This is a genomic window from Lentzea terrae (assembly GCF_003265345.1).
Classification (GTDB): Bacteria; Actinomycetota; Actinomycetes; order Mycobacteriales; family Pseudonocardiaceae; genus Lentzea; species Lentzea terrae.
Genome location: NZ_QFWW01000001.1, coordinates 420074 through 477744 on the forward strand (window position 1 = coordinate 420074; position 57671 = coordinate 477744).

At 69.3% G+C, this 57671-nt stretch carries 50 protein-coding genes and 3 pseudogenes (2 of these 53 running past the window's edge); 27 read left to right on the forward strand and 26 right to left on the reverse strand.

The features are described 5' to 3' along the window. The 5 genes in view from DI276_RS01845 to DI276_RS01865 are tightly spaced (each overlapping or abutting the next) and all read left to right on the forward strand, a layout consistent with a single transcriptional unit that may run on beyond the window. A protein-coding gene (locus DI276_RS01845) for a DUF4132 domain-containing protein (RefSeq protein ID WP_112261477.1) crosses the window boundary here: on the forward strand, positions 1 to 431 show its 3' end. Its footprint begins 3064 nt before the window's first position; the window shows 431 of its 3495 coding nt (coding positions 3065-3495); its start codon lies off the left edge, out of view; its stop codon occupies positions 429 to 431. Next, positions 428 to 1498, forward strand: coding sequence for an ATP-binding protein (locus DI276_RS01850; protein WP_198680403.1), 1071 nt, complete (start codon positions 428 to 430; stop codon positions 1496 to 1498). The genes DI276_RS01845 and DI276_RS01850 overlap by 4 nt, the downstream gene beginning before the upstream one ends. Beyond that, positions 1498 to 3699, forward strand: a complete 2202-nt coding sequence (locus tag DI276_RS01855) for a DUF5682 family protein (protein WP_112261478.1) — start codon at positions 1498 to 1500, stop codon at positions 3697 to 3699. Before DI276_RS01850 ends, DI276_RS01855 begins: the two co-directional genes overlap by 1 nt. Continuing rightward, positions 3696 to 4799: a VWA domain-containing protein gene (locus DI276_RS01860; RefSeq protein ID WP_112261479.1), complete on the forward strand. Its 1104-nt coding sequence runs from the start codon at positions 3696 to 3698 to the stop codon at positions 4797 to 4799. Before DI276_RS01855 ends, DI276_RS01860 begins: the two co-directional genes overlap by 4 nt. Next, positions 4796 to 6598, forward strand: coding sequence for an SWIM zinc finger family protein (locus DI276_RS01865; RefSeq protein WP_112261480.1), 1803 nt, complete (start codon positions 4796 to 4798; stop codon positions 6596 to 6598). The genes DI276_RS01860 and DI276_RS01865 overlap by 4 nt, the downstream gene beginning before the upstream one ends. Before the next feature lie 144 nt (positions 6599 to 6742). Here the strand turns inward: DI276_RS01865 and DI276_RS53220 are convergent. The 3 genes and pseudogenes from DI276_RS53220 to DI276_RS01880 all read right to left on the reverse strand — a co-directional run. Next, positions 6743 to 7783: pseudogene (locus DI276_RS53220) on the reverse strand (BTAD domain-containing putative transcriptional regulator); the annotation flags it as partial. Between the two features lie 15 nt (positions 7784 to 7798). Then, on the reverse strand, positions 7799 to 8719 hold the full coding sequence (locus tag DI276_RS01875) for an ArsR/SmtB family transcription factor (RefSeq protein WP_112261482.1): 921 nt from the start codon (positions 8717 to 8719) through the stop codon (positions 7799 to 7801). A gap of 98 nt (positions 8720 to 8817) precedes the next feature. Continuing rightward, positions 8818 to 9372, reverse strand: a complete 555-nt coding sequence (locus tag DI276_RS01880; protein WP_112261483.1) for a TetR/AcrR family transcriptional regulator — start codon at positions 9370 to 9372, stop codon at positions 8818 to 8820. 82 nt (positions 9373 to 9454) lie between these two features. Between DI276_RS01880 and DI276_RS01885 the strand changes: the two genes are divergently transcribed. Continuing rightward, positions 9455 to 10810: an MFS transporter gene (locus DI276_RS01885; protein ID WP_112261484.1), complete on the forward strand. Its 1356-nt coding sequence runs from the start codon at positions 9455 to 9457 to the stop codon at positions 10808 to 10810. A 116-nt stretch (positions 10811 to 10926) separates the two neighbouring features. Here DI276_RS01885 and DI276_RS50710 read toward each other — a convergent pair whose 3' ends face one another. Further along, entirely contained in the window at positions 10927 to 11091 is a 165-nt protein-coding gene (locus DI276_RS50710) for a hypothetical protein (RefSeq protein ID WP_198680404.1), read from the reverse strand. Between the two features lie 19 nt (positions 11092 to 11110). Here DI276_RS50710 and DI276_RS49675 point away from each other — a divergent pair, with 19 nt between their 5' ends. Then, on the forward strand, positions 11111 to 11725 hold the full coding sequence (locus DI276_RS49675) for a hypothetical protein (protein ID WP_157984462.1): 615 nt from the start codon (positions 11111 to 11113) through the stop codon (positions 11723 to 11725). Between the two features lie 111 nt (positions 11726 to 11836). Here DI276_RS49675 and DI276_RS53345 read toward each other — a convergent pair. After that, positions 11837 to 12181: pseudogene (locus DI276_RS53345) on the reverse strand (two-component sensor histidine kinase); the annotation flags it as partial. Here DI276_RS53345 and DI276_RS51785 point away from each other — a divergent pair. Then, positions 12102 to 12311, forward strand: a complete 210-nt coding sequence (locus DI276_RS51785; RefSeq protein WP_232836384.1) for a hypothetical protein — start codon at positions 12102 to 12104, stop codon at positions 12309 to 12311. The pseudogene DI276_RS53345 and the gene DI276_RS51785 overlap by 80 nt on opposite strands. Positions 12312 to 12464: 153 nt before the next feature. On the opposite strand, the gene DI276_RS01900 is transcribed toward DI276_RS51785, so the two are convergent. Further along, on the reverse strand, positions 12465 to 12746 hold the full coding sequence (locus tag DI276_RS01900; protein WP_112261486.1) for a hypothetical protein: 282 nt from the start codon (positions 12744 to 12746) through the stop codon (positions 12465 to 12467). A 119-nt stretch (positions 12747 to 12865) separates the two neighbouring features. Between DI276_RS01900 and DI276_RS01905 the strand changes: the two genes are divergently transcribed. From DI276_RS01905 to DI276_RS01915, 3 genes are all read left to right on the forward strand, one after another. Beyond that, complete coding sequence (locus DI276_RS01905; RefSeq protein ID WP_112261487.1) at positions 12866 to 15412, forward strand: glycoside hydrolase family 97 catalytic domain-containing protein; 2547 nt, start codon at positions 12866 to 12868, stop codon at positions 15410 to 15412. An 80-nt stretch (positions 15413 to 15492) separates the two neighbouring features. Further along, on the forward strand, positions 15493 to 18297 hold the full coding sequence (locus DI276_RS01910) for a discoidin domain-containing protein (RefSeq protein ID WP_232836385.1): 2805 nt from the start codon (positions 15493 to 15495) through the stop codon (positions 18295 to 18297). 27 nt (positions 18298 to 18324) lie between these two features. Next, on the forward strand, positions 18325 to 19125 hold the full coding sequence (locus DI276_RS01915; RefSeq protein WP_112261489.1) for an alpha/beta fold hydrolase: 801 nt from the start codon (positions 18325 to 18327) through the stop codon (positions 19123 to 19125). On the opposite strand, the gene DI276_RS01920 is transcribed toward DI276_RS01915, so the two are convergent. Continuing rightward, positions 19047 to 19538, reverse strand: a complete 492-nt coding sequence (locus tag DI276_RS01920) for a metallophosphoesterase family protein (protein WP_112261490.1) — start codon at positions 19536 to 19538, stop codon at positions 19047 to 19049. The genes DI276_RS01915 and DI276_RS01920 overlap by 79 nt on opposite strands. Before the next feature lie 70 nt (positions 19539 to 19608). Then, positions 19609 to 19962 carry a hypothetical protein gene (locus DI276_RS01925; RefSeq protein WP_112261491.1) on the reverse strand — a complete coding sequence of 118 codons (354 nt, stop codon included), beginning with the start codon at positions 19960 to 19962 and terminating at the stop codon, positions 19609 to 19611. A gap of 107 nt (positions 19963 to 20069) precedes the next feature. On the opposite strand from DI276_RS01925, the gene DI276_RS01930 reads away from it, so the two are divergent. Together DI276_RS01930 and ku are read left to right on the forward strand one after the other, a co-directional pair. Then, positions 20070 to 21605, forward strand: coding sequence for a PKD domain-containing protein (locus DI276_RS01930; RefSeq protein ID WP_112261492.1), 1536 nt, complete (start codon positions 20070 to 20072; stop codon positions 21603 to 21605). 5 nt (positions 21606 to 21610) lie between these two features. Continuing rightward, positions 21611 to 22402, forward strand: a pseudogene (gene ku, locus DI276_RS01935) (non-homologous end joining protein Ku); the annotation flags it as partial. A gap of 175 nt (positions 22403 to 22577) precedes the next feature. Here the strand turns inward: ku and DI276_RS01940 are convergent. Then, positions 22578 to 23222 (reverse strand): PP2C family protein-serine/threonine phosphatase, encoded by a 645-nt coding sequence (locus DI276_RS01940; protein WP_232836386.1) that lies wholly within the window; start codon positions 23220 to 23222, stop codon positions 22578 to 22580. Positions 23223 to 23291: 69 nt separating this feature from the next. Beyond that, a complete protein-coding gene (locus tag DI276_RS01945; RefSeq protein ID WP_112261494.1) occupies positions 23292 to 24230 on the reverse strand; it encodes a helix-turn-helix transcriptional regulator in 939 nt (312 codons plus the stop codon). A 43-nt stretch (positions 24231 to 24273) separates the two neighbouring features. Between DI276_RS01945 and DI276_RS01950 the strand changes: the two genes are divergently transcribed. Beyond that, positions 24274 to 25356 (forward strand): epoxide hydrolase family protein, encoded by a 1083-nt coding sequence (locus tag DI276_RS01950; protein WP_112261495.1) that lies wholly within the window; start codon positions 24274 to 24276, stop codon positions 25354 to 25356. Between the two features lie 10 nt (positions 25357 to 25366). Then, complete coding sequence (locus tag DI276_RS01955) at positions 25367 to 27991, forward strand: AfsR/SARP family transcriptional regulator (protein ID WP_157984463.1); 2625 nt, start codon at positions 25367 to 25369, stop codon at positions 27989 to 27991. On the opposite strand, the gene DI276_RS01960 is transcribed toward DI276_RS01955, so the two are convergent. From DI276_RS01960 to DI276_RS01975, 4 genes are all read right to left on the reverse strand, one after another. Beyond that, positions 27971 to 29518: an outer membrane protein assembly factor BamB family protein gene (locus tag DI276_RS01960; protein ID WP_232836387.1), complete on the reverse strand. Its 1548-nt coding sequence runs from the start codon at positions 29516 to 29518 to the stop codon at positions 27971 to 27973. The two genes, DI276_RS01955 and DI276_RS01960, sit on opposite strands and share 21 nt — an antisense overlap. A 74-nt stretch (positions 29519 to 29592) precedes the next feature. Then, positions 29593 to 30639 (reverse strand): alpha/beta hydrolase family protein, encoded by a 1047-nt coding sequence (locus DI276_RS01965; protein WP_112261498.1) that lies wholly within the window; start codon positions 30637 to 30639, stop codon positions 29593 to 29595. Positions 30640 to 30684: 45 nt separating this feature from the next. Further along, positions 30685 to 31059: a hypothetical protein gene (locus DI276_RS01970; protein WP_112261499.1), complete on the reverse strand. Its 375-nt coding sequence runs from the start codon at positions 31057 to 31059 to the stop codon at positions 30685 to 30687. A 46-nt stretch (positions 31060 to 31105) separates the two neighbouring features. Beyond that, positions 31106 to 31879 carry a TetR/AcrR family transcriptional regulator gene (locus DI276_RS01975; RefSeq protein ID WP_112261500.1) on the reverse strand — a complete coding sequence of 258 codons (774 nt, stop codon included), beginning with the start codon at positions 31877 to 31879 and terminating at the stop codon, positions 31106 to 31108. Between the two features lie 79 nt (positions 31880 to 31958). On the opposite strand from DI276_RS01975, the gene DI276_RS01980 reads away from it, so the two are divergent. After that, positions 31959 to 34217 (forward strand): ATP-binding cassette domain-containing protein, encoded by a 2259-nt coding sequence (locus DI276_RS01980; RefSeq protein WP_112261501.1) that lies wholly within the window; start codon positions 31959 to 31961, stop codon positions 34215 to 34217. After that, positions 34214 to 34996: a siderophore-interacting protein gene (locus DI276_RS01985; protein WP_198680405.1), complete on the forward strand. Its 783-nt coding sequence runs from the start codon at positions 34214 to 34216 to the stop codon at positions 34994 to 34996. The genes DI276_RS01980 and DI276_RS01985 overlap by 4 nt, the downstream gene beginning before the upstream one ends. Here DI276_RS01985 and DI276_RS01990 read toward each other — a convergent pair. Both DI276_RS01990 and DI276_RS01995 read right to left on the reverse strand, forming a co-directional pair. Continuing rightward, entirely contained in the window at positions 34986 to 36320 is a 1335-nt protein-coding gene (locus tag DI276_RS01990) for a hypothetical protein (protein ID WP_157984464.1), read from the reverse strand. The genes DI276_RS01985 and DI276_RS01990 overlap by 11 nt on opposite strands. Positions 36321 to 36356: 36 nt before the next feature. Next, a complete protein-coding gene (locus DI276_RS01995) occupies positions 36357 to 37397 on the reverse strand; it encodes a methyltransferase (RefSeq protein WP_112261738.1) in 1041 nt (346 codons plus the stop codon). A gap of 96 nt (positions 37398 to 37493) precedes the next feature. On the opposite strand from DI276_RS01995, the gene DI276_RS02000 reads away from it, so the two are divergent. Next, the gene (locus DI276_RS02000) at positions 37494 to 38696 is read left to right on the forward strand and encodes an FAD-binding protein (protein ID WP_112261503.1); all 1203 of its coding nucleotides are present in this window, start codon (positions 37494 to 37496) and stop codon (positions 38694 to 38696) included. Here DI276_RS02000 and DI276_RS02005 read toward each other — a convergent pair. Beyond that, the gene (locus tag DI276_RS02005) at positions 38669 to 39256 is read right to left on the reverse strand and encodes an SRPBCC family protein (RefSeq protein ID WP_112261504.1); all 588 of its coding nucleotides are present in this window, start codon (positions 39254 to 39256) and stop codon (positions 38669 to 38671) included. The genes DI276_RS02000 and DI276_RS02005 overlap by 28 nt on opposite strands. Beyond that, positions 39253 to 39756, reverse strand: a complete 504-nt coding sequence (locus tag DI276_RS02010) for an ArsR/SmtB family transcription factor (RefSeq protein ID WP_198680406.1) — start codon at positions 39754 to 39756, stop codon at positions 39253 to 39255. Before DI276_RS02010 ends, DI276_RS02005 begins: the two co-directional genes overlap by 4 nt. 97 nt (positions 39757 to 39853) lie before the next feature. Between DI276_RS02010 and DI276_RS02015 the strand changes: the two genes are divergently transcribed. The 3 genes from DI276_RS02015 (at position 39854) to DI276_RS52915 (ending at position 43319) form a co-directional block, all read left to right on the forward strand. Continuing rightward, complete coding sequence (locus DI276_RS02015) at positions 39854 to 41986, forward strand: RICIN domain-containing protein (protein ID WP_232836388.1); 2133 nt, start codon at positions 39854 to 39856, stop codon at positions 41984 to 41986. An 83-nt stretch (positions 41987 to 42069) separates the two neighbouring features. After that, positions 42070 to 42519, forward strand: coding sequence for an amidase family protein (locus DI276_RS52910; protein ID WP_112261506.1), 450 nt, complete (start codon positions 42070 to 42072; stop codon positions 42517 to 42519). 14 nt (positions 42520 to 42533) lie between these two features. After that, positions 42534 to 43319, forward strand: a complete 786-nt coding sequence (locus tag DI276_RS52915; protein ID WP_157984465.1) for an amidase family protein — start codon at positions 42534 to 42536, stop codon at positions 43317 to 43319. On the opposite strand, the gene DI276_RS02030 is transcribed toward DI276_RS52915, so the two are convergent. Next, positions 43294 to 43620, reverse strand: coding sequence for a DUF6204 family protein (locus tag DI276_RS02030; RefSeq protein WP_112261508.1), 327 nt, complete (start codon positions 43618 to 43620; stop codon positions 43294 to 43296). The genes DI276_RS52915 and DI276_RS02030 overlap by 26 nt on opposite strands. Before the next feature lie 69 nt (positions 43621 to 43689). On the opposite strand from DI276_RS02030, the gene DI276_RS02035 reads away from it, so the two are divergent. Beyond that, positions 43690 to 44331, forward strand: a complete 642-nt coding sequence (locus tag DI276_RS02035; protein ID WP_112261509.1) for a thiaminase II/PqqC family protein — start codon at positions 43690 to 43692, stop codon at positions 44329 to 44331. A gap of 52 nt (positions 44332 to 44383) precedes the next feature. After that, positions 44384 to 44680, forward strand: coding sequence for a YiaA/YiaB family inner membrane protein (locus DI276_RS02040; RefSeq protein ID WP_112261510.1), 297 nt, complete (start codon positions 44384 to 44386; stop codon positions 44678 to 44680). Between the two features lie 4 nt (positions 44681 to 44684). Here DI276_RS02040 and DI276_RS02045 read toward each other — a convergent pair whose 3' ends face one another. Continuing rightward, entirely contained in the window at positions 44685 to 46163 is a 1479-nt protein-coding gene (locus tag DI276_RS02045; RefSeq protein WP_112261511.1) for a chitinase, read from the reverse strand. Between the two features lie 93 nt (positions 46164 to 46256). Here DI276_RS02045 and DI276_RS02050 point away from each other — a divergent pair, with 93 nt between their 5' ends. Then, positions 46257 to 47021 (forward strand): alpha/beta fold hydrolase, encoded by a 765-nt coding sequence (locus tag DI276_RS02050; protein WP_112261512.1) that lies wholly within the window; start codon positions 46257 to 46259, stop codon positions 47019 to 47021. Here DI276_RS02050 and DI276_RS02055 read toward each other — a convergent pair. The 5 genes from DI276_RS02055 to DI276_RS02075 form a co-directional block, all read right to left on the reverse strand. Continuing rightward, positions 47011 to 47841, reverse strand: coding sequence for an oxygenase MpaB family protein (locus DI276_RS02055; RefSeq protein ID WP_112261513.1), 831 nt, complete (start codon positions 47839 to 47841; stop codon positions 47011 to 47013). The genes DI276_RS02050 and DI276_RS02055 overlap by 11 nt on opposite strands. A gap of 7 nt (positions 47842 to 47848) precedes the next feature. Then, positions 47849 to 48808 carry an ankyrin repeat domain-containing protein gene (locus DI276_RS02060; RefSeq protein WP_112261514.1) on the reverse strand — a complete coding sequence of 320 codons (960 nt, stop codon included), beginning with the start codon at positions 48806 to 48808 and terminating at the stop codon, positions 47849 to 47851. A 46-nt stretch (positions 48809 to 48854) separates the two neighbouring features. Beyond that, entirely contained in the window at positions 48855 to 51734 is a 2880-nt protein-coding gene (locus tag DI276_RS02065) for an alpha-L-fucosidase (RefSeq protein WP_112261740.1), read from the reverse strand. Between the two features lie 99 nt (positions 51735 to 51833). After that, positions 51834 to 52487 (reverse strand): hypothetical protein, encoded by a 654-nt coding sequence (locus DI276_RS02070; RefSeq protein WP_157984466.1) that lies wholly within the window; start codon positions 52485 to 52487, stop codon positions 51834 to 51836. Positions 52488 to 52499: 12 nt separating this feature from the next. Beyond that, positions 52500 to 55139, reverse strand: a complete 2640-nt coding sequence (locus DI276_RS02075; protein WP_112261516.1) for a TIR domain-containing protein — start codon at positions 55137 to 55139, stop codon at positions 52500 to 52502. Between the two features lie 87 nt (positions 55140 to 55226). Here DI276_RS02075 and DI276_RS02080 point away from each other — a divergent pair, with 87 nt between their 5' ends. Next, entirely contained in the window at positions 55227 to 56096 is an 870-nt protein-coding gene (locus DI276_RS02080; RefSeq protein ID WP_112261517.1) for a DUF4231 domain-containing protein, read from the forward strand. Positions 56097 to 56117: 21 nt separating this feature from the next. On the opposite strand, the gene DI276_RS02085 is transcribed toward DI276_RS02080, so the two are convergent. Next, on the reverse strand, positions 56118 to 56504 hold the full coding sequence (locus DI276_RS02085; protein ID WP_112261518.1) for a hypothetical protein: 387 nt from the start codon (positions 56502 to 56504) through the stop codon (positions 56118 to 56120). A gap of 30 nt (positions 56505 to 56534) precedes the next feature. On the opposite strand from DI276_RS02085, the gene DI276_RS02090 reads away from it, so the two are divergent. Together DI276_RS02090 and DI276_RS02095 are read left to right on the forward strand one after the other, a co-directional pair. After that, complete coding sequence (locus DI276_RS02090; RefSeq protein ID WP_112261519.1) at positions 56535 to 57080, forward strand: helix-turn-helix domain-containing protein; 546 nt, start codon at positions 56535 to 56537, stop codon at positions 57078 to 57080. 27 nt (positions 57081 to 57107) lie between these two features. Beyond that, on the forward strand, positions 57108 to 57671 hold the 5' portion of the coding sequence (locus DI276_RS02095) for an NAD(P)/FAD-dependent oxidoreductase (RefSeq protein WP_112261741.1). 534 nt of this gene lie beyond the right edge of the window; only the first 564 of its 1098 coding nucleotides appear in the window; it begins with the start codon at positions 57108 to 57110; the stop codon falls past the right edge of the window.

Sequence of the window (57671 nt, forward strand, 5' to 3'; positions counted from 1 at the left end):
CGTGGGGCGAGGTCTTCGCCGACTACGAGATCCTCCAGCCGTTCCCGCAGCTCGGCCGCCCGGTCCACCTCGTCACATCGAGCGAGGACCTGCTGCCCACCCTCAAGAAGTACTGCGACGTGACGCTCCCGATCGGCAAGGTCCTCGGCCTCACCAAGAAGGGCTGGGTCCGCGGCGAGCCCCAGGACTCCGGCGTCGAGTGCTGGATCACCAGGCCGTTCCCGCACGGCGGCGCGCTCGTCGCCTCCCTCGAACCCGGCATCGTGGTCGGTGCCGTCGACGAGTACCCCGAGATCAGCTTTCCCGACATCTGGTTCTCGCCCAGCGGCGGCGGTGACTGGTCCGCGCCGAAGGACGCGCCGAGCACCTTCGACATCGACCCGATCACCCTCTCCGAGCTCCTTTCCGAACTGGAGTCCCTGCAGTCATGACCAGCACGCAGACGATGCAGCGCCCGCCCGCCGAGGTCCGTTACGCGGACGAGCTCGCCCGGCTCCGCGACGGCGACACCGCGCCCAAGCCGCCGGGCTGGGCAATGAGCCTGGAAGCCGCGCGCAAGTTCGTGGTGGGCGACGAAAAGCGGGGAATCAGCAAGAAGTTCGTCGGCGATCCGTCGCTTGTGGACAGAGCACTGGTCACGCTGGCCACCAGCAGAGGCCTGATGCTCGTCGGCGAGCCCGGCACGGCGAAGTCGTTGCTGTCCGAGCTGATCGCGGCGGCGGTGTGCGGTGAGTCGACGCTGACCATCCAGGGCGGCGCGGCCACCACCGAGGACCAGATCAAGTACTCGTGGAACTACGCGCTGCTGGTGGCGGAAGGGCCGTCGCCGCGGTCGCTGGTGCCGGCGCCGATGTTGCGCGGCATGGCCGAGGGCAAGGTCGTGCGGTTCGAGGAGATCACGCGCTGCCCGCTCGAGGTGCAGGACTGCATGCTGTCGATGCTGTCCGACCGCGTGATGGCGATCGGCGAGCTCAACGGGCCGGACGGCATGGTGTTCGCGCAGGACGGGTTCAACGTGATCGCGACGGCGAACACGCGCGACCGGGGCGTCAACGAGATGAGCGCCGCGCTCAAGCGGCGGTTCAACTTCGAGACGGTGTTCCCGATCGCGGACTTCGACACCGAGCTCGCGCTGGTCGAGCAGGAGGCGGCGAAGCTGCTGGAGCGTTCCGGGGTGCAGCTCGCACCGAAGCGGGATGTGCTGGAGGTGCTCGTCCGGACGTTCCGCGACCTGCGCGAGGGCAACGACCGGCTCACCACCGTGATGAGCACGGCAGAGGCGGTGTCGGTGGCGCACGCGGTGGGGCTGCGGGGGTGGTTCCTGCGCGGTGAGGCCGGGACCGCGGCCGACGTCGTCGAGTGCCTGGCGGGCACGGCGGCCAAGGACAACGCCGAGGACCTGGCCCGGCTGCGCAGGTATCTGGAGCAGCACGCACCGCGGCGCAGGGGCAAGCAGTGGCAGGAGCTGCACCAGGCCCGGCACCTGCTGCCCGGCTGATGGGGGCCGTGTTCGTCGGCGTCCGGCACCACAGTCCCGCCTGTGCCCGGCTGGTCGCCGCCACCATCGAGCAACACCAGCCCGCGTACGTCCTCATCGAGGGTCCGGCCGACTTCAACGAGCGCATCGACGAGCTGCTGCTGGGCCACGAGCTGCCGGTCGCGTTGTTCAGCTACTCGGACGAGCACGCGTCGTGGTCGCCGTTCTGCGACTACTCGCCGGAGTGGGTGGCGATCACCGCGGCGCGCCGCCACCACGCCGAGGTCAGGTTCATCGACCTGCCGGCGTGGCACCGGGCGTTCCACGACGTCACCAACCGGTACGCGGACGCCGAGCTGCGGTACGCCGAGGTCGTCGAGCGGCTGTGCCGGGAGTTCGCGGTCGACAACGTCGACGTGCTGTGGGACCACCTCTTCGAGTCCGAGCCGGACCCGGCGGGCCTCGACGAGTACTTCGACCTGCTGCGCGGTACGGCGACCGCGGACGACGGAGACGCGGCGCGCGAGGAGTACATGGCGCGCTGGGTGCGTGCGGCGGTCAAGCACGCCAACGGAAAACCGGTCGTCGTGGTGACCGGCGGTTTCCACACGCCCGCTCTCAAAGCGAAGCTGGAGGGCAGTACCGACTGGCCGGAAGTGCCTGACCGCGAGCGAGGCGCCAGTTACCTCGTGCCGTACTCCCACGCGCGGCTGGACGCGTTCACCGGCTACCAGTCGGGCATGCCGTCGCCCGGCTACTACCAGCAGGTCTGGGAGAACGGTGCCCAGCAAGCGGCGGACTGGCTCATCGAGTCGGTGGCGACCCGGCTGCGCCGCAAGCAGCAGCCGGTGTCGACGGCGGACCTGATCGCCGCGCACACCCAGGCAGGGGCGCTGGCCCGGTTGCGCGGCCACGAAAACCTTGCGCGCACCGACGTGCTGGACGGGCTGACCAGCGCGTTGATCTCCGAGGACCTCACCCAGCCGCCGCCGTGGACGCGGCGCGGCACGCTGCAGCCCGGCGCCCATCCGGCGCTCGTCGAGATGATCGCGGCACTGCGGGGTGACCGGGTCGGGCGGCTGCACCCGGACACGCCGGCGCCGCCGCTGGTCAACGCCGTGCAGGAGCTGCTCCGGGTGCACGGGCTCGACCAGGAGGGCAGGATCGCGCTCGACCTCACGGACGCGAACGCCCTGGAGCGCAGCAGGATCCTGCACCGGTTGCGGGTGCTCGGGGTTCCCGGCTTCGAGCGCACGAGCGGGCCGTCGCAGGGCGCGCAGCCGCAGTTGGACGAGCAGTGGACGCTCACGCCGGTCGAGGACCGGCTGGCCGCGTTGATCGAGGCCGCCGAGAACGGTGCCACGCTGGAGGAAGCGGCCGGTGTGGCGCTCGAACGGCAGTCGCGGCACGCCCACCTGGCACAGCTGGCGGGCATCCTGTTCGACGCGGTGCTGTGCGGGATCACGACGTTGTCCAGCAGGGTCAAGGAATCCCTGAACGAAGGCGTCCGGGAGACCGGCGACCTCGCCGCGCTCGGCCACGTGCTGACCGGTGTGCTCGGGCTGTGGCGGCACGACCGGCTGTTCGGCACGGCCAAGGACCCGTTGCTGGGCGCGGTGATCGACACGGGCACGACCAGGGTGCTGTGGCTGATCGAGGGCCTGCACGGCGGTCCGGCACCGGCCGACGCGAACCGGCTGCGGGCGATGGCGGCGACCAGAGACGCGGTGTTGCACGCGAAAGCAGTGCTGTCACTGGACACAGTGGACGTCACGGGCGTGGCGACCCGCGTGAGCAACGACGCGCAGGCGCCACCGGATCTGCGGGGTGCGGCGCTCGGGCTCGCGTGGACGCTGGGCACGCAGCCGGACGTGCGCAAGGTCCGCGGCATCGAGGCGCTCGGCGACTGGCTCGCCGGGTTGTTCGCGGTGGCCCGCGAAGAGGTGCTGGCGAGCCCGGAGCTGGTCGGCGTGCTGGACGAACTGGTCAGCGCGATGACGGAGGAGGAGTTCCTGGTGGCGCTGCCCGCGTTGCGGCTCGCCTTCACCTACTTCCCGCCCAGGGAACGGGAAACGATCGCGGCCACGGTCCTGCGGCACCGCGGCGTCGAGGGCGATGCGCGGAACGTCACCCGCCTCACCACCGATCCGCTGGTCGTGGCGGAGGCGCTGGCCGTGGAGAAGCGCGTCGATGCACTGCTGGTGAAGGGCGGCCTGGCATGACGGACATGGAACGCTGGCGGCTGATCCTCGGCGAACCGGCGACGCGCTGCACCGGCAGCCTGCAGGGCGACGGGGCACAGCGGGACGCCGCGCTGGAGTGGCTCTACGGGCGTGATCCCGAGCTGGCCGAACGCGGCGTGCGCAAGGGCGGCAACGAGGACTCGCTGCTGCAGACCGTCGACTGGCTCGACCAGGTGCACCGGCTCTTCCCCAGGGAGACGATCGAACGGCTGGAGCGCGACGCCGTCGAACGCTACGAGATCACCGATGTCGTCACGGATCCCGATGTGCTGCAACGAATCGAGCCGAACCCGGCGTTGCTGCGCGCGGTGCTGCGGACCAAGCACCTGATGAACCCCGCCGTCCTCGCGATGGCACGCAAGATCGTCGAGGCAGTCGTCCGGCAGCTGATGGAGAAGCTGAAGACCGAGGTGCGGCAGGCGTTCAGCGGCACGAGGTCGCGCCGGCCGAGCATCCACCGCAACTCGCGCAACTTCGACTTCCGCGCCACGATCCGGGCGAACCTGCAGCGCTACCAGCCGGACAAGCGCAAGCTGTCGATCGAGCACGCGAAGTTCTTCTCCCGCACCCGCAAGCACGTCGAGCAGTGGCAGGTGATCCTGCTGGTCGACCAGTCGGGCTCGATGACCAGCTCGGTGATCCACTCGGCCGTCACCGCGGCCTGCCTGTGGAGCCTGCCGGGCCTGAAGACGCACCTCGTCGCGTTCGACACCAACGTCGTCGACCTGACCTCCGACGTCACCGACCCGGTCGAGCTGCTGATGAAGGTGCAGCTCGGCGGCGGCACGGACATCGCGAAGGCCACCGCGTACGGGGCGAGCCTCGTCGACAGCCCGCGCCGCGCGATCGTCGTGCTGATCAGCGACTTCTACGAGGGCGGCAATCCCGACCACCTCGTGCGCACCGTGAAAAGCCTGTGCGAGCAGGGCACCCACGTCCTGTGCCTCGCGGCGCTCGACGAGGAGGCGAACCCGAACTACGACCGCGTGCTGGGCCAGCGCCTGGCGAACGCCGGTGCCCACGTCGGCGCGATGACCCCAGGCCAGCTCGCGGAATTCGTTGCGGAGAAACTCGCGTGACCAGACCAGACCTGCTCGCACTGACCCCGGACGCGCTCGCGGCACTGGCCAACCGCGGCCTCGTGAAACGCGCGATCAAGGAGCTCGACGCGGGTGCCGTCCCCGCGCTCGACACCGACCCGAGCGGCACGGTCCAGGGCAGGTTCCCGGACGGCACCACGACCACCCTGCCACCCGGCACCGCACTGGACGCGGCGCAGTGCAGCTGCGGCGCGGCGGGTGTCTGCCGGCACCGCATCGCGGTCGTCCTCGCCTACCAACGCACTGACAACTCCAGCACCCAGGCCGAACTGTGGTCGCCGGGCACGTTCACCGACGACGACCTGACGGCGTTGATGGGCGAGCGCACCCTGCGCCGAGCCCGCCGCGTCCTCCAGGCTGGCTACCGCGCCAAGCTCCGCCGCCCGACCGCCGCCGACCAGACCGCGCAAGCCGAGCTGCCCACCTGCACCGTGACGTTCCTCGTGCCCGGCGACCTGTCCTACGTCCACACGGACGCGGTCAACCGCGACGAGGCGACCGCGCTGGCAGTCTGGGCGTTCCGCGAGGCCGACGCACACGCCACGGACACCGTCGACGTGGGCGGATCCCCCACCACAGCAACAGACCTGACCGCGGTGACAGACCTGCTCGACCAGTTGCTGCTGGACGGCGCCACCAACGCGAGCGAGGTCCTGGACGTCGCGTGGCAACGCCTGCACCGCGACCTGACCGCCCAACGCCTGCACTGGCCGGCCGCGGTGATCACCGACCTGCTGACCCAACTGGCCGCCTACCGCCGGCGCAGCGCCGACTACGAGGCGGTCCAGTTCGCCGCGCTGCTCACCGAACTCCACGCACGCACCACCGCGACAGGCCCGCGTGCGGAAGTCCTCGGCTTCGACGAACCTGCCGAGACCCCGCTGCGCCGCGTCCGCCTGACCGCTCTGGGCGCCCGCCTGCGCAGCGCCACGACGGCAGACGTCTACTTCGCCTCGGGCGACGTGGTGCTGGTGCAACGCGACACCGCCCTGCGCACGAGCCAGAAGCTGGCCGCGTCGAACGTCGTCTCCGAGTCGGCGACCCGAAGCGCGAGCCGCGTGGTGACGCTGAAAACCAGCAGGGTCGCCAAAACCTCGCTCACGCCGATCGGCACGTCGTGGGACGACCTGCCGCGGGCGCTGGTGATCGACGACTACGCCGCAGCCGCCGACCGTCTCACTGAGCTGCCGCCGCGGCAGGTGCGGGCGAGGGTCGAGGCGGAGCTGGTCCGCGCGGTCCGGGTCACGGAGGTGACGGACATCGCCTACGACCCAGCGGCGCAACGTCTGACGGCTGTCCTCCTCCACCACGGCAGCAAGTGCCTCCTCGAGGCCACCCACCGTGCCGTGGCGCCGCACGCCCTCGACGCGCTGGCCACCGCTCTGCGCGCCAACCCGACCACGATCACCGGCGCCGTCCGCAGACACCGCGGCACCCTGGTCATCGATCCGGTCGCCGTCAGAACCGAGGCAGGCGTAGTGGTGCTCGACCTGGCGACAAACACCACCCCGCAACCGTTACCGCCAGGCACAAGCATCTCCGACCAGTTGAGCGCGGCAGTCGACAGCGCACTGCTGGTGTCAGCCGATGCGGCGCACCGAGGCCTGGACAACCTGACGGACAGCCTCCTCGCCCGCACGCGCGAGGTCGGGGCGCACCTGCACCGCGTGGGCCTGCGCACGGCGGCGGCCCAGGTCACGGCGTTCGCCGACGCCCCGGCCGCGGGCAGCTGGCTCAGCGCGCACCTGAGGTTGCTGGTCACCGCCGACGCTCGCTGACAACACGAACGCCGCCGGGTCGATGCGTTGCGACAACACGTAGTCCTCAGCGGCCTCGGCCACCCGCCCGAGCCGGTCCAGCACGTGCCCCCGGAGGTAAGCCGCCCGCGCCGCACCCCAGCCACCAAGCGACACACCACGCGTGTAAGCAGCAACAGCGTCTTCGAAGCGACCGCACGCCGCCAACGCGTCGCCGCGCAACGCCCAGGTCCGGTCGTCACCGGGGCTGAGCGCGACGAGCTCGTCGGTGTACCCGACCGCGCGCTGCCCCAGCCCGACGGCGAGGTGGGTCTGCACCAGGAAACAGTGCAGGGCATAGGCCTCGTCGGCCCACGCCAGCTGATCCGCCTCAGAACTCGGCGCGATCGACGTCAGAGCCTCCAGCGCCCGCCCGAGCAGCCGGTGCGTTTCACCGATGTCGCGCCGCACGTAGGGAACGGCGGCGATCGCCCGGTGCAGCCGCGCCCGGCACAGGGTCCCGGCGAACCCGTTGGGCGGCAGCTCCGACGACGCCTTCACCGCCAGTGCCGCGGCGGCCTGAAGAGACGTGGAGTCGGCACCACGAGCGGCACAGCGGAACGCCACGAACAACGCCAGCTCCAGCCGCACAGCAGCGGGAAGCCCGGACCGCGCGCCCCGCAACGCCATCGCTTCCACCACGGAGGCCGGCACGTGGCAGCGCAACACGGCGAGTTCCTCCATGGCGAGTTCGGGTGAGAGCACGTGCCGCCGCGCGTCGATGACGGAAAGCCCGATCACGGACGCCGCGCGTTGCGGATATCCCAGCCGCAGCAACAGGTCGCAGGCGACGCGGCGTTCGGCCGTGCGCAGCGAGCCCGCAGCGCGTTCGTGCACCCGCCACCACAGTTCCGAGGCGAGGTCGACGGGGAACGACGTCATGTCCGCGCCCACTCCGTCGAGCCGTCCCCAGCTCGCCGCCGTCAGCAACCGCAGCTGGGCGGACGGCGGCGGTTCGAAGCGCGGCACGCCGGCCGAGGTACCCGTCACGAACGCCGACGCCATCGCGTGGGTGATCCGGGCGTGCAGCGGCGAGGCCTCAACGGGAGCGGACAGGCCCGCGTAGACACCACAGGCGACGGGAACCCGGGCGGTGAGCAGGGCGCGCAGCCGGGTGGCCAGCGCGCGCGGGCTCGGGTCGGTGCGGTACCGCGGCAGCGCGGTCATGCGGGCCTCCCACCTCTAGTTGAGCAGTTCCCAGCCACGTCTGGTCAGGCGGTGACGGACCGACCGGCCGTTGCGGTGGGTGGACACGAACCCCGCGGTGCGCAGGGCGGTCGCGTGCTGCGACGCAGTGGGCAGGCTGATGCCCACGTGCTTGGCGAGCTCGGTGGTGGTGCGTTCGGACGTCAGCGCTCGCAGCACCAGCGTCCGGGTGCGGCCGAGGGCCAGTTCGAGGCTGGCGCCGCTCGGTTGCGGCGTCGCCACCGGGTAGAAGAGCAGCGGCTGCGGTTCGGCGAACATCGACACCGCCGGGCGGGTCAGCCCGTGCAGCACCGGCACGATCAGCATCCCGGTGCCGCGCAACGAGATCTCGGTGTCCCAGGACAGTTCGACGTGCAGCCCGGGCGAGGTCCACGAGATCGACGGGTGCAGGTGGCCGAGCAGGTCCCCCAGCCCGCGCGACACCGCCTGCGACGACCGCAGCCGCACCTCGGCGTCGAACGCCTGGCGGGTCTCGTGCCAGCTGTTGCCCAGCAGGTCGCGGAAGCCCGCGTTGAGCGCCGAGCGCAGGTCCTGGCGCGAGGTCGGCGTGCCGGCGGCGAACGACCGCAGCCACGGCGACGTCGTGCCGAGCATGCTCGCGATCTGGTCACGCACCCGTGTGGACGGCACGTCCAGCACCTGACGCACGGCCTCGTCGAAGTCCGCGCGCGCGGAGTTGAAGAAGTCCGGGATGAACCGTCCGGGCCGGACCAGCTCGGCGAGCGGGCGGATCTGCGGGAGCAGCAGGCGGTCCCAGCTACCGCTGTGCACGGTGAACACCAGCTCGTACATCGGCAGCGGTGCCGACGCGAACCGAGTTCGCGCGAGATCTTCCAACTCGAACAGAATCGTCAACCCGCGGCCCTTGGGCGCGGATTCGGACAACACGATCGGCATTTGCTTCCCCCCGGAGTGCAGCAACCACTTCCGACGGTACGCAGATCTCGTTGTCCGGTGTCAGAGTTGTTCCACTTGACAACGTTCGGTGGACAACCTCAGACCAGCGGCCCGGACTGCTCGGTGAGCTTCAGCAGCAGGTCACGGGTGTGCTGCCGCTCCTCGGGCGTCTCCTGATCACGCCACAGCAGATCCGCCAGCGTCACTCCGTCGAGTGCACGGGAAATCAGGTCGGCACGTTGTGGATGCAGCCCGTCGGAATCGGTTTGCTGACGCCAGCGGGTCGCGGCGACGTCCATCCGCTGCTGCAGTTCCGGAACGCCGAGCAGGGCCGTTACGACAGACGGGTGAGACCACAGATCGTCCGGCGTGAACGTGGCACGAATGTGCGCGCGGGTCCACCGGCCCGGCATGTCCTCCGGTTCGAGCAGGCTCACGACGATCGCGTCGTACCGGTCGAACCACTCGTCGATCAGCCCGACGAGCAAGGCCTGCTTGCTGCGGAAGTGGTGCAGCAGGCCGCCCTTCGACACCCCCGCTTCCTTGGCCACCGCGTCAAGGCTGACGTTCGGCCCGTGCGCGATCAACGCGCGCGCAGCCGCCTCGATCACTTCACGGCGAGTGCGGGGCGCGTTGCGCTGTTCTCCGGGCATGTGATCAACCTAGCGTTTGCCTAACCGACCGTCCAGACGGTACGTTAGCTAACGGACCAGATGGTCGGCTAAGGGGGATCTCATGCGGAAGTGGGCAGCTCTGGGCGTGCTGGCGCTCGCCCTGTTGCTGATCGCCGTCGACGGCACGGTGCTGGCCCTGGCCATCCCGGCGCTCCAGCACGAACTGGCGCCGTCCGCGGCCGAGGTGCTGTGGATCGGCGACATCTACTCGTTCGTGCTCGGCGGCCTGCTCGTCACGATGGGCACGCTCGGCGACCGCATCGGCCGCAAGAAACTGCTGCTCACGGGCGCCGCAGGGTTCGGAGCAGCCTCTCTGCTGGCCGCCTTCGCCCCGTCCGCCGGCTGGCTGATCGTGGCTCGCGCGCTGCTGGGCGTGGCGGGCGCGACGATCATGCCGTCGACGTTGTCGATCATCCGCAACCTGTTCACCGACCCCGCCGAACGCACGCGGGCAGTGGCCGTGTGGGCGGCGATGGCCACGGCCGGCGCCGCGCTGGGCCCGCTGGTCGGCGGCGCGCTGCTGGAGCACTTCTGGTGGGGCTCGGTGTTCATCATCAACCTGCCGGTGATGGCGCTGCTGCTGGTGTTCGGCGCCTGGTGGCTGCCGGAGTCGCGCGACCCGGACCCCGGCCCGTTCGACCTGGTGTCGGCCGCGTTGTCGGCGGTCGGCGTGGTGCCGCTGGTGTACGCGATCAAGGAGGTCGCGCTGGTCGGTCCGACCTGGAGCGCACTGGGAGCGGGACTCGTCGGCGTGGCCGGGCTGTGGTTGTTCGTGCGGCGGCAGCAGTCCTCGAAGCACCCGATGTTCGACGTGGCACTGTTCCGCAAACCGGCGTTCAGTGGCGCCGTGGGCGCCAGCATGATCGCGATCTTCGCGTTGACCGGGCTGGTGTTCTTCCTGTCGCAGTACTTCCAGAACGTGCTGGGCTACTCGCCGCTGCAGGCCGGTCTGCGGGAGCTGCCGCTCGGCATCGCGGGCATGGCGGTGATCGTGGTGATCGGGCCGGTGGTGCGGCTGCTCGGCGCGGGCCGCGCGATCGCGCTCGGCCTGCTGGTCAGCGCGGCCGGCCTGGCGATCGTCGGGTTCTCGGCGGAGTACGCCGCCATCGCGGTGGCGTTGGTGATCATCGGCGCCGGCGTCGGACTAGCACTGACGTTGACGACCGACGCGGTCGTGTCGGCCGTGCCCGCGGACAAGGCCGGTGCGGCCTCGGCGGTGTCGGAAACGGCGTACGAGCTGGGCGCGGCGCTGGGCATCGCGGTGCTCGGGACCGTGCTGTCGGCGTGGGCGCGCACCGGCACGTTCACCGAGGCGATGCAGGGGACGTCGCTGGTGGCGGCCGGACTGCTGGCGCTCGCCTCGCTCGTGGCGTACCGGCTCATCCCGAGCAGGACCAAGGAACTCGTCAGCCGGTAGGCACGCAGATCCGTCCAGGAGATGCAACGTCACCGCGGACGTGCCGCACGTGTTCCAGACGTTCACCGGCGTGCTCGACGAGGCCGGCGACGCGCTCGACCGCGCGGCGCTCTTCCTCACCCAGAACGTTCGCGCGACGCCTCGGCCAGCCGTTCGTGCAGACGCTCCCTGACCTGGTCCGGGGTGTAGGCGGCGCGGCGGCGCTGGTTGCGGGCCACGACCACGCCGCTCGCCGCCACGCCCGCGAATGCGGCCAGACCGATCACCTTCCACAGCTTCATGTGCCTAGGCTAGTGCGCTATGGCGACATCACTGGACCGAGCCGTGGAGATGACCCGCACCGGTGACGTGTGGGTGTTCCGCGGCCGCAGCGCCGCGGACCGGGCCATCCAGACCATGACCAACAGCCCGGTCAACCACGTGGGCATGGCGATCGTGCTGGACGACCTGCCGCCGTTGATGTGGCACGCCGAGCTCGGCAAGTCGCTCAAGGACATGTGGACCGGCACGCACCAGCGCGGCGCCCAGCTGCACGACCTGCGCGACGCCGTGGTGACGTGGCACGACAAGTACAAGCAGCGGGCGTGGCTGCGGCAGCTCGATCACCCCGTGACGCGCGAGATGGAGGACGCCGCGCTGAGGGCGGTCGCGCGGCTCGACGGCACGCCGTTCCCGTCGACCGCCAAGCTCGCCTCGCGCTGGATGCGCGGGCGGGTTCCGTTGCGGCCCAAGGGAGAGGCGACGCTGGAGAGCGCGTTCTGCGCGGAGATCGTGGCCGTGACCTACGAGGAGATGCGGCTGCTGCCCAAGCGCAGGCCCAACTGGTACGACCCCGGCAAGTTCTGGAGCGGCGACGACCTCGAACTGCTCGGCGGCGCCAAGCTCGGCCCGGAGATCGAGATCGTGGTCATGTGAGCGACGCTGCGAGGCGTCGTCCAAGAACTGGCGTTGCAGCCGGAACGAGCGCTCCAGGCGGTCGAGCATCGAGTTGAACTGGCGCGCCAGCGCGGCGACGTCGTCGTTGCCGGACACCGGGATGCGGCGGGTCAGGTCGTCCTCGGTGATCTCCGCGGCGGCGTGCCGCACCATCCGCACCGGCACGAGGATCACGCCGGCCACGAACCACGCGATCAGCGCCGCGATCAGCAGGCCCGCCAGCGACACCAGCACGAGCACCCGCACCGTCGAGAGCACCGGTGCGTGCACGCCGTCCTCGAAGTAGCCGGTCACGAACCACAGCTCGGAGCCGCCGACCGCGTGCACCTTCGCCCAGCGGAACGGACCGGCCGACGTGGCCACCACACCCCACGACGCGCCGGACGACGTGATCACACCCAGCGCCGCGCGGTCGTCCTCCAGCGCGTACGTCATGTTCGAGCGCTGCACCAGCGGCTTGCCGGCCACCGGCACGGCGAGGCGGACCTCGTGCTCGTCCGGGTACTGCAGGCGCATGTGGGCCTCGGCGACCGCCCGCGCGTCACCGGTGTGGGATTCGGCGTAGCTGCTGAACTCCCGCGTTTCCTGTTCCAGGGCGCGGTTCAGCCGGTCGTCGACGTCGACCAGCAGGAACCGCCACACCACGACCACGACGGTCGCGAGGACGAGCGTCATCAGGCCGAGGAGCCAGCACATGATCTTCACGCGTGCGGGCACGTCAGTCGTCCTCGTCGTCTTCGACCGGCGGTGGCGGCGGCAGCACGGAAGTGGGGGCAGGGGTCGGCGCAGGAGTCGGCACAGACGTGGGCGCCGGGGAGACTGAGCGTCCTATCTGGACCTCCGGCGTGCGCACGTCCGGTGGCACCGGCCGCACCACGGTCAGCACGAGCAGCACAGCCGCGACCGCGCACGCCACGCTGAGCACGGCCACGAGGACCGTGCCGGTGCGGGCGGACGGCAGCATGCGACTGAGCCTGCCGGTCGAGTCCGAGTCCTGCATGAGACCAAGATGAAGATCTCTTCATCTGTCCGCAAATCGACTGATAACCATCAGCCTCTTGACCGGGACGATTCGGTCCCAACACGATGAGAGCGGTCTCACACTGGGAGCTGACAACGATGTCACGACTGCTCGCGCTCGTGCTCGCCCTGCTGTTGCCCGCCGTGCCCGCCACCGCCGCACCGTCGTCCTGGACCGTCGCCGGACCAGGGCAGGTCACCGCCAAAGTCACCCTGAACAGCGAAAACGTGACGCTGGCCGTGCTGCGACAAGGCAGAACCGTCCTGCAGCCCGCACCCGTCGGCCTGACGACCACAACCGCCGACCTCACCAGGGACCTGACGTTCACCGGCCGCTCTGACCGCGTTGTCATCGAGCGCTACGAGATGCCGCACGGCAAACGGCTGCAGCGCGCCACCCGGATGACCGAGACGCGGCTGGGCTTCCGCAACTCCACCGGCACCTTCGACCTGGTCGTGCGCGCGGCCCCGGACGGCGTCGCCTACCGCTACGTGCTGCCGGACGCCGCCACGGTCACCGGCGAGGCGTCGAGCTTCACCGTCGCCGCCGACGCGAAGGCCTGGCTGCTCCCCTACAACGCCTGGTACGAGGCCAACCGCGTGCGCACGACCGCGGGTGCGGCGACCGGCGACTTCGGCTACCCGTCGCTCTTCCAGACCGGCAGCGACTTCGCGTTGCTCACCGAGTCCGATGTGGACGGCCGCTACTCCGGCAGCAGGCTGCGCAAGACCGGTACCGGCTTCCAGGTCGTGCTCGCCGACGCCCAGGTCGAGTCGACCGGGACCACGCCGTGGCGCACGGCGATCGTCGGTGATCTGGCCACCGTCAGCACGTCCACGCTGGTGGACGACCTGGCCACCCCCGCAGGCCACCAAGACCGGAGCTGGATCAAGCCGGGCAAGGTCGCCTGGTCGTGGCTGAGCGAGCACTCCAGCCCTGGCGACTTCGCGCGGCAGAAGCAGTACGTCGACTTCGCCGCCCGCAACGGCTGGGAGTACTCGCTGGTCGACGAGGGCTGGAGCGCGCAGTGGGTGCCCGAGCTGATCCGCTACGCCCGTGCGCAGGGCGTGGAGATCCTGCTGTGGCTGCGCTGGAGCGACCTCGACACGCCGGAGGAACGCGACACCGTGCTGCCCAGGATCAAGCGGTGGGGCGCCAAGGGCGTGAAGCTCGACTTCATGGAGTCCGACTCGCAGGCCCGTTATCGCTGGTACGACGCGGTTCTGCAGAAGACGGCCGACCTGCGGCTGATGGTCAACTTCCACGGTTCCACCATCCCGCACGGCCTCGCCCGCACCTGGCCGCACGTGCTGACCATGGAAGGCGTGCGCGGCGCCGAGAACTACCCGCCCGCCGCGAACAACCCCGTGCAGTTCTTCACCCGCAACGTCGCCGGCTCGATGGACTACACGCCGGTGTCACTCGAAACCGGCACGAAGGAGGCCTCGATCGCGCACGAGACCGCGCTGCCGGTCGTGTACGAGTCGGGCTGGACGCACTTCGCCGACAAACCCGAAGCGTACGACCGGCATCCGCAGGCGTTGCGCTACCTCAACCAGGTCCCGACCGTGTGGGACGAGACGCGGCTGCTCGACGGCGACCCGGACACGCACGCCGTCGTCGCGCGCCGCAACGGCGACCGGTGGTTCGTCGGCGGCATCGCGACCCAGGAACGCACGCTGAAGGCCCAGCTGGGCTTCCTCGGCGGCGGGCAGTGGCTGGTGGAGACGGTCCGCGACCCCGCCGACCGCAGCGACGTCGTGCGCGACCGGCAGATCCTGCGCAACACCGCCACCCTCGACGTCCCGGTGCGGCGCAACGGCGGGTTCGCGGCGGTTCTCTGCCGCGACTGGCCAGGGCGGCAGACGTGCGACCAGCCGATCCGCCAGGTGCCGAAGACGACGCTGACCGTCACCCCCACGTCCGTCGACGCTCCGGTCGGCTCGACGCTCGAGGTGGGCGGTACGTTCACCAACGGCTCGCAGGAGATCCGGGATGTCGTGTTGAAGGCGGTGGCACCAGAGGGGTGGACGGTCTCCGGCCCTGCTGTTCAGCGCCGGAAACTCGCGCCGGGCGAGTCCATCAGCGGACGGTGGCAGCTGCGGGTGGGCACGCAGATCGGCGTGGTCGACGTGCCGATCGTCGCGACGTTCGCCGGCGTGCACGTCGAGCAGGCGGTGCGGGCGTTCGTGCCGCCACCGGTACCCGCGAACGGCGCCCAGGTGAGCGGCTTGCCGTTCATGAGCGAGACCAACGGGTGGGGCCCGGTCGAACGCGATCGTTCCAACGGCGAGAGCTCCGGTGGCGACGGCGGCCCGCTCTCCATCGGTGGCGTCACGTACGCCAAGGGCCTTGGCGTGCACGCACCGTCCAACGTCGAGGTCTACCTCGGCCGCGGCTGTGAGCGGTTCGGCGCCAAGATCGGCCTCGACGACGAGACCAGCGAACCGGGTTCGGTGGCGTTCCAGGTGTACGGCGACGACAAACCGTTGTACGACAGCGGTGTCCTGACGGGCAAAGGTGCAGCCATCCCGATCGACGTGGACGTCACCGGCGTCCGGATGCTGAGCCTGCGCGTCACCGACGGTGGCGACGGCCGCAACTTCGACCACGCGGACTGGGCGGAGGCGGTGCTCGCGTGCTGATCAATCCCAAAATAAGTCGCAGACAGTTCTTGTACGCCACAGGTTTGCTGGCTGCCGCACCACACGTCTCGCTGGCTCAAGTGAAAGACACCTACTACGAAGTGTTGCTGCGGCACACGAGGTGGGCCGAGACGCAGTACGACCCGGTCGCGGGCCGGTACCGGCGCACCGACTTCGGGTTCGCGGTCGTGCTCGGCAACGCCGTTCTGCTCACCCGCGGCAACTACGACGCGGCACTGGCGGGCATCGAGAAAGACGTGTTGCGCCAGCACACTCTCGCCACCATCAAGCACTTCGCCGCGAGCAATGTGCTCGCGGGCGGCACCGAGTGGGGCAAGACCTTGTTCTGGGACACCACGTTCCAGTCGTACTTCGTGCTCGCCGCGCGCCTGCTCTGGCCGGACCTGGACGCGGCAACGCGCTCGAACGTCGAGGCGATCGCACGCGGCCAGGCCGACTACACGACGTCGCTCGGCACCGGCAACGACCCGCGTTCCGGCAGCTGGACCCCGAACGGCCTGACGGGCGGTTACCGCGGCGACACCAAGCTGGAGGAAATGGGCGTCTACGCCCAGGCCATCGCTCCCGGCCTGGCCTGGCACGGCGACGGACCCGGCTGGCGCGAGGCGTTCGGCCGGTGGAGCCGCAACGAGGCCGGGCTGCCGGCCGCCGACCTCGCCAATCCCTCCACAGTGGACGGAGTGCCGATCTCGGCCAACATCGCCACGAACCTCCACGACACGTTCATCGTCGAGAACCACGGCTCGTTCGGCCCGCACTACCAGTCGGAGCTGTGGCGCACGTCGGGCCGCAACGCCGTGCACTTCCTGCTCGCGGGCCGTCCGCTACCAGAGGTACTCGTCAAGCAACCCAACGGTGAGCTGTTGTGGCGCACCATTCTCGCCACCATGAGTGACGCCGGCGAGCCGCTCATGCCGATGGTCGACGACCGTGAGCACCTGTACGGCCGCGACGTCATCCCGCTCGCGTTCCGCTCGACGGTGTTGCGCGACCCGATGGCGGCGCACGCGGAAGCAGCACTCGCGTCTCGGCTGCTCGCCTACCAGGCACATCCGCCGGTGCACCGGCTCGCGAAGTTCTCCGGTGAGGCCAAGTACGAGCCCGAGGCACGCGCGGAGCTCGCGATCAGCTACTTGCTGCACGAACTGCGCCCGCCGGTGGCTCCGGCGCCGGACTTCTTCGCCCGCGCCGCGCTGGCGATCGACCACGGTGCCGAGCCGGGTCTGCTGGCCCACCAGTCCGCGGCGGCGTGGGCGGGCACGGTGACCAAGCGGGGCTTCACGAAGTTCGCCTGGCAGCCGGCGCACGACGACTGGCTGTTCAAGATCAGCGGCGCAACGCCGATGCTGCTGCCGTCCTCTGCTGTCACTCAGCGCAATGCCGTTGTACATCAGGAGATTCGGGACGGTTTCGACGGCACGGCGAGCTTGCTGACGTTCGCGGACGGGTTCGCCGGTACCGCAACGCTGCCGACCGGCACCGTCGTGTGCGCGCTCCCCCGGCCTGGCCGGGTGGACGTGCACAACCTGGCCATGGCGGGGATGCCGGGCCTCACCGGGTCCCGCACGTACACGGGTGCCGCGGGCCGGGTACAGGTCAAGGCGCGTGAGGCGTTCCGGGTCGACGAGATCGCGTTTCCGGCGGTGTCCGCACGGCACGTTCGGATGGTCGGGATCAGGCCGCATCCCACGTACGGGTACTCGTTGTTCGACTTCGAGGTGGACGGCTCTCGCGCACAGGTGACCGCGGCGTCGTCATTCGATCCTGGCAGGGAGCCTGCCAAGGCCACGGACGGTGATCCGGCCACGCGCTGGGCGGTCGCACGCTCCGAACGCGGCCGCGCCGACAGCTGGCTCGCTGTTGACCTGGGAGCTGCCGCGACGGTGAGCCGGGTGCGGTTGCGTTGGGAGACAGCGGCTGCGGGCGCATACCGGATCGAGACCTCGTTGGACGGCGCCGGATGGACGACGGCGGCCGAGTACCCGCGGCCGGACCTCAGCACGGTGGGCTGGCTGGACGTGGACGGACGGGCGGGGTTCGTCGCGCGGTCGGGCGAGCCGATCGTGGTGGAGGGCGACACGATCACCGTCCCCTCGGGAATCGTCGAAGGCCACGTTCGTGCTGACCTCAGGGCGATTGCGGCGGAACCGCCACCACAATGTCCTCCCTCGGTGCGGGCGAGCACAGCCGACGGCTTCCTCACCCTCTTCAACCTGTCGAACGCCGACGTCACCGGCACCATCCGCCTCCACGGCACCCGGCTGTACCGAGGCACCCAGCGCACCACACCCGACGGCACCGAATACGCGCTCACCCTGGCCGCCGCCACCGCCCGGATCGAGGCACCGTGGTTCACCGCGCGCGGCATCCCCGCAGGCGTCACGGCGATCGTGCACGACGCACGACGAGTCACGTTCCGCGGCGGCCCGGCCAGGTTCACGCTGGTCCACCGCGACGGCACGAAACTGTCGATCGTGCTCGGCAAAGCAGACCGCACGGTGACCGTCCCCGGTGCCACGCCGTTCCCGTTCCACGACCGCGCGCTCGGGCGTGTCACGTTCCCGAACTCCGTGCTGCCACCGGGGATGAGCGATCCGGCCGCCGCTGTCGACGGGAACCGGAGCACCGCGTGGACGCCGGGGCGCGACGGCCGCATGGTCGTCGACCTCGGTGCGGTGCGGGAGGTCCAGGTCGATCTGAAGTGGACGGATGGCGCGGTTCCGCCGCACACCGTCACGTTCAGCGTGGACGGCAGAACCTATGGACCGGACATCGTCGCGCGGTACGTGGCCGTGTCGACCGTCTGGCGACCGGGACACGCCTCCCTCAGGAGCATCTCGGTGCGCGACGAGGAGTCGGTTTAGGCGCCGAATAGTCGGTAATCCAATGGCATGTTCGACGGGTTGCGATCCGCCGCACGCGAGAGCGTGGTCAGGGCGTTGTGGGACGTGCCGAGGCTGCTGCGTCATCCGGTGTGGCGAAGCGGCGATCCGAGCCAGGGCAACGGCTTGGGCGTGGTGCTCGTGCCAGGTTTCGGCGCGGGTGAGATGAGTCTGTCGCCGGCCGCCTCGTGGCTGCGAGCACGCGGTTACCGACCGGCCTCCGCCGGAGTCGGGTTCACCGTCGGCTGCACCGCCGAACTGCTGGCAAGGGTCCTGCGCACCACCGAGAAGCACGCCGAGCGCACCGGTCGTCCGGTGGTGCTGCTCGGCCAGAGCCGCGGCGGCGGCATCGCGCGCCTAGCCGCCGCCCGGCGCCCCGATCTGGTGCACGGCCTGGTGATGCTGGGCAGTCCGGTGCTCGACCCGATGGGCGCGCACCCGAACGTCATGCGCATCGCGAGGTTCCTGGCCCGGCTGGCTTCCGCTGGCGTGCCGGGGTTGCTCGACGACGACTGCATGCAGGGGCCGTGCTTCGAGGAGCACATCAAGTCGCTCGCCGAACCGTTGCGAGTACCCGCGATCTCGATTTTCTCGCGTTCGGACGGGATCGTGCCGTGGCAGCTGTGCCAGGATCCGTACGCCGAGTGCGTCGAGGTGCACAGCACGCACACCGGCATGGGGTTCGACCCGTTCGTCTACGAGCTGCTGGGGCCCCGACTGGCCGCCTGGGCTCAGCTGACCGGCACGATCCGCGCGTCCAGCAGCGCACCGTCCACGACGTCCAGCAGCCCGATCGTCGCCTGGGGCTGACGGCGTTTGTCCGTGGGCGAGCCGGGATTGAAGACGCGGAACCCGTTCTCCTCCTCGTCCCACGGGATGTGCGAGTGTCCGAACACGACCAGTCGGGCAGCGGGGAACCGGCGGCGCATCCTCGTGAGCCGGCCGGTCTTCTGCCCGCTGTCGTGGATCATCGCGACCGGCAGGCCCTCGATCTCGAACTCGACGGTCTCCGGCGCACCCCACGCCACCACGTCGGGCCCGTCGTTGTTGCCGCACACCGCGACCACGGGCGCGTACTCGGCCAACTCGTCCAGCACGGAAGCGATGCAGACGTCGCCGCCGTGCAGGATCAGGTCGGCGGACCGCAGATGTGCGGCCACGGCAGGCGGGCACCGCTTCCAGAACCGCGGCGCGTGGGTGTCAGACAGCACGACCACTCTCACGGCTGCCGACCGTACCGCGAGCCGGGTGTGGCCGCCCTGCGGACGCGGACGGCCACACCCGCGCCGGCCCCTAGAGTGGACCGCAGTCGTTCTCGTACGGCAGGTTCGCGCGCTCGTTGCCCTTGAAGTAGATGGCGCTGGCCAGGTACCGGCCGCCGTCCATCAGGCTGACCATGATCCAGATGTTGTTGTAGATGCCGTGGTCGTAGACGGTCTGACCGCGGGTCCAGCAGATGCCGATGGTGCTCTCGCCCGCGGGGATGACGTGGTGCACCGGGCACGACAACGCCTCGCAGGTGCGCACCTCCGCATCCGCCCACGTCGTCACCAGCGGGTACGGCGGCTTCGGCGCATCCGCCTGTGCCACACCGGATCCCGCGATGAGCGCAAGCGCGGCGAGCAGGCTCCCCAGTACGACTCTCATGCACTTCCTCCCAGTGGTTCGTCGATCATCGGCAGGAAACGCACCTCACACATTTGGGGTTGCACGACCGACTAACGAGACGCCTGAGTGCCGTAAACTGGCGGCCCATGAGGGCGTTACCCGTGGCAGTTGCCGCAGTCGTGATCTCCAGCTCATCCCCTGCCGTAGCAGCGGTTTCTCCTGACCACCCGCTCATCCTCGACGTCGACGTGACGGCGGTCTGCGGTCAACCGTCAACGGGCAAGGTGACGGTTTTCAACCCTGCCGACAAGAACGTCGAATGGCGCATTCGACAGCACGGCGCGGTGATCACCGGCACTGGCCAGGACCTCACACTGCCCGGCACCGGCGAGTTCCTGGTCGACGCGCGCGAACCCGGCCGTGCGTACGGAAAAGTGTGGCGCGACGAGGTTTCCGACGGCTGCAACCCCGTCCGGGTCGTGTCGGTCGGTGACTCAGTGGTGTGGAATCAGGGCGTCGACCAGCACCAGAAGTTCCCGCGCCTGACTGCGAAGTTGCTCGGCGATGCCACCGGACGCGGGTTCGCGCACCGCGACTACTCGATCTCCGGTGCGGTGCTCGACGCGCCGGACCTGCCGTGTCCCGCCTCTTCCCTCCAGGATCCCGACGGCGACGGCGAGATGGAGCTGGGCGAGGTCACCACGCAACAGCCGGACGTGTTCTGCCAGCTGGAGAAAGCGGCTGAGCAAGAGACCGACCTGGTCATCATCAACGGCTGCATCAACGACATGGACCCGTTGCTCGGCATCCCGCTGGGCATCACGCCCGGCACCGAGGACGTGCCCACGGCGGTGCGGCGCGAGTGCGGCGGTGTCGGTGCGGCGCCGACGAACCCGGCTCGCGACGTCCCGTACTTCAGCGGCGCCAAGGTCGGCTATGGCGGCCGGGGCATGCGGGAGGCGATCGAGAAAGCGCATTCCCTGCCGGGCCGGCCGAAGGTGCTGGTCGTCGACTTCTACTACGCGCTCAGCCGGGCGAGCTTCGTGCCGCGCTGGTTCTGCACGGACCGCGGGTTCTCGGCCACCAACGAACAGCTGTGCCTGCGGAACATCGGCCGGGCACCGCAGCGGTTCGAGCAGTTCACGCGGGAGTCGGCGGAGGCCTACCGGGTCGCGGTCGCGGAGGCCAACGCCGCGTCGTCCGACGGCCCGTACGCGATCACGGGCGATGGCCTGTTCACGCTGGACAACGCGGCGTTCGCGGCGGACCGGAAGGTCTGGCAGCTGCCACACGAGGACGAGCAGTTCTCGTTGCGCCAGGAGGCCTGCCCCCGATACAGCGCCACAGCCGTGCAGTGCCTGACGGCGGCGATCGCACACCCGGACACGACCGGCTCGCGGCAGTACGCCGAGAACTTCCTGCGAGACCAGCGGCTGCGCCAGTGGTTCGAGCTCGATTCCGTTCAGGGCACGGTCGGCGTGTCGCGTGCGGGCAACACGGTCACGTTGACGGCACCCGCGGGCCGTGAGTTCCGCTGGTACTTCGGTGACGGGACGTCGACCGCCGGTGGCCGCCAAGTCACCCACACGTACACCACGAGCGGGCCGCACCTGCCGCGCGTCGTGGTGGACGGACGGCTGCACGAAGCGCGGGATTCGGTGCAGGTGAAAGCGGGTACCTGACCCGCATGGCACGGGCGATCTGGAGCGGGTCGGTCAGTTTCGGGCTGGTTTCCATCCCGGTGGAGCTGTACAGCGCCACCGAGGACCACACGGTGCACTTCAACCAGTTCCAGCGCGGGACGTCCGACCGCATCCGGTACAAGCGCGTCAACGAGCGCACCGGACGTGAGGTGCCCTACGACAAGATCGTGAAGGGGCACGAGGTCGACAGCGGCGAGTACGTCATCGTCGAGCCGGAGGAACTGGACGACATCGCGCCCGGCCGCTCCCGCACGCTCGACATCGAGGCGTTCGTGGACCTCGACGAGATCGACCCGGTGTACTTCCAGAAGACGTACTGGCTCGGCCCGGCCAAGCCCGAGTTCTCCCGCCCGTACCTGCTGCTGGCGCAGGCGATGAAGAAGACGAACCGGGCCGGGATCGCGATGTTCGTCATGCGCGGCAAGCAGTACCTGACCGCGCTGAAGGAGGACAACGGGATCCTTGCCGTGCACACGCTGTTCTTCGCGGACGAGATCAGAAACCCGAAGGACGTGCTGGACGTGACACCGGAGGGTCGTGCGCCGCGCGGCAAGGAACTCGACATGGCGATGTCGCTCGTCGAGTCGATGGCCGACGACTGGCATCCCAAGGACTACCGCGACACGTACACCGAGCGGGTCCAGAAGCTCATCAAGGACAAGCGGAAGGGCCGCGAGGTCGTCGTCGAGGCCGAGCCGCCGGAGGCCACCGGGGTCGTGGACCTCATGGAGGCGTTGCAGCGCAGCGTGGAGGCGAGCAAGTCCAAGCGGGGCAAGAAGAAGGCCGGTTAGTGGCGTGGCTCGCAATGTTGCCCGGGCGAATTTGCGGTCAGACGGGCGCATCGTGGTGCCGCCCCCGCTTCCTCATCCTGGTCGGCTGTGGGAGTGGGGGCGGTGCCGCGAGGCGTCCTGCTGAGCGTGAATTACCTCGCCAACGTTGCGGGACACGCCACTAGCTGACGACCAGCGCGGTCGCGTTGTCCGTGCCACCCGCGTACAACGCCGCCCGCACAAGCCTTTCCGCCGACACGCGGCCGGCCGTGATCGCCTCGATCCCCTCGTGCCCCAACGGCCCGTACACCCCGTCGGAAGCCAGCACGAGCCGCGCAGCCCGAGTGGCCGCCCGCCCGATGTTCTCCGGCGTCGCGTGCCGGACCGTGTTCGTCACGACGTGCTCCAGCCGCGGCGCCGGCACCACCCCGTGCTCGCGGAAGTACTCGGCCACGGTCTGATCGGTCGTGAGCTGCACGAGGTCTTCGCCATCAGACGCGTACGCACGGGCGTCACCCGCCCACGCCACGTCGAAGCCTCCGTCCGGACGTGCCACGGCGACCACGATCACGGCGTCCCCGCTGTGCACCTGCAGCGCATCACGCGCGGCCAGGATCGCGGCGACCGGGTCGGTCAGCAGGGCGGCGGCGCGCGCGGCGGCCCAGGCGGCTTCCCCCGCGGCGGCCGAGTCGCCGACCCCGTCCGCGACGACGAAGGTGCGGCGAGCAAAGGCATGGGCGTCGGCGTTGTGGGTGCGCGGGCCGCGGTCAGTGGCGTACGTGACGGTCAGCGCTGTGCCCAGTGGCATGGTGCGATCGATCAGCATGGCGACCTCCCTGACCTCCACTAAGCCTGGCGTGGCCAAGAGTCTGCTGTCAGGAGCCTGAGAAAAGCTCTAGAGTTTCGCCGCCCGGCGAAACCGCTCCGCAGCGCGGACCAGTGCAGCAGACAGTTCAGGCGGAGAGACGACCTCGAACTCGACCGTGATGCTCGCGAGCATGAACACCACGTCGTCCATCGTCTCGCCGCCAACACGCACATTGCACGAGGTTTCGTCCACAGCGAAAACCTCGCCGTAGCTGCGCCACTCCACGGCCTCCGAAGCAGGCACGCTCAGTCGCACCACGCCCTGCACCGGCCACCGATCGGCCACCCGTGCGGCCACGAACGCCCCCGCGTCGCCGCCGGGAATCTCACGGGGCGTGAACCGGGCACCGAACGGGAGGCGCACGCTCATCCGATCGAGCCGAAAAGTCCGCCAGTCGTCCCGGAGCACGTCCCAGGCGACCAAATACCAGCGCCGGCCCCACGTCACCAACCGGTGCGGCTCGACCTCGCGCAGCGACTCGTCCCCCGAGTGCCCGACGTACGCGAACCGGAGCCGCTGCCGATCGCGGCAAGCCGTGCCGACCGTCGTCAGCAACGAAGCGTCCACCACCGGCGCGGACCCGGTGTGCGGCACGGTGGCGATCTCCAAAGCCGCCACTCGGTGTTGCAAAGCGGACGGCAGCACCTGCTCGACCTTCAGCAACGCCCGCACCGCCGTCTCGCCGATGTCCGAGATGCCGCTCGCGGTCCGCAGCCCGACCGCCACGGCCACGGCCTCGTCGTCGTCCAGCAGCAACGGTGGCAGCTGCGCGCCCGGACCCAGCCGGTAGCCGCCACCGGACGTGCCCATCGAGGCGTGCACCGGATAGTCGAGCTCGCGCAGCTTGTCGACGTCGCGGCGCACCGTGCGGGTGGTCACGCCCAACCGGTCGGCCAGCTCGGCGCCGGACCACTCACGGCGCGACTGCAGCAGACCGAGCAACTTCAACAAACGAGCGGAAGGCACTGTAGGACCATATCTGTCCTACAGGCCAAATAGCGTCACTGCCATGAAGCCGTTCGAGATCAACATCCCCCAGTCCGACATCGACGACCTGCACCGCCGCCTCGACCAGACCCGCTGGCCGGACTCCCCGCAAGGCGCGTCCTGGGCCCAGGGCACGCCGTTGGACCACCTCCAGGAGCTCGCCCGGCACTGGCGGGACTTCGACTGGCGCGAGCAGGAGCGGCGGCTCAACAAGATCCCGCAGTTCGTCGCCGAGATCGACGGGGCGCCGCTGCACTTCATCCACGTCCAGAGCCCCAGCCCCCACGCGAAACCGTTGCTGCTCACGCACGGCTGGCCGTCGACGTGCTTCGCGTTCGAGGCGATGATCGAGCCGCTGAGCCGCGACTTCCACCTGGTGATCCCGTCGGTGCCCGGTTTCGGGTTCTCCGGCCCCACCAAGGAGCTCGGCTGGACGATCCCCCGCGTGGCGGGCATGTTCTCCCAGCTGATGAAGCAGCTCGGCTATGAGAAGTACCTCGCGCACGGGTACGACTACGGTGCCATGCTCACCCGTCTGCTCGGGATGCGGGACGAGGTCGAAGCGATCCACGTCAACCAGATCTTCTCCGCCGGTGTCACTCAGGAGACAGCGGACATGTCCGTCGAGGCGGAGCGGAAGTCGGTGGAGAAGGCGTTCAGGTACGAGTTCGAACAGTTCGGGTACGTGTCCATGCAGGGCACGCGGCCGCAGTCGGTCGCATACGCGCTCACCGACTCGCCGGTGGCGCAGCTGGAGTGGATCGAATGGGCCTTCCACACGTGGAGCGACCCGGAGGTCGGGGTACCCCGCGACGTGCTGCTGACCAACACGTCGATCTTCTGGTTCACCCGGACCGCCGGTTCGGCGGCGCGCTACTACCAGGAGGGGTTCGAGGCATGGGGCGAGCTGGAGCCGGAGTCGCCGACGCCGACGGCGGTGGCGGTGTTCCCGCACGACGCGGGTGTGCCGATCAGGCGGATGGCCGAGCGCAACCACAACATCGTGCGGTGGACCGAGATGGAACGCGGCGGGCACTTCGCCGCCATGGAGGTGCCAGAGCTGGTGGTCCGCGACCTGCGCGAGACTTTTCTTTCGCAGAGGTAACGTGATCACCGTGCGGTTCACGGTGTTCGGCGGGGTCTCGGCCTGGGTGCACGGCCGCGCGACCGAGTTCGGTCCGACGCGGCTGGGCGCGCTGCTGGGTGTCCTGCTCGTCGACGCCGGCCGGGTGGTCGGCGCCGACGAGCTGGTCGAGCGCGTGCTCGGGGACGCGCCGCCGACCCGTGCCCGCGCGATGATGCAGACGTGGCTGACCAGGCTGCGGCAGACGTTGCCCGGTCTGATCGAGCGCGAGGCCGGCGGGTACGTGATCCGCGTCGATCCGCTGGAGATCGACCTGCACCTGTTCCGGCACCTGGTGCGCACCAGCAGGACCGCGGAGGCGCTGGCGCTCGCGGACGAGGAGCTGCTGTCCACACTGGACACTCCGTGGGCCCGCCGGCAGCGCCAGGACTTCGCCGCCGAGCTGCTGGCGGCGCGGCTCGACCACGTGGACGCGCGGCTGGGTTCTGGCGAGCACCTGAAGCTGGTGCCGGAGCTGCAGGTGCTCGCCGCCGAACGCCCGCTGGACGAACGGGTCGCCGCCCAGCTGATCGAGGCGTTGCACGGCAGCGGCCGCACGTCCGAGGCGTTGCAGCACTTCGAGCAGCTCAAGACCCGGCTGGCCGGTGAGCTCGGCGCCGAACCGGCCCGGCAGCTCACCACCCTGCACCGGCGCCTGCAGGCCGCGACGGCGCCACGCCAGCTGCCCGCCCCGCCCAAGCCGTTCACCGGCAGGGCCCTGGAGCTGGCGGAACTGGACCAGGCACCGAACGGCGTCGTCGTGATCACCGGCACCGGTGGCGTCGGCAAGACCTCGCTCGCCGTCCACTGGGCGCATCAGGCCGCGGAACGGTTCCCGGACGGCCAGCTCTACGTGAACCTGCACGGGTTCGGGCCTTCCGGCGCGGCCTTGAGCCCTGGCGACGCGCTGCTGCGGTTCCTGTCGGCGCTCGACGTGCCGCGCGCGAAGGTGCCGCACGACCTGGCCGGGCAGTCGGCGTTGCTGCGGGACACGCTCGCCGGCAAGAAAGTGCTGATGCTGCTGGACAACGCCACCGACGCCGACCAGATCGAGCCGTTGCTGCCGCGCACGCCCAACACCCACGTGGTGGTCACCAGCCGCACCGCGCTCAAGCCGACGCACCGAGCCCGAGCGCTGCCGTTGGGCCTGCTGCCGCCCGACGACGCCCGCGAGCTGCTGGCCGCTCGCATCGGCCACGACCGCGCGCAGGCCGAACCGGAAGCGGTCGACACCGTGGTCCGCCGCTGCGCCCGGCTCCCGCTGGCCCTCGCGGTGGCCGGGGCACGGGCGGCGACGCAACCGGAGTTCCCGTTGGCAGCACTGGCAGACGAGCTGGCCGACCTCGACGCGTTCGCCGACGACGATGACGTCACGGCGGACCTGCGCTCGGTGTTCTCCCACTCCTGCAAGGCGCTCAGCCCTCCGGCACTGCGGTTGTTCCGGCTGCTCGGCCTCATGCCGGGCTCGGACATCAGCCTCGCGGGCGCCGCGTCCCTGGCCGGGCTGGAGCTGTCCGCGACCGAGGCGCTGCTCGCGGAGCTGGCGAGGGCGAACCTGCTGGACGAGTCCGAGCCCGGCCGGTTCACGTGCCACGACCTGCTGCGCGACTACGCGGCCGAGCTCGCCCAGTCTGATCCGACACAGTCCGACGAGCGCGCGGAAGCGTTGCACCGGCTGCTCGACCACCTCGCGTTGACGAGCGTCGAGGCGGGCGTCGTGTTCACCCCGAGCCGCCACCGCCCGGCCACCCCGCAACCGGCTCCCGGCGTGGTGATCACGCCGATCAACACGCACGAAGAGGCGTTCGCGTGGCTGATGGCGGAGCACCCGACGTTGATGGCGGCGATGCCCCACGGCACGCCGGCGCAGACCTGGCTGATGGGCTGGTCGCTCGCCGACGTTCTGGACCGGCAGGCGCACTACCAGGACCTGCTGACGTCACAACAGCTCGCGGTCGCCGCGGTCGAACAGCTCGACGACCCCGACGCCCTGGGCCGCACGCTGATCAACCTCGGCCGCGGGCTCGGCAGGTTCGACCGGCTGACCGAGTCCAGGACCGCGTTCGAGCGCGCGTTCGAGGTGTACGAGGGCAACCCGGCCGGCCAGGCGGGCGTGCTGCTGAACATCGCGATGCTGTGCCCGGACGACCAGATCCACGAGGCGCTCGAGTACACCCGGCGCGGGCTCGCGTTGTTCGAGGAGTGCGGTGACGAGTACGGCCAGGCCAACGCGCTGACCGGACTCGCCTGGGGCTACGGCCGGATCGGCGAGTACGCCACGGCCGTCGAGTACGCCGAGCGCGTCATGAAGATGTGGCAGGCCATGGACCACGTGATCGGCCAGGCCGAGACGTGGGACAACCTCGGCACCGGCTACTTCGGGATGGGCGACTACGAACGCGCGGCGCACGCGTTCACCCAGTCCTCCACGTTCTTCCGGATCGGCGGCGACCTCCCGCTGGAGGCCGCCGCCTACGAGCAGCTCGGCGACTCCCACGCGGCCGCGGGTGACGCCTCTGCTGCCCGTCGTGCCTGGCAGAAATCGCTCGAGCTGCGCGCGGGAGCCGGCCTTCCGGCCGACTCCGTGCGCGCCAAGCTAAAGGCCGAAGGCCAGTAGCACGCGTCCATGCGGGCTCTCGTAGCCAAACCAGTGGCCCGAGTGGACGTAGACCATGCCGTCCGAGATCACCGCACCCGAGCCGGGACCGGCCAGGACGCCACCGCGCCCGATCACCCCGTTGACACCCTGCGTGTCCTGGACGGTGTCGTGGGCCCACAGGATCTTGCCGGTCTTCGCGCTGTACGCCCGGAGCTTGCCGTCCTGCGCACCCAGCCACACCACACCGGGCGTGCTGGACACCGGTACGCCGTGCCCCGGCGCGCACGCGGGCTCACCGGCCGCACCGCCGGTGGAACAGCCGTCAGCGGGTGCCGGTGTCTCCCACAGCACGGTGCCGGTAGCGGGATCCACCGCGAACAGCTTGCCGGGATCAGCCAACCAGGTCGCGATGTAGAGCTTCTTGCCGTCGTAGCTCGCTCCCCACTGGATGCCCCCGGCGCCACCACTCGGCCACGGCGAACCCAGCAGCCGCCGCCACACGACCTGGCCGGTCCTCGCGTCGAACACGTGGTAGACACCGGACTTCTGGCCGACGCCGACGAGCTGACGGCCGTTGACCTCGAACAGGTTCGGCGTCGCGCCGATGTCGTAGTCGAGGTTGGTGTTGTCCTTCAGGCCGGGACAGTAGCCCTCGGGATCGGGCTCGTTGCACGCGCCGCGCCACGTGTCGGCGTCGGTGACCTGGTTCGTCCACTTCACCGCGCCTGTGCGGGCGTTGAGCGCGAGCAACGAGTCGAACTCGCCGCCCTTGCCGGTGTAGTTCTGGCCGGTGCCGACGTAGAGCGTGCCGGTGCGGCGGTCGATCACCGGCGAGCTCCACACGCCGACGCCGGACGGTTCGAACCGCTTGGCGCCGTTGGGCCACGTACCGACCTCGACCGGCTCCGGCACCGTGTAGTGGCGCCACACCAACGCGCCGGTGTCGATGTCGTAGGCGTCGATGTGGCCGCGGAACGTGCAGCACGGGTGGTCGCGCGGCAGCACGTTCTCGCTGCTGGACGTGCCGACGTACACCAGTCCGTTGTGGACGATCGGCGAGCTGGTGGCCATCGACGCGATGGTGTCGTCCATCTGCGTCTGCCAGCGCTGCTGCCCCGTGCGCTGGTCGAGCGCGAACAGCCGGCCGGCGCTGTCGCCGAAGAACACCTTGCCGTTGCTGACAGTCGGTCCGTCGGAGTTGAAGGCGAACCGGCTGGCCGGTGGCAGCGTGAACTCCCACTTCGGCGCGCCGGTGCGCGCGTTGCGGGCGTAGAACTTGCCGTCCGGGCCGCCGAAGTAGATCGTGTCCCCCACGACGGCCGGCTGGCTGCGGACGTGGTTGACCTCGCCCTTCTGGTAGGCGAAGGCCCACTTCAGTTTGAGTTTGCCGACGTTGTGCTGGTTGAGGCGCCATTCCGCGGCGTTGTGCCGCGACCCGTTGAGATCCTTCTGCCATCCGGCCCAGTCACCGTTGGCATGTGCCGTGGCGGGTGCGGCGGTCAGGACTACCAGCGCGGCCGTGAGCAGCGCAGTTGTTTTGAGCATGGAAATTCCCCCTTCCACCATCCACCTTGGCAGTGGTGGAAGGGGGATGCGACCACTGAAAGTCGCGTTCAGGCTTAGCCGATCGGTTGATGCGTCACGACGTCCACACCGGGATAGCCCCGGCTGACGATCGGATTGCGCTGGTTCTGCAGGTACTGGCGGAAAAACGCCGGGATGTAGGTGGTGGCGACCCGGCGCTGTGCCTCCTGGGTCAACGTGGGACCGTCAGCGCATTGGTTGTCGTGGTCATAGGACCACTCGGTGTTGAAGAAGTTGTGGTTCGCCCGCTTCGGTGTGACGTGGTGGATGGGAACCAGGTTGCGCCCCTTGGCATTGGTGACGTACCCGGCGGCCTGACCTGCCGTGGAGTCGCAATCTCCGGTCATGACCGCGAACGGGATCTTCGTGATGCGGTAGTCGAGGTTCTCCGGGGCCTCCGGGTCCGGCGCGTAGTAGCCGGCCGGAGCCAGCGGGAGCACGGCCTTGATCCGCACACCGGAAGGCAGTTCCGGCGCGTGCTTGTCCGACGCCTGGTACACAGCACCACGACCACCGCGCGAGTGGCCGAGCGTGCCGACGTTGGTCAGGTCGACGTGTCCGCGGAACTCCCGCAACCGCTGCGCGAGCGGGCCCTTGCCCTCGTTGAGATCACGCCACAGTTCCAGGTGCTTGCTCATCAACGCCGCCCTGGCGACGTCCGCCGGCTGGCCCAGCTCACCGGCGTTGACGCCGTTCACACTCACCGACACCGCCACGAAACCCTGCCGTGCCAGCTCTTCTCCCAGGTAGTCGTACCCGCGGTAGCTCGGGAACGCGTCTCCTTGCGGACACGGCCACGCCCATTGGTCGTTGCGGCACGGCTTCCAGTAGCCGTGCGCGAGCAGCACCAACGGCCGTTTGCCGACGAGCGTGCGCGGGGCGTGCACCACCGCGGTGAGCTCGAGGTCCGCGACGGGACCGCCCGGTTCGGTGTGAAAGCCGGGCACCTGGAACGCCCGATCACCGAGCGAGTACTCGACCTTCCGGACGCCGGAACCGCGTTCTTCCTGGGCAGCAGAGGTGGTCGGCGCGACGAGCGCCATCGCGCACGCGACAGCCACCGCGACTTTTCCGATTGTCATGCGGTGATCTCATCGATCAGTTGTGGGCGTCTCGTGAGGACCTTGTCACGGTTCTGCCACAACGACGTGGTCGGCGAACCCGCGGAACCGCTCCACCAACGGCCCTTCACCCCGGCTCAGCGAACGCCACAGCTCCACGTGCCGGTCCAGCGCCGTCCGGTCGCTCACCAGCACCACGACAGATCCCCGCTGCGCCAACGACTGCGCGATCTCGTCGAACCCGCGGAAGTGGAACACCAGCGGCAGCACGCCGACGAGCGTGCGCGGCGCGTGGACCACCGCTTTCAGGTCGCCGACCGCGTACTCCATCGTCATGACGGCGGAGTGGTGGTGATGTCGCATCGAGGTGGCGGCCGCTGTGCTGGGCGCGGTCAGCACCATCGCGCACGCGACGGCCGCCAAGAGTCTGCCGATCCCCATGGGCACGATCTCATCGATTCCATGTGCCCTGAACGTCCGGACTTCGTCACGGTTTTGCCACAGCGCCCTCGACACCGTCCAGGAGCACCTTCAGACCGCCGCGGAAGTTCTCCAGCGCGTCGTTCTCCAGATACGGCAGCGTTGGATCGATCGGCTCTCGATCCGTCTCGAGCAGGTGCAGCATCGGGAACTTCTTCTCGAGGTCCGGCTGGATCTCCAGCAGCACGGCGGACCGCGCGTACCACCACTCCTCGTCCGCCTCGCCGGTCGCGCCACCCGCGGCACGGGCCTCGACGATGGTCTGGGCGGCGCCGCGCACGAAGTAGTTGATCGCGCCGACGATGCCGCGCAGCCGACGACCGGGCAGGCCGGTGGAGACCAGGATCCTGGCCAGCTCCTCGGTGACCGCGAACTCGTGCGGGCCGAGCACCGGGCGTGCCTGCGACACCTGCAGCACCCACGGGTGGCGGCCGTAGAACTCCCACATGTCGTGCGCCCACTGCGTCACGGCGGGGCGCCAGCCGTCGTCCAGCGGGTACGACGTCGGCAGCTCGGCCATCGTGCGGTCGTACATGAGGTCGACCAGCTCGTTCTTGCCCGGCACGTACGTGTAGAGCGCCATGGCGGTGCGGCCGAGGCGCTCCCCCACCGCGCGCATCGAGAAGGCCATGCCCTGCTCGTCGGCGACGGCGATGCCCGCGTCGACGATCGCGTCCACGCTCAGGCCGGGTTTCGGGCCGGGGCGGTTCTCGACCGTTGATCCGCGCCAGAGCAGCTCGATGGAGCGGCGCGGGTCGCCCTGACCTGCGTAGACGACCACGGTTGCGACTCCTTATGTCGTAAAGTAACCTCGTTGGTCCAATACTTTACGCCATAAAGAATCAACGGGGGAAGCAGCTGTGAATGCTGTCGCGGACAGCCATGACGTGATCCAGGTGCGCGGGGCCAGGGAGAACAACCTCGCGGACGTGTCGCTCGACGTCCCCAAGCGCCGCCTGACCGTCTTCACCGGCGTGTCCGGTTCCGGCAAGTCGTCGCTGGTCTTCGGCACGATCGCGGCCGAGTCGCAGCGCATGATCAACGAGACCTACACCGCGTTCCTGCAGTCGTTCATGCCGCCGATCGGGCGCCCGGACGTCGACGCGCTGCACAACCTGAGCGCGGCGATCATCGTCGACCAGGAGCGGATGGGGGCCAACTCCCGCTCCACCGTCGGCACGGCCACCGACGCGCACACCATGCTGCGGATCGTGTTCAGCCGCCTGGGCCAGCCGTACGTGGGGACGTCCGGCGCGTTCAGCTTCAACCTGCCCGACGGCATGTGCCCGGCCTGCGAGGGCCTGGGCAAGGTCACCACGATCGACGTGGACGCGATCGTCGACCGGTCGAAGTCGCTCAACGACGGCGCGATCGACGCCCCGAACTACGGCGTCGGCACCTGGTACTGGCAGGTGCTCGCGAACTCCGGCCTCTACCCCGCCGACAAGCCGATCGCGGAGTTCACCGAGCAGGAACTGCACGACTTCCTCTACAAACCGACGACGAAGCTGAACATCGGTGGCACGAACGTCACCTACGACGGCCTGATCGCCAAGCTGCAGCGGACGGTCCTGAGCAAGGACCGCGAGTCGATGCAGCCGCACGTCCGGGCGTTCGTCGACCGCGCCGTCACGTTCGCGACCTGCTCCGACTGCAACGGCGCACGGCTCAACAAGGCCGCGCTCAACTCGAAGATCCGCGGCGTGAACATCGCCGACTGCTGCGCGATGCAGATCAGCGACCTCGCGCAGTTCGTGCACGACATCGACGACCCGTCCGTCGCACCGCTGCTGGCGACGCTGCGCAACACGCTGGACTCGCTGGTGGAGATCGGCCTCGGCTACCTGTCGCTCGACCGCGAGTCCGCGACGCTGTCCGGCGGCGAGTCGCAGCGCGTGAAGATGGTGCGGCACCTGGGATCCTCGCTGACCGACATCACCTACGTGTTCGACGAACCGACCGTCGGCCTGCACCCGCACGACATCCAGCGGATGAACAACCTGCTGCTCCGGTTGCGGGACAAGGGCAACACCGTCCTCGTCGTCGAGCACAAGCCGGAGACCATCGAGATCGCCGACCACGTCGTCGACCTCGGTCCCGGCGCGGGCGTGCACGGCGGCCACGTCTGCTACTCCGGTGACGTCGCCGGCCTGCGCACGTCGGGCACGCTGACCGGGCGGCACCTCGACCACCGCGCCAAGCTGCGGCCGCAGTTCCGCTCCCCCAAGGGTTTCCTCTCCATCGACGGGGCACGGACCAACAATCTCAAGGACGTCTCGGTCGACCTCCCGCTCGGCGTGCTGACCGTCGTCACCGGCGTGGCGGGCTCCGGCAAGTCGTCGCTGATCCACGGGTCGTTGCGCGGGCGCTCCGGCGTCGTGACGGTCGACCAGTCGGCGATCCGCGGATCACGGCGGTCCAACCCCGCGACCTACACCGGGCTGCTCGACTCGGTCCGGACCGCGTTCGCCAAGGCCAACGGCGTGAAGGCCGCGTTGTTCAGCGCGAACTCCGAGGGCGCGTGCGAGAACTGCAAGGGCATCGGCCTCGTCTACACCGACCTCGCGATGATGGCCGGCGTCGCGACCGTGTGCGAGAAGTGCGAGGGCAAGCGGTTCACGCCGGAGGTGCTGCGCTACACGTTGCGGGGCAAGAACATCAGCGAGGTGCTCGGCATGTCCGTGGCCGAGGCGCTGTCGTTCTTCCCGTCCGGCCAGGCGCACGCGGTGCTGAGCCGGCTGAACGACGTGGGCCTGTCGTACCTGTCGCTCGGCCAGCCGCTCACCACGCTGTCCGGCGGCGAGCGGCAACGGCTCAAGCTCGCCATCCACATGGCCGAGAAGGCCTCGACCTACGTGCTGGACGAGCCGACGTCCGGGCTGCACCTCGCGGACGTCGACCAGCTGCTCGGGCTGCTCGACCAGCTGATCGACGCGGGCAACACGGTGATCGTGATCGAGCACCACCTGGCCGTGATGGCGCACGCCGACTGGATCATCGACCTGGGGCCGGGTGCCGGGCACGACGGCGGCCAGGTCGTGTTCACCGGAACGCCCGGCGAGCTCGTCTCCGGCTCGGACACCCTCACCGCCCAGCACCTGAAGGAGTACCTGTCGTGAGCCTGCTGACGGTCACCTCGGTGACGCCCCTGACCCCGCGCATGGTGCGGATGACGTTCACCGGCGACGGGTTGTCGGAGCTCGGCACGTGGCCGGACCAGCAACTGAAGCTGTTGTTCCCCCAGCCCGGCAGGTCCGCGTTCGTGTCTTCGTCGGAGGACGTCAGCGTCTGGTACCAGGCCTACCTCGCCGTGCCGGAAGCGGAACGGCCCTGGATGCGCCAGTTCACCGTGCGTTCGCTGGTCGACGGCGTGCTGACGGTGGACTTCGTGCTGCACGGCGACAACGGCCCCGCCTCCCGGTGGGCTGCAGGGGCGCGTCCCGGCGATGTCATCGGGCGGTTCGGGCCGTCTCGTGACTACGCGCGGCCGCTCGGGGTGGCGGATCTGCTGATCTTCGCGGGCGACGAGACGGCGTTGCCCGCGATCGCCTCGCTGCTGGAGCTGCTGCCTTCCTCACAACGGTTCCTGGCGTTCGTCGAGGTCGCGGATCCCTTGGAGCAGCAGGACGTCCCCGGCGTGCGGTGGGTGCACCGCAGCGCCGGGGAGGACCTGGTGTCGATCGTGTCGGCGGTCGAGGTGCCGTCGTCGGTGTGGGTGTGGCTGGGCGGCGAGGCCTCCGCGGTGCGCGCACTGCGGAGGCACTTCGTCGGGCTGGGCGTGTCCAAAAAGGACATCGAGTTCACCGGCTACTGGCGGCGTTCCCTGACCCAGGACGACGCTCCCACCGCCGACGACCTCGCCGAGGCCCAGGAACGGATCGCCGCGCTCAGCGAGTGACCACCAGGACCGCGCTGTGGGCCGGCACGTCGACTGCGGTCGTCGTGCCGCTCACCCTGGTGCGCTTGGGTTTCGGCGTGAACTTCCCGTTCTGCGCCACCTCCGACCCCGCGATGGTGATCTCCTTCGAGTCCAGCTTCGGCGCAGTCAGCACGTAGACGCTGGCGTTGCGCGCTTCGGCCGGCAGCGTGATCTTCGCGGTGACCGCGGTCGCGCTCTTGTTGTTGACGAACGCGTTGTTGCCGATCCCCCACGCCGTCACCTCGTCGGCACCGGACACCGTCGCGGCGTGGTAGGCGCCCGGACCAGCCAGCTTCCACAACAGCTCACCGTAGTAAACCGCCTGCACGCCAACGGGGTTGAGTCCGTCGTAGCGGATCGGCGAGTAGTGCAGCGGGAACTGGGTCGACGTGCCGCCGTGGAAGTTGATGCCGGAACCCTGCCGCGCCGCGACGCCGGACATGTAGTCGAGCGACCACAGCGCCGCCGCCTGAACGTTGCTGACGCCGTCCTTGCCGCCGTGGAAGTAGTTGTTCGCCTCGGTGACGCGCCACTGCGGGATCCCGTGGTTCTGCCACGCCTGCTCCATCGCGGCCGAGATGTTCGGCAGCCTGCCGGAGGAGTTGGACGCCAGCATCTTCGCGATGTCGGCCTCGGTGTTCTTCGCGATGTACACGTGCGTGGACAGGATGTTCGCGCCCCTGTCCTTCTGCGTGCGGGCGAAGTCCTCTGCCCACGAGCTGCTGTTCGCCTGGCCGGGTCCGTCGAACTTCGCTCGGGGGACCTTGGTTTTGATCGCGTCGGCGAACTTCGTGAACAGCGCCTCGTACTCCGGCCACGTCTTCACGTACACGTTGGGCTCGTTGCCGATCTCGAACGCGACGAGGTCGTTGCCGAGGATCCTGGCGGCTTGCTGTGCTTCCTCCGCGGCCGCTTCGGGCGTGTTGGTCTTGAGGTTGATGCCGTAGACGACCTTCCAGCCCGTGACCCTGGCGAACAGCGCCAACTCACGAATGTCCGCGGGCGCGACCTCGGTGGCCTTGCCGCCGGTGCCCTGCGGGTTCCAGGTGGTCATGTCCACCAGGTTGCCGCCGATCCGCAGCAGGCTCGGCCCGAGCAGCCGGAACAACCGGACCAGGTCGGTGTTGCGGGCGTTGAACATCCGCGCCCCGACCCGGTCCTTCTCGTAGCTGAACCCGGCGAAGTCCCTGCCGACCTGGCTCTTGCTCGCGGGGTCCACTCTGATGGCGACTTCGGGTGCTGCCTGCGCCGGGGTGGCGCTGGACACGATCAACAGGGCCGCTACGACCGCTGCTAGACGCATGGGAGTCCCTTCGTCCGTGCGGCGGCAGATGTGACTTTAGATCGGATGTTTCCGGAATTCGAGCACGCAGCGGTCGTCCGCCACTTCCGTTACCCCTGTCAGCCGCAAACCGTGTGGCTCGGCCAGCTTCTCGAACTCCTGCACGCTCCGCTCCTGCCCGCCGAAGTGCACGAGCATGACGAGGTCCATCTCGGTGCTGGCGCCCATACCTCGGATGGATTCCACGACGATGAGGCGCGCGGTGGCCGACATGGCCTCGACGCAGCGGGCCAGGATGCGGTGGCACTGCTCGTCGTCCCAGTCGTGCAGGATGTTGAACAGCAGGTAGGCGTCCCCGTCCGCGGGCAGCGGGGCGAAGAAGCTGCCTTGTGTCGCTTCCGCGCGGTCACCCAGTTCGGCGAAGTTCTGCTGTGCCGGGCCGACCTCCAGGTCGACGAGGTGGGCACAGATGTCCGGATTCGCGGCGAGAACGGCCGCGAGCAGGTCGCCAGGGCCGCCGCCGACGTCGACGATCTTGTTGAACCTCGACCAGTCGACGGCCTCGACGTACTGCGGGATCCGGTCTTTGATGCGCCAGGTCATCTGGCGGTCGAACGCCTCGCGCAGGTGTGGTTGGTCGGCGAGATCCGCCCAGAAGTCCTGGCCGTAGCGCAGGGGGTAGGCGGGCTCGCCGGTTCGCACGCTGTGGGCGAGGTCGACGAAGGCCAGGTCGGCCCGTCCGGCGGCGGTGTCGTGGTGGAGGAGGTTGTGCAGGCCGTTGCCGGCGTCCGCGCAGAGGTGCGCGCCGAAGTCGGTGGTGCGGTAGCCGGGGCCGGCGCGTTCGACGACGCCGAGGGTGGTGAGGTGGCCGAGCAGGAGCTCGAGTGCGGTCGGGTCGACGTCGAGTTCGGCGGCGAGGTGGGCAACGGTGGCGGCCTCGCTGGAGGCGGCGGAACTGGCGGGCGCGGAGTCGGCGGGCACCGGGCCCGCAGCTCTCAGGCGGTCCGGCAGGCCAAGTGTCACGGCGACTCTGAGAGCCATCGGTGTGACCAGTCCGGCCATCTGCCGGAGCGTTCGTACTTCGTCCTCGTTCCCCATGTAGATCCACCCTGCCACCGCGAGCAACCCCATTTCGGTCCGCACTGAAGCGACAGGGTGCACAACTGAAGTGGCCAGGGCGCTTACCGTGTGCATATGAAGACCAACTGGGCCGGCAACATCACGTTCACCGCGGCCCAGGCCGTCACGCCGACCACGGCCGACGACCTGCGCGCGATCCTCCGCGGCTCCTCCGCGGTGCACGTCGTCGGATCAGGGCACTCGTTCAGCCCCATCGCCGACACCACCGGCACCCTGCTCTCGCTCGCGGCGATGCCCACGGTCTTCGACGTCCACAACCGCACCGTCCGGGTGAACGCCGGCGCGACCCTCGCCGAGCTCGCCCCCAAGCTCGAAGCCGCGGGCCTGGCGCTGCACACGCTGCCGTCGTTGCCGCACATCACCATCGCCGGCGCGATCGCCACGGCCACCCACGGCTCGGGCGCGCGGTCGCTGGCGGGGGCGGTGCGGTCCGTCGAGGTCATGCGCGCGGACGGGTCCACGGTCGAGCTGACGTCCGCGGGCGCGGTCGTGTCGATGGGCGGCCTGGGCGTGGTGACGGCCGTGACGCTCGACGTCGTGCCATCGTTCGAGATTGCCCAGACCGTCTACGAGGACGTCGCCTGGACGACCCTGCTCACCCAGTTCGAGCAGATCTTCGACGGCGCCTACAGCGTGAGCGCGTTCATCGACTGGCAGGGCGGCGCCACGCTGTGGGTGAAGCACCGCGTGGGCGACGAGCCGTACACGTTCCCCGGCCACCCCGCCGACGGCGCGCGGCACCCGATCCAGGGCCAGCCCGCCGAACGGTGCACCGAACAGGGCGGCGTCGCGGGACCGTGGCACGAGCGGCTGCCGCACTTCAAGGCCGAGTTCACCCCGTCCGTCGGCCAGGAGCTGCAGACCGAGTACTTCGTCCCCCGCACCCGCGCCGTCACGGCCCTGCGCGCGCTGGCCGAGATGTCCACGGTCATCTCGCCGTTGGTGCAGGCCTGCGAGATCCGCACGGTGAACGCCGAACCGCAGTGGCTCAGCCCGGCGGTCGACCGCGACAGCCTCGCCATCCACTTCACCTGGGTGCCGGACACCGCCAAGGTGCTCGCGCTCCTCCCCCGCCTGGAGGAGGCCATCGCGCCGCGCCCGCACTGGGGCAAGCTCTTCACGGTGCCGCCGATGCTGCTGGCCGCCCGCTACCCGCAGTGGGAGGCCTTCCGGGCCCTGGTCAACGAGCACGACCCGAAGGGCGTGTTCCGCAACGACTTCCTGACCCGCTACTTCGGATCGGCAGCGTCGAGCTGACGGCGCAACGCCTCCAGCTCGTCGTCGGAAAACCCGTAGGTGGTCGCGACGGACACCTTCGACGAGGTGATCAACAGCCCTGGACCCCACTCCTCCACCACGACCCCGCGCTGGTTGGCGGACTCGAAGAACGGCTTGCCGGAGACGTCCAGCGACACCTCGCGCGGCCAGAACAGCGTGCGCCGCGTGACACCGGGCTGGTACTCGTGCGCGAACTTCAGCTGGTGCAGGAAGGTGATCCAGCCCTCGGTGATGTCGTCGTAGTAGTCGTCCCACTCGGGCGAGGTGCCCTTGGGGGCGCGGGTGAGCACGATGCGCGTGCCCTCGGGCACGGGTGTGAGGGTGAAGGTGTCGTGCCCCTGGACGGTCAGGGTGCGCTCGCCCACCTCGGCGTGCTGGAAGAAGATCAGGTCGATCTCCGCCTCCAGCTCCGGCGCGTCCCAGCCGTGCCAGTGGAAGACCTTCTCCTTGTCCCGGAAGGACTGCCACACCTCGTCGACGGGTGCGGCGACGGTGATCTCGATCCGGACGCCGTCGGCGTCGCTCTCGTGGAAGATCATGAGGAGACTCCTGGGTGGCCCATCGCGACCACCCGGTACGGGCGGCCTGAGTCGGTGTCGTACTTCAACGCGATCTGCCGCACCGCTTCGGCCAGGTCGCTGGTGAACTCGTGGACGTCGCCGGGCGCGCCGAAGCGGACCGTCGTCTCCACGGTGAAGGTGAGCAAGCGCTTTCCGGCGTCGGCCGCGGCCGCGGACATCCGGTCGACCTCGCGTGCCACGCCAGCGGCCACCGACACCAGATGTGTTGCGGCGAACTGGTCCTGGACGCCCGCGTCCACCGCACGGCCGGGGCGGGCGCGCAGCACGCGTTCGACGCAGCCGCGGCGCTGGCGTTCCTCGACCAGCTCGACGAGTCCGGCCTGTTCCAGCGCTCGCACGTGGTAGTTGACCCGTTGCCGCGGCAGGTCGAGGGCAGCCGCGAGCTGGGTCGCCGAGGCGGGCGACTTCAGCAGCTCCAGCAACGAACGGCGCAACGGCGACAGCTCCACGCCCAGCACGGTCCCATTTGACAAATTCATTTGTCAATACCGGAACTCGACCGGAAACAGGCAAGTTCGTTGACGGTTGCAACAAACCAGCTCCACCCTGTGAGCCGTGAGAACACCCCTGCTGGTGGCAGCGTTGGCAGCAGCAGCGATCGTTCCGGTGTGGACGGTCGCGGCGCAGGCCGACGTGGTGCCCGGAACCGCTTATCAAGTGACGAACGTCGGCAGCGGAAAGTGTGTCGAATCGCTGGGATCGGCCAACGGCGCACAGCTCCGCCAACAGACCTGCTCCGGTCAGACCTGGAAGTTCGCGCCGACGAGCGACGGCTATTTCACGGTCGGCGAAGGCGCTGTCTGGGACGTCTCGAACGTGTCCACAACGGACAACGCGCTGATCCACATGTGGCAGAACTTCAACGCGAACAACCAGCAGTGGCGCCCCGAACAGGTGGGGACCGACACCTACCGGTTCGTGAGCCGTCACAGCGGCAAGTGCCTCGACGTGCCCGGCGCGACGACCAACGACGTCCAGTTGGTGCAGTACACCTGCAACGGCACCAACGCCCAGGCCTTCCGGCTCAGCACGCCGGCGCCGCCGGACCCGAACCAGCCCGACTTCGGCCCGAACGTGCTGATCTTCGACCCGTCGATGCCCGCCAGCACCATCCAGGCGCGGCTCAACGAGGTCTTCCGCACGCAGGAAGAGGGTCAGTACGACGCGCGCCGGTACGCGATCATGTTCAAGCCCGGCAGCTACAACGTCGACGTGAACATCGGCTTCTTCACCCAGGTCCTCGGGCTCGGCCTGAACCCGGACCAGGTGAACATCAACGGCCAGGTGCACGTCGAGGCCGACTGGTTCGAGGGCAACGCGACGCACAACTTCTGGCGTGGCGCCGAGAACCTCGCGATCCGGCCGCCGGGCGGCACCAACACGTGGGCCGTCTCGCAGGCCTCCGCGATGCGCCGCACGCACGTCCACGGCAACATGCAGCTCGACGACAACGGCTGGTCCAGCGGTGGTTTCCTGGCCGACTCGGTGGTCACGGGCCAGGTGCGGTCGGGCAGCCAGCAGCAGTGGCTGTCGCGCAACACCGAGTGGGGCTCGTGGACCGGCGAGAACTGGAACATGGTGTTCGTCGGCGCCCGCAACGCACCGCAGAACACGTTCCCCGAGCCGCCGTACACGACGGTCGCGCAGACCCCTGTCGTGCGTGAGAAGCCGTTCCTGAACATCGACGGCAACGGCAAGTACAGCGTCTTCGTCCCGTCGCTGCGCACCAACACCAGCGGCACCACGTGGGCGAGCGGCAACCAGCAGGGCACGAACATCCCGCTGACGGACTTCTTCGTCGCCAAGCCGGGCACGTCGGCCGCCACGATGAACCAGCAGCTCGCAGCGGGCAAGCACCTGCTGCTCACGCCGGGCATCCACCAGGTGAGCGAGCCGATCCGGGTCACCCGTCCGGACACCGTCGTGTTCGGCCTGGGACTCGCGACCGTCATGCCCACCAACGGGAACATGGCGCTCGACGTGGCCGATGTGGACGGTGTGAAGATCGCCGGCCTGCTGCTGGACGCGGCTCCGACGAACTCGCCGTTGCTGATGCAGATCGGAGCACCGGGCAGCAACGCCAACCACGCGGCCAACCCGACTTCGATGCACGACCTGTACGTGCGCATCGGCGGTTCGGCGGTCGGGCGGGCCACGACCTCATTGGTCGTCAACAGTCACAACGTGATCGGTGACCACCTCTGGCTGTGGCGCGGCGACCACTCCTACGGCGTCGGCTGGGACGTGAACCGGGCCGACACCGGGTTGATCGTCAACGGCAACAACGTGACGATGTACGGCCTCTTCGTGGAGCACTACCAGAAGTACCAGACCATCTGGAACGGCCAGGGCGGCCGGACGTACTTCTACCAGAACGAGATGCCGTACGAGGTGCCGAACCAGGCGGCGTGGATGAACGGCTCCACGCGCGGCTACGCGGCGTACAAGGTGGCCAACCACGTCACCACGCACGAGGCGTGGGGCTTGGGCAGCTACATCTTCGCCAACGCCAACCCGAGTGTGGTGGCGGACCGGGCGTTCGAAGTGCCGAACACGCCGGGCGTCAGGTTCCACAGCATGGTGACGATCTCGTTGGGCGGCAAGGGCACCATCGAGCGAATCATCAACAACTCGGGCGGACGGGTGACCGCCGGCTCCACCGAGGCTTACCTGGCGAATTACCCGTAACGGTCCTGCCCAAAAATTCCACTCAGCGGTTCAATCGGTTTTCGACTGCGCATCCCCGTGCTCTGGTCCGCATAGACCGGAGCATGGGGATGTTCACTGAGCAGTTGCAGCACATCGAGTCCTTGAACTCCGTGTACAACGCCTTGACCACCGTGTTCGAGGAGCCGGACGAGCCGACCGGCCCGCTCGCCGGCGTCCTGTTCTCGGTCAAGGCCAACATCGACGTCGCGGGCGCGGCCACCACGCACGGCATGAAGTCGTTGACCGGCAACGTGAAGTCGTCCGACGCACCGATCGTGGCGCGGCTGCGGGCCGCCGGGGCCACGCCGATCGCCCATGCGAACATGCCGACGTTGAACGCCAGAGGCATGCACACGTACAGCGAACTGGCCGGACACACCATCAACCCGTGGGACGCCTCGAAGTCACCCGGTGGCAGCTCCGGAGGTGACGCGGTCGCGGTGGCGACGGGCATGGTGCGCATCGGGATCGGCAACGACGGTGGCGTTCGCTGCGGCTGCCCGCGTTCCTGAACGGCATCTGCGCTTTGAAGCCGAGCTACGGGCGTTACCCGCAGGGCACGATCTACGGCCAGCCAGATCCGTCGTTCCCCACCCGGGTCATGACGGTCGAAGGCCCGCTCGCCCGCACCGTCGCCGACCTGAGGATGGTGCACGACCTGCTGTGCGGTGCTGATCCGGCCGACCCGCGCACGGTGCCGGTACCGGCCGCCGGTGCGCCGGTCGCCAGGATCGCCGGTTTCGTGCCGGGCGATCCCGTGGTCGAGGAGGCGGCGAAACGGCTGGTGGACGCGGGCTACGAGGTCGAGGCGGTCACGCCGCCGCGGGTCGACGAGTCGTCGGAGCTGGCCATGCGGATGGTCGCCACGCCGATCGCGCTGGGGTTCGACGAGTACGTCGCGTTCGCCGGTGAGGATCTCGCCGGGTACGCGCGGAACCTGCTGGCGGTGCGGCCGGCCCTCGACCTCGGCGAGTTCCTGGCGCTCACCGGCACCAGGCTGTCCGTCCAGCGCGAGTGGGCGCGGCTGCTGGACCGATACCCGGTGGTGGTCGGCCCGGTCAGCACGACGCCGTCGTTCGAACCGGACCAGGACCGCCGCAGCCCCGAGGCCCTCGCCGACTACTTCGAGGCGATGAAGCTGTGCGAGGCGACGTCGTTCGCCGGGCTGCCGTCGGTCGCGGTGCCGACGGGGCTGCGCGACGGGCTGCCCACCGGCGTCCAGGTGATCTCCCGGCTGTACCGGGAAGACCTGGCCCTGGACGCGGCGGTGGTGCTGGAAACGCGGCTCACGCCAACCGCTTCGGGCGGTTGATCTTCATCTCGTCCATGTCCGTGACGGTGGCGCGCAGGCCGCGGTAGTCGACGCCGAAAGCGTCGAGGGCCGCGGTCGCGCGCCGCAGTCCTGCCTCGTCCGGCTTCTCGGCGGCGGTCAGGATGACGCGGTAGCTGAAGAAGTCGAGCTTCTCGTCGAACGTCAGCGCGCCCTCCTCGCAGAACCCGCCGCTGCGCAGGAAGTCGAAGCCCTGCAGGTGCTCCCGCAGCGTCGCGCGCTGATCGTCGGTCAGGTCGGCGAAGCGGCCTCGGACGAGTACTCGGTAGGTGTGTTCAGCCACGAGCGAAGATGCTCCCCGAACCGGCTTCTGGTGGCCAACGATTTCCCCGGTGCGGAAGAATCATGGTCCATGAACGCAAAAGAGCTGGTCACGCGCATCCGGACGGAGCTGCACCCCGGTGAGCACGACAACCTCGTGGTGAAACTGATCGAAACCGGACAGGCTCCGCGCGCCGTGATCGCGACGTTCGCCGCGGAGGAAAACCACATCGTGTCGTCGGACTGGCGAACATTCCTCACGCTCGCGGCGAAGGCGCAGGAGCCCAACGCACGCGCGTTCTTCACCCTGCTGGCCGGCGGCGAGGAGCTCGTGCTGCCGATGCTTGCACCGCTCGCGCAGGCCGCCGGCATGTCGGCCAAGGAGTTCCAGAACTACGAGCCCTACCCCGGTTGCCAGGCCTACCCGGCGTACCAGGCGTGGATGGCCCTCAACGGCGAGCCGACCGACGTGATCCTCGCGATCCTGGCCAACTTCACCGCGTGGGGCGGCTACTGCGCCCGCATGGCCAAGGGTCTGCGCGAGCACTACGGGTTCGACGACGAAGCGTGCGCGTTCGTCGACTTCTTCGCCACGCCCGCCCCGCAGCTCGAGGAGCGCGCGATCGCGGCCGTGCAGGCGGCACTGGACTCCGGTTGGCAGCCGAAGCACGCGTGGCGCTACGGCCGCCTGCTGCAGGCCTACGAGCTGGAGTTCTGGTCCACGCTGGCCTAAGTGAGTAGAGGTACTCATGACATCCCGAGCGCCACGCAGGACGCTCGGGATCATGACTTCCGCCACCTCCTCGCACACCCCGACGACCGCCGCCTTCTACGCGCAGGCGGTCGTCTCCTTCGGTCTCTCGCTCACCGCCGTCGCCATCGGGGTCGTGTTCCTCCCCGTCGACGGCTGGGTCCGCGCGTTCCTGGGCATCGCGATGCTCTACACCGTCACCTCGGCGTTCACACTGGCCAAGGTGCTCAGGGACCGGCAGGAGGACACCTACATCTCCAGCCGCGTGGACAGAGCCCGCCTGGACAAGCTGCTGACCGAGCACGACCCCTTCAAGATCGACGCACCCTGAGCGGTCACCTCGGCAGGTAGGCGCGGTGGGACTTGGAGAACTCGAAGTTGTTGAACTTGTCCCAGTTGATCGACCACGTCATCAGGCCGCGCAGGTTCGGGTAGACGCCCTTCGGCTGGTAGCTGCCACACCGCGTGCCCTTGGTGAGGCAGTCGAGCGCGGTGTGCACGTCGGCGACGGAGGTGAAACCGTTGCCCGCGTTGACGGACGCGGGCAGGCCGATCGCGACCTGCTCCTGGCGCAACGGAGCGAACACCTTCGACGTGTCACCGCGCACCGGGAACCCGGCGAGCACCATGTCGGTCATCGCGACGTGGAAGTCCGCGCCGCCCATGAAGTGGTACTGGTTGTCCAGGCCCATCACAGGTCCGGAGTTGTAGTCCTGCACGTGCAGCAACGTCAGATCGTTGCGCATCGCCTCGATCACGGGCAGATAGGCGCCCGTGCGCGCGTCGCCGCCGCCCGCGCCGCCGTAGAACTGGTAGCCGACCTGCACGAAGAACGTCTCCGGCGCCATCGTGAGCACGAAACCCGCGCCGTAGCGGGACTTCAGCGACCGCAGGGCCGAGATCAGGTTCACGATCACCGGCGTGGTCGGGTTGCGGAAGTCGGTGTCGCCGGCGTTCAACGAGAGCGAGTGGCCCTCGAAGTCGACGTCGAGCCCGTTCAGGCCGTACTTGTCGATGATCGCCGAAGCCGACCGCACGAACGCGTCGCGCGCGGCCGTGGTCTCCAGCCGCACCTGGCCGTTCTGGCCGCCGATGGAGATCAGGACCTTCTTGCCCTTCTGCTGCTGGGCCCTGATGCCCGCGATGAAGTCGGCCTCGGACTCGACGTTCGGGCACTCCGCGACCGGGCACTGCGCGAACCGCAGCTCACCGCTCGTCGCGCTGGTGGGCTCGGCGAACGACAGGTTGATGACGTCCCACTCGTCCGGCACGTCGCGCATGCGGGTGTAGCCGGAACCGTTGGCGAAGCTGGCGTGCAGGTACCCGACGAGCACCTTGCGCGGCAACGAACCCGTGGGAGGCGGGCCGGTCGTGGTGGTCGTGGTGGTGGTCGTCGTCGTAGTGGTGGTCGTTGAAGTGGGTGAGGTACCACCCGTGCACGCCGCGCCGTTGATCGTGCAGTTCACCGGGTCGGCAGTGCCGCTTGCGTTGTAGCCGAACGTGACGCTGGCACCGGGCGCGACCGAGCCGTTGTACTCGCGGTTGACGAACGCGTAGTGGTTGCCGCTCTTGGTGAGCAGCGAGTCCCAGTAGGCACCGACGGACGTGGACGCCGGGTAGTCGAACTCGACCTTCCAGGAGCTGATGGCCGCGCTGGTCCCGTTCTTGATCGTCACCGTGGCGGTGTACCCGGTGTCCCAGGACTGCTTGGTGAACGTCGCCGTGACACCGGCGGCGCTGGCAGGGGCGAGGCTCACGATCACGGTGCCGAGCACCAGTGCGGCGACCGCGCTTATTCGAGCGAACAACAGCATGGTTGCTCCGTCCCTAACGTGGCGGCCGGCAGGGGGTCATTCGAATTGGACTAGACCATCAACGTCAAAGTCAAGGTCCTAGACTGCCCAGTCGTGCCCCACGCTCGTGCCGCAGACGGAACCAAGCTCTTCTACTCGATCGAAGGCTCAGGGCCTCCCCTGCTGCTGATCGCGGGCCAGGCCAACTCCTCCCGCTGGTGGACGCAGGTGCAGCCCGAACTCGCCAAAGAGTTCACGACGATCGTCACCGACCACCGCGGCACCGGTGCCAGCGACAAGCCCGACGCCCCGTACAGCACGCAGCTGTTCGCCTCGGACTGCATCGCGATCCTCGACGACGCCGGCATCGACCGGGCGCACGTCTACGGCACGTCGATGGGCGGCCGGATCGCGCAGTGGATCGCGGCCTCGTACGGCGATCGCGTCGACCGGCTGGTGCTGGGCTGCACGTCACCGGGCGGGCCGAACGCGATCGAGCGCAGCGCCGCGGTGCGCAAGTCGTTGGCGCAGATCGACCCGATGAAGGCGCGCAAAGCGTTGGAAGACCTGATGTACACGCCCGCGTACAAAGGCCCGTACAACACGCTCGGCGACCCGAACATGCCACCGCACGCCCGCAAACGGCACCTCTTCGCGAGCGGCGAGCACGACGCGTGGGACGTGCTGCCGACGATCACCGCGCCGACGCTCGTCGTGCACGGGACCGAGGACATCTTCAACCCCACGGCCAACGCCCCGTTGATCACCGAACGGATCCACGGCGCGCGGCTGCACCTCATCGCAGGCGCTCGGCATGGCTACTTCGAGGAGTTCAAAGCCGAAGCCACGCCGCTGGTGATGGACTTCCTCAGCTCGTGACCCACCGCAGGCCGCGCATCAACGCGTGGCCCGCGAACCGCACTCCGGTGGCCTCGGCGATCGGCAGGTACGGCAGCCGCAGCGGAATCCGCGCCCACACGGGCAGGGTGGCCACCGCCGACGCCGACAAGACCGCGTACGGCCCTTTCGCGAGCAGCGGCAGCGGCGCTTTCAGCAGCAGGAAACGCGCCGCCTCCCGAGCCTCGCGCGTGCCCTCCAGCTCGGGCCGGTAAGCGACCAGCCGTGCGTCGAGCTCGGCCTTCGTGCGTGGCGGATCCGGAACGCCCATGGCGTCCGCGATGACCGCCATGTCGGCGACGTAACCGTCGTAGTCGTCGAGCGGTTTCTCGCCGTACTTCTGGTGGCAGCGCAGGAAGCTGTCGACCTCGGCCACGTGCACCCAGCCCAGCAGGTGCGGGTCGTCGGCGCGGTAGGCCCGTCCGTCCGGCGCCGTGCCGTGGATGAACGAGTGCACGCGCGCGAGCCGTGAGATCGCTTCCTGTGCGTCCTTGACGCTCCCGTAGGTGGTCACGCCGACGAACAGGCTGGTGCGCTGCAACCGTCCCCACGGATCGGTGCGGTAGTCCGAGTGCTGGGCGACCGCCGCCATCGCGAGCGGGTGCAACGACTGCAACAGCAACGCCCGCAGCCCGCCGATGAACATGGCGTGATCTGCGTGAACGTGCCGGATCGGCCGGTCTTCGGCGAACATGCGCGGGCCGGGCGCGTCGTGGATCCGCCGCGCGTGCTTCTCCCGCTCCGGACCCGCGACCTTCTCGAACAGGCCGTCGCTCAGCTGCCGCCGCAGTGCCTCCAGCATTCACCCATCATGCGCTCAGGAGGCTGAGACCAGGAAGGAGAATCCACTGGTCCGGCTCAGTGAACGCCTTGTTGTTCTTCGGCCGCAGGCCCGCGTAGGCGCAGCAGTAGGCCACGGCCTGGCCTTCGTAGAGATGCGCGAGGAGCACCTCGAACGTGCTGTCCCGCTCGCTCGGGCCGCCGCCGGGATGCAGGTCCCAGCCGATGGTCCGGCCGTCGCGGTGGATGTTGCCCTGGTTGCCGCTCTTGGGGTTGGCGTACATGCCGTACGCGACGGTGCCCGCGGACAGCAGCTCCATCATGTCGGGTGTCTGGATGAGGTAGAACCAGGGTTGCACCAGGATGCAGCCGCCGGGCACGTCCGTGACGCTGACCGCGAGCTCGGTGTCGTCGCCGAACGGAGCGGGCCACCAGTCCCCCGCCGGAACCGTGGGCGGGACGTCGGCGGCGGGCACCACGGTGGCGTTCAGCCTGCGGGTCGCCTCCGCCGCGTCGATGCCCGCGACGCAGGCCATGCTGTAGCCGTCGTAGTGCGGGAAGTCCTTCAGCGCGAGGATCAGCCGGCCGGCCTCGCGGACCGCCAGCTGCTCGGCGCCGGTCAGCACCTCGTCGGACGGGATGACGTGCCGGGTCGCGCGGCTCAGCCGAGCCGGCGACCAGCCGGACATCATGGGGCGCACCGGATCCGCCCCGGCGGCAAGCAACGCCTGCGCGATGTCGGGCTTGCCCTCGTACACGGCCCGCCACAACGCGCTCCGGCCGTCGTTCAGCTGATCGACGTCGTCGACCCGAGCGGCCACCTCCGCCACGGTCTCGGCCGTCCCGAATTCGACCGCGCAGTGCAGTGGCGTCATCCAGAACGGGCCTGTGTTCGGGTCGGCGCCCGCGTCGAGCCTGCGCCGCACGGCGTTCGCGCTCTGCCAGCCGGCGGACGGAAAGCCTTGCCAGCCCTGAAGTTCTTCCCCCATGAGAACGGCACCCTACCGAGGCAGGGTGCCGTTCCGCGCAACGGGTTCAGGCGAGCGCGATCTGGTCCAGATCAGGCGCACCGGCGGTGTCGTTGCCGAACTTGATCGTGTTCGCCCCGGCGTTCAACGTCACCGGGATCTCGGCCACGTACGGGGTGTTGTTCCCGAGCCCGTTCAGCTTGACCTCGACCGGCGCAGCACCGTTCACCGACACGAAGTACGACCGCGGCCCGTTCACCGTGAACTGGATGAACAACCGGTACGCGCGAGCCTCGGGCACGACCACGTTCGGGAAGGTCACGGAAGCCTCCGGGCTGCCACCGATGTTGCGCACCTTCTCGCTGCCCGAACACGCGCCGCACCCGGTGAGACCCGTGCTGCCGAACATGTTCGCCGAGTCCTCCGCCTCCCGCACGAACACGCGGTCAGCGGGCCTGGTCCGCACCGGCACCGCACCCGACACCTTGCGGTCCGAGCTCAGCAGCTGGAACGACGCGTTGACCGGAATGCTGACCGAGCCGACGTCTTGTCCGGCAGGCGAAACAGCGGTCCAGACCCCTTCCAGCACACCGGCCAGCCGCATCGAGGCGCGCGTGGCGGGCGAACCGGTCAACGTCCACCCGGCCGGCAACACCGGCACCAGCGACACGTTGTCGATCTGGTCGTCGGCGTCGAGGCGCAGGCGGGCGGTGATCTTCACGGACTGCTGCCCCGGCGCGACCCATTGGATGCCATGGGGTTGCACGGTCAATGTCGTCTTCGGCGTGTAGTTCGCCGGCGGCAGGCCACCGACCGCGATCCGGTCCAGGCCGACCGACTTGCCCGTGCTGAACACCTTCACCGTGTTGCGCCCGGTGTTCAACGGCACCGCGAGCGACGTCGGGCCGGGCACGTCGGCACGATCGGCAGGCACCGCAACGGAAACCGGAGCGGCGCCGTTCACCGACACCGAGACCGACGACGCCGCAGCCGACGTCAGGTCCAGCCGCAGGTTGTAAGTCCCGGCAGCAGCAACGGAAACATCGCGGTAGGTCACGGCGTTGCGCTCGCCATCAAACCCGGTCACCTGGCGCGAACCGGAACAGGCCTTGCAGAACTCGCTGCGCGCCGAACCCGACCGCACGGCGTCCTCAGCCTCCAGTGCACCGTCCCGGACCGACCGCGGGTAGCTGTGGCCGACCCGGATCTCGTCGATCTTCAGTTCCTTGAAGTAGACCGGAGCTTGTGGACCACCCCACGTGTCGAGCACGGTCAGCCGGAGCCACCGGGCGTTGACCGCACCGATGTCGACGAACTGGGTGCCACGCGCGGAAGGCAAGGCACCAGTGCGGACGTGCCGCCAGTCGCGGCCGTCGTCGGACGCCGTCAGCTGGTAGTTCTTGATCCGCGACGAGTCCTCGGGACGGCCGAACGACACGCGGGCGTGCGTCGGCGACGACTCGCGCTGGTTGATCGCGAGGAACGCGGCCTCCTTGCGGCGCCCGAGGTCCAGCGAGATCGAGACGGGCTGGGCAGCGTTGGCGTCCCAGTACGTCTCGAAGCTGCCGTCGGTCAGGTTCGCGGCGGGGAAACCGGCCTCAGAGGACGTGGCGTAGGCCTTGACGCCGTCGTAGAACCCTTGCTGTCCGGCCGTTTCCACCGCGAACACGGTGTCGTACTCGTCCCACGCGGTGATGCCCTCGATCGTCAGGTGCCCGGCGGACTGCGAGAACTTCATCCGCTCGCCGGTCCGCAGGTCCCGCACGCCCGTGACCCGATACCCGTTGTCCCGCAACCGAACGAAGTCTGCGCGCGGGCGAGTGACCACGTGCACGTACTGCTTGCCGGTCGTCGGGTTGATGGTGATCACGCCGTGCGCGCCGTCGTTCCAGAACCCCGGCTGCATACCGCCGTACAGGTATCCGGCGCCCTCGACGCCCTGGATGGACTCGCGGATCGGCGGCACCCAGGTCGACATGAAGTTGTTGTACGCCTCCTGCTGCGCGGGCATGCGACCGTTCACCATCGGCGTCTCGGCCATCAGCGACTTGATCGACGAGCCCGCGTTGGTGATGTACCGGCCGGTGTTCAGGCGCGTGTCGACGGCGTGGTTGCCGCCGTCGTACCACCAGTCGCCGGTGTTGGGCAGCTTGTAGCAGGCCTCGGAGAGCCGCGGCATCGGCGTGAACGTCGCGGCCGGGTAGTCGTAGGACGGGAACATGCCGGTCTTCTGCTCGTTCGAGACCGTGTCCATGATCGGCGTGTCCTCGTTGTTGTTGCTCAACAACCAGGTGGGCTGCAGCTGCCGGATCTGCTCGTAGAGCTTGTTGCGCTCCCAGTACTCGTTGTCGTTGTCGATCCAGAAGCCCGCGAGGTCGTTGTAGTTCTTCATGACCTCGAAGAAGAGGTCGTAGCTGTACTTGCCGAAGCCCTCGCGCGTGGTGAGGTCGACCTGCTCGCCCTTGTGGGCGGAGTAGGCGGCGGAGTCGAGCATCTGCACGCCCTGCTCGCTGTGCCACTGCGGGTCGTCGGTCATGTAGAGGATGACCTTGACGCCCTTGGCCTTGCCCGCCTTGGTGAGCTCACCGAGCAGGTCGCGCTGGGTCGCGCAGCTGCCGGGGATCTTCGACGGCCACGGGCGCGCGTAGCCGAGGCGGGAGTGGAACGTCGCGAGCACGACGTAGGAGGCGCCGAGCTTCTGGGCCTCGTCGATCCAGTAGTCGGGGGTCCACCCGCCGCCGGTGACGTCGCGCTCCCACTCGGCGCAGTTCAGGTGCTTCGGGGCGGTGAACATGCCCCAGTGCAGGAACAGGCCGGCGGTGGACTTGCGCAGCCACTCCTGTCTCGGGTGTTGCACCTCGGCCTGCGCGGCGGCAGGCAGGACGACCGTGACCAGGCCAGCGAGCAGCGCGGCCACTACGGCCACACACAAACGACGTAGTGCCATGACCATCGCTTTTCTCGTCGGGGCGGCGGCGAGAGGTCCGATGATTACACCCGGAACTACGCAGTTCAAGCCTTCGGGACGCCTAAGTCGTCGGAGCTGTCAGGACACCTGCACGGCCGGATCGGCTTTCAGAGTGCCGTCGCGCAGCCACCACCTGGTCAGCGAGACGCCGCTCGGGCAGCAGTTGGCGTCGCTCGGCCGGTACCAGAGCTCCTTGACGGTGATCGCGCCCTTCTCGAACTGCGGCTCGGTCAGCAACGGCACGTGCGGCGCGTCGTCGCGCATCGTCGTCGTGCCGATCTCCCCCACCAGTTCGAGGTTGCCGTCGTGGGAACGCACCACCACGAGCCCGAACGCGAGCTGGCTCGACGCGGTACCGCCACCGTTGTCACAGCCGACGTTGACCGCCGCCTCGTCCTGGCCGTCCGCATCGATGTCGCCGTACCAGACGGGCTTGAAGGTGTTGATCCACAGCCCGACCTCGCCCCAGAGCGTGGACGTGGCGTTCACCTTGCCGTCCCGCATCGTGATCGGCTGTTCCACGCCGCAGAAGGCCGCGGTCAGCGTCGCCTGCTGCCAGTCCACGGCACGCAGGTCGCGGAAGGCCTTGGCAAGCGACGGCTTGGCGCCGGTGGCGGGTCCGACCGTCTGGACGATCGAGCTGACCACCTGCGGTCCGCCGGTGATCTTGGGGCCGGCCACGGGGTCGCCACAGGCGGCCAGCAGCAACAGCAACGGGAGAAGACGTCTCACGGGGAGCTCCCTTCACGCACACGGTGGGTCGTAAGGGATGTCTGGAAGGTACTGCCGCCACTCGGTTTCCGGAATCCGCGGCGAGTCCGCGCACAGCCGCGCCAGCAACTGCGGCACGTCGATGCTCCAGATGGTCGTGCGAGTGCCGTCCGCACCGCCGAGCAACGTGCCGTCCGGGCTGAACGCGATGGACGCGTCGTCGAACGTGTGTCCCGACGTCAGCTGCGACACCCCCAACGGACGGGACGGGTCGGTGACGTCCCAGAGAGCCACCTCGCCCGCCGCGCCCGCACTGGCCAGCGTCCGGCCGTCGGGGTGCATCGCGAGGTTGTGCACCCGGCCGAGATGCAGGCTGACGGACGTGACCCGGCTGCCGTCGACGTTCCACACGCTGATCACGCCGCTGTGGTGTCCGGCGACCACGTGATCGGGTCCCGGCCCGAACAACACCGAGACCACCGGGTCGTCCTTCGTGTCCATCGTGCGGGCCGGCCGCGGCCCGGCCGGGTCGCCGATGTCCCACAGCTGCACGGATTGCCCGTTGGCACCGACGGTCACCGCGCTGCGGCTGTCCTGGCTGAACGCGATGCCCTGCGCCGCCGCTCCAGCGGTGTCCGGCAACTTCGAGGCTTGGACGGCGTGGTCGCCCTGACGCGTCCAGAGCGTCACGCCGTCGATGTCCTTCGCGCCGATCAGCCGGCCGTCCGGGCTGAACACCACGCGGTACGTGCCCTTTTCCTGTTTCACCGCAGGCGGATCGGCACTGGCCGGGTCCATCAGCACGATCGGCAGCCCCGCCGCGAGTCTGGTGCCGTCGGGGCTGAACGCGATGGGCTGGCCGACGACGTTGAACGTCCGGAGCGTGCGGACGGTGCGCGGGTTGGCGGCGTCGCTCAGGTCGTAGAGCGTCGTGGGTCTGCCGGTGGCGAGCAGCCGGTTCACACCGAACGCCAGCTCGTTGCCACCCGCTGGCACCACCGACACGGCGGCCGAGCGCGCCCCGGCGAGCACCTGCCACAGCCGCACGACGTCCTGCTGGGGCGATCCGTCGACGGCAGCCGACGCCAGCACCCGGGAGTCCGCCCGGAACGCGAGCGCCTGAACACCGCCGATGTGTCCCGGCAGCGACGGGCCCGCGCGCGGCTGGACCAGGTCGGTGACGTCCCAGAGGTCGACTCCGCCGGTGATGTCGCCGACCGCGAGCATCGAGGCGTCCTGCGCGAACGCCAGCGCCTGCACGTGCAGGTCGGCGCCCGTGAGCACGCTGTAGAGCTCCAGGTTGGTGGCGTTCCACAGCTGCACCGTCTGGTCGGCCGTGGTCACCGCGAGCACCGATCCCCTGGGGGCGAACCGCATCGTCGAGACGGCCTCGCCGCGCGCGGTCAGCGTTCCGCGCAGCTTCCCCGAGACGTCCCACAGCTCGATCGTCGATCCGCCGACGGCAACGGCGATGGTGTTGCCGTCGGCACTGATCGCGGTGTCACCGGGCCGTCCGATGCGCACGATCTCTTTGGGCGCCAATGGTTCGGTGAGATCCAGCAAGGTCGAGCCGGCGGCGACCACCGGTTTGCCGGGCGCGAACGCCAGCGAGTCGGCACCGGACGGCCGCACGTGCTGTTTCGCCGGCGCGGCGATGTCGACGATGATCGTGGTGTGCTCGGTCCCCGCCACGACGTGCTTGCCGTCCGGGTGGAACGCCACGTCCCGGATCTGCGCTCCCAGCGGGATGCGTTTCCATTCGGTCGTCCCCTCGTAGACCACGAGATCGTTGTCCCGCGCCGCCACGAACGTCTCGCCGCTCGGCGCGAACGCCAGCGCGCGGACTGTGCCGCCGGTCGGCACCACCCGCGGGATCGAGGGGCTTTCCATCAACGCCCCGAGCACTTCCGCCGTCGGCGACATCCGGTACGCCTGGGCGAGCAGCTGACGTGCGATGTTCGGCCGTGAGTCGCGAATGGCCGCAGCTTGCGCCACCAGCTGGCGTGACGTGGCGACGAGCGTCTGCTGCTGTGCCCGGTCGCTCTGCTGCTCCGAGCGGACCGCGAAGATCACGGCGGCGACCAGCAGCACAGTCAGCACGGAGATCGTGGCGACCACGGTTCGCTTGGTGCGGCGGCGTTCCCGGATGTGGTGCCCGATCAGCTCGGACTTCTCGATGCCGTCGAGCGGTGCCACGACGTCGGCCAGCACCGACTCCCAGCCGGGGTCGCGCGGGTCGTGCCGGACGCCGCGCAGGTCGACGCAGCGCGGTTCGGGGATGTCGTGCAACGCCTGCGGCAACGCGTTCGTGCGCTCCTGGTCCAGCACACCGTTGTCCCACACCGCTTCGCCGTCCGTGAGCAGGACGAAGAGGCTGCGCCGATCGCGGTTCTCCAGCCACCACGCCACTTCCTCGGCGACCCAGCGCGACCGCGCGGAGGCCGGCGAGGCGAGCAGCAGGAAGTTCTCCGCGCTCGAGAGCCCGTCCAGAATCGCCTGCGTGAGATCGGATTCAGCCGCCAGCACGGAGTTGTCGAGGAACACCCGCCGCGCCCGCGGCCGGTACCAGGGCTTCGCGAACTTCTCGATGCCCTCCTGCAGCAACGGACCCAGCTCGTGGTCCGTGGCGTGGCTGTACGAGATGAACGCCGCGAAGGCCTTCTCGTCGGCCATGACCCCTCTCCGCTCAACGGGTGAACACCATTACATCGTCCTGCCAGCGGCCTCCGTTAGGGCCCGAAGCGTGATAACACAGGGCACATGATCGAGGCGGACTTCCCCAGCGTCTTCCACGACGCGGACGAGATCGCCGTGCGCGGCCAGCGGCAGACCCTGCGGCTGAGCAAGGTGCGGCTGGTCAGCGCCGTGATCGCGGCCGTCGGCGGCGCGCTGAGCTGGAAGGTCGGGATGCTCGACCTGTGGGCGCTGGTCGCGCTGGTGGGGTTCCTCGCCGCGTTGTTCGCGGAGATCATGCTGTGGACGCAACGGCCGGAGCGCGACTGGACCGCCGGCCGCGCGATCGCCGAGGACACCAAGTCGCTGGCGTGGCGTTATTCGGTGGGCGGCAACCCGTTCCCGATGACGATGCCGGTCACGGAGGCCAGGAAGCTGTTCCAGCGCCGGATCAACGAGGTCGTCGCGCGCGACGGCGCCGGACTGTCGTTCCGCAACGCCAGCGAGCTCGCCACCCCGCGCATGACGGCGTTGCGCGGCAAGCCGCTGGAGGAGCGCAGGAAGGCTTATCTCGCGGACCGCATCGGCGACCAGCAGCGCTGGTACTCGCTCAGCGCGGAAAAGCACCGGGTGCGCGCGAACCGCCTGCGAGCGCTGCTCGTCGTGGGCGAGCTGGTGGCGATCGTGCTGGCGGCCGGCCGCGGCTTCGGCCGGTGGGACGTCGACATCTCCGGGGTCATGGCGGCGATCGTGGCCGGTGGCGCCGCGTGGCTCGGCCTGCGCCAGTACGAGAAGCTCCGCCTGACCTACTCCATCGCCGCCAACGGCCTCGCGGTACTGGGCGACCGGCTCGTGGACGTGCCGGAGGAGGAGTGGGCGATCGCGGTGACGGACGCGGAGGAGTCGTTCAAGCGCGAGAACGCGGCGTGGCTGGCGTCGCAGCCGAGCGCCGCCTGACCGCGTTCTCGCTTTGCTCGTTCAGGCGAGGGCGTCGACGATCTTGGTGACCATCTCCTTCTCGGTCGCGGCCACCTCGCCGTCCGCCCCGGCCACCGAGCGGACCATCTCCGTCACCGCGCCGCGGAAGATCGGGACCTCGCGCGAGTCGTGCGCGTCGATGATCTGGACGGCGTCCTTGAGGGCGGCGAGGACGCCTGCCTCCACATCGGACGCCGACCCCTTGGGCAGCTGGGGCGGGGCGGCGGCGATGACGGCGCGCAGGTCGTCCGGGAGCAGGGACATGGCCCTGATGCCGGCGTAGCTCTCCTCGTCGACCGAGCCGGGGTCCGCCGTGGACACCAGCACCATGGCACCGAAAACGGCCGTGCGAAGGGTCTGCCCCTCCGCCTCCGTGTACGCAGTCATGAGCGCAAGCCTATGCAACGATCAGTGCTTATGAGTGCGGGTCAGGTGCTCGGCGCCAACATCAAGGCGATCCGGGAGCAGCGCGGGTTGTCACTGTCGGAGCTCGCGCGGCGGTCGTCCATCGCCAAGGGCACGCTGTCCCAGCTGGAGAGCGGCACGGGCAACCCGACGATCGAGACAGTGTTCAGTTTGTCGAACGCTTTGGATGTGCCGGTGTCGGAGCTGGTGACCGAGCGGACGCCGCCGGACGTCGTGCTGGTGCGCGCTCGCGACGTCGAGGTGCTCAGTTCCAACGCCGTCGACCTGCGGCTGATGCGGCGGATGGACATCGGCGACACCGTCCTCGAGATCTACGACCAGCGCGTCCGGCCGGGTGCCGTCCAGACCAGCGAAGGTCATCCCGGCAAGGAACACGTGCTGGTCACGAGCGGCCGGCTGCGGGTGGGGCCGACCGAGGGGCCGTACGAGCTGGGGCCGGGCGACTACGTGTGCTTCCCCGGCGCGACCCCACACCTGTACGAGACACTCGAAGGTGAGGTCAGCTCGGTACTGGTGCTGGAGTATCCGAAGCACTAACGTTCATTCTAATGAACGGAGGTGGCGATGCACCCGGACGTCGTGGTCGTGGGCGCGGGCATCATCGGGGCCGCGTGCGCCCAGGCTCTCTCCGCGCGCGGGCTCGACGTCGTCGTCATCGACCGCAGCGGACCGGCGTCGGGCACCAGCGCCGCCGGTGAGGGCAACGTCCTGGTCAGCGACAAGGAGCCGGGCCCGGAACTGGACCTCGCTCGTGCCAGCCGGGACCTGTGGCCCGCTCTGGCTCTCGACGCCGAGTTGGCCAGAGATGTCGAGTGGGAGGAGAAGGGCGGCCTGGTCGTCGCGACCACTCCGGACGCCTCCGCGCCGTTGCGGGCCTTCGCAGCCAAGCAACGTGCGGCCGGCATCGACGCGTGCGAGATCACCGCCGAGGAGGCGCTGGCCCACGAGCCGCACCTCAACCCGGAGATCACCGCGGCGGTCCACTACCTCCAGGACGCGCAGCTCAACCCGGTCAAGGCGACTGTCGCCCTGCTGCGCGGCATCAGGTTCATCGCCGCCGAGGTGTCCACAACGGACGGCCGTTCGGTCACCACGTCCGACGGTGTGATCAGCTGTGGCGCCGTCGTC

Excerpts from the sequence above, each read along its gene's own strand:
- DI276_RS02000 (WP_112261503.1), top strand. The coding sequence starts at position 37,494 with ATGAAGACCAACTGGGCCGGCAACATCACGTTCACCGCGGCCCAGGCC.
- DI276_RS02065 (WP_112261740.1), bottom strand. The coding sequence starts at position 51,734 with ATGGCACTACGTCGTTTGTGTGTGGCCGTAGTGGCCGCGCTGCTCGCT.
- DI276_RS01885 (WP_112261484.1), top strand. The coding sequence starts at position 9,455 with ATGCGGAAGTGGGCAGCTCTGGGCGTGCTGGCGCTCGCCCTGTTGCTG.
- DI276_RS02035 (WP_112261509.1), top strand. The coding sequence starts at position 43,690 with ATGAACGCAAAAGAGCTGGTCACGCGCATCCGGACGGAGCTGCACCCC.
- DI276_RS01875 (WP_112261482.1), bottom strand. The coding sequence starts at position 8,719 with ATGCCGATCGTGTTGTCCGAATCCGCGCCCAAGGGCCGCGGGTTGACG.
- DI276_RS02090 (WP_112261519.1), top strand. The coding sequence starts at position 56,535 with ATGAGTGCGGGTCAGGTGCTCGGCGCCAACATCAAGGCGATCCGGGAG.
- DI276_RS01960 (WP_232836387.1), bottom strand. The coding sequence starts at position 29,518 with ATGCTCAAAACAACTGCGCTGCTCACGGCCGCGCTGGTAGTCCTGACC.
- DI276_RS50710 (WP_198680404.1), bottom strand. The coding sequence starts at position 11,091 with ATGAAGCTGTGGAAGGTGATCGGTCTGGCCGCATTCGCGGGCGTGGCG.
- DI276_RS01965 (WP_112261498.1), bottom strand. The coding sequence starts at position 30,639 with ATGACAATCGGAAAAGTCGCGGTGGCTGTCGCGTGCGCGATGGCGCTC.
- DI276_RS02005 (WP_112261504.1), bottom strand. The coding sequence starts at position 39,256 with ATGATCTTCCACGAGAGCGACGCCGACGGCGTCCGGATCGAGATCACC.
- DI276_RS01850 (WP_198680403.1), top strand. The coding sequence starts at position 428 with ATGACCAGCACGCAGACGATGCAGCGCCCGCCCGCCGAGGTCCGTTAC.
- DI276_RS01880 (WP_112261483.1), bottom strand. The coding sequence starts at position 9,372 with ATGCCCGGAGAACAGCGCAACGCGCCCCGCACTCGCCGTGAAGTGATC.
- DI276_RS02040 (WP_112261510.1), top strand. The coding sequence starts at position 44,384 with ATGACTTCCGCCACCTCCTCGCACACCCCGACGACCGCCGCCTTCTAC.
- DI276_RS01990 (WP_157984464.1), bottom strand. The coding sequence starts at position 36,320 with ATGCGTCTAGCAGCGGTCGTAGCGGCCCTGTTGATCGTGTCCAGCGCC.
- DI276_RS01860 (WP_112261479.1), top strand. The coding sequence starts at position 3,696 with ATGACGGACATGGAACGCTGGCGGCTGATCCTCGGCGAACCGGCGACG.
- DI276_RS01970 (WP_112261499.1), bottom strand. The coding sequence starts at position 31,059 with ATGGGGATCGGCAGACTCTTGGCGGCCGTCGCGTGCGCGATGGTGCTG.
- DI276_RS01925 (WP_112261491.1), bottom strand. The coding sequence starts at position 19,962 with ATGAGAGTCGTACTGGGGAGCCTGCTCGCCGCGCTTGCGCTCATCGCG.
- DI276_RS01905 (WP_112261487.1), top strand. The coding sequence starts at position 12,866 with ATGTCACGACTGCTCGCGCTCGTGCTCGCCCTGCTGTTGCCCGCCGTG.
- DI276_RS01995 (WP_112261738.1), bottom strand. The coding sequence starts at position 37,397 with ATGGGGAACGAGGACGAAGTACGAACGCTCCGGCAGATGGCCGGACTG.
- DI276_RS02060 (WP_112261514.1), bottom strand. The coding sequence starts at position 48,808 with ATGGGGGAAGAACTTCAGGGCTGGCAAGGCTTTCCGTCCGCCGGCTGG.
- DI276_RS01940 (WP_232836386.1), bottom strand. The coding sequence starts at position 23,222 with ATGCTGATCGATCGCACCATGCCACTGGGCACAGCGCTGACCGTCACG.
- DI276_RS01950 (WP_112261495.1), top strand. The coding sequence starts at position 24,274 with ATGAAGCCGTTCGAGATCAACATCCCCCAGTCCGACATCGACGACCTG.
- DI276_RS01930 (WP_112261492.1), top strand. The coding sequence starts at position 20,070 with ATGAGGGCGTTACCCGTGGCAGTTGCCGCAGTCGTGATCTCCAGCTCA.
- DI276_RS02085 (WP_112261518.1), bottom strand. The coding sequence starts at position 56,504 with ATGACTGCGTACACGGAGGCGGAGGGGCAGACCCTTCGCACGGCCGTT.
- DI276_RS49675 (WP_157984462.1), top strand. The coding sequence starts at position 11,111 with ATGGCGACATCACTGGACCGAGCCGTGGAGATGACCCGCACCGGTGAC.
- DI276_RS01915 (WP_112261489.1), top strand. The coding sequence starts at position 18,325 with ATGTTCGACGGGTTGCGATCCGCCGCACGCGAGAGCGTGGTCAGGGCG.
- DI276_RS52910 (WP_112261506.1), top strand. The coding sequence starts at position 42,070 with ATGGGGATGTTCACTGAGCAGTTGCAGCACATCGAGTCCTTGAACTCC.
- DI276_RS02075 (WP_112261516.1), bottom strand. The coding sequence starts at position 55,139 with ATGGCCGACGAGAAGGCCTTCGCGGCGTTCATCTCGTACAGCCACGCC.
- DI276_RS02080 (WP_112261517.1), top strand. The coding sequence starts at position 55,227 with ATGATCGAGGCGGACTTCCCCAGCGTCTTCCACGACGCGGACGAGATC.
- DI276_RS02045 (WP_112261511.1), bottom strand. The coding sequence starts at position 46,163 with ATGCTGTTGTTCGCTCGAATAAGCGCGGTCGCCGCACTGGTGCTCGGC.
- DI276_RS02055 (WP_112261513.1), bottom strand. The coding sequence starts at position 47,841 with ATGCTGGAGGCACTGCGGCGGCAGCTGAGCGACGGCCTGTTCGAGAAG.
- DI276_RS01855 (WP_112261478.1), top strand. The coding sequence starts at position 1,498 with ATGGGGGCCGTGTTCGTCGGCGTCCGGCACCACAGTCCCGCCTGTGCC.
- DI276_RS01900 (WP_112261486.1), bottom strand. The coding sequence starts at position 12,746 with ATGCAGGACTCGGACTCGACCGGCAGGCTCAGTCGCATGCTGCCGTCC.